The 55,553-nt window shown below is 74.0% G+C and carries 56 protein-coding genes and 1 tRNA gene (1 of these 57 running past the window's edge); 38 read left to right on the forward strand and 19 right to left on the reverse strand.

Annotation, left to right across the window (positions count from 1 at the left end; translation table 11 throughout):
* The first annotated feature begins 171 nt into the window (after nt 1–171).
* The 6 genes from AB4039_RS06165 (at nt 172) to AB4039_RS06190 (ending at nt 6,299) form a co-directional block, all read left to right on the forward strand.
* Entirely contained in the window at nt 172–963 is a 792-nt protein-coding gene (locus AB4039_RS06165) for a serine/threonine protein kinase (protein ID WP_442270197.1), read from the forward strand.
* The gene (locus AB4039_RS06170) at nt 932–2,536 is read left to right on the forward strand and encodes a serine/threonine-protein kinase (protein WP_442270198.1); all 1,605 of its coding nucleotides are present in this window, start codon (nt 932–934) and stop codon (nt 2,534–2,536) included. The genes AB4039_RS06165 and AB4039_RS06170 overlap by 32 nt, the downstream gene beginning before the upstream one ends.
* Before the next feature lie 203 nt (nt 2,537–2,739).
* Entirely contained in the window at nt 2,740–3,213 is a 474-nt protein-coding gene (locus AB4039_RS06175) for an RICIN domain-containing protein (RefSeq protein ID WP_266846637.1), read from the forward strand.
* 35 nt (nt 3,214–3,248) lie between these two features.
* On the forward strand, nt 3,249–4,283 hold the full coding sequence (locus tag AB4039_RS06180) for an LGFP repeat-containing protein (protein WP_442270199.1): 1,035 nt from the start codon (nt 3,249–3,251) through the stop codon (nt 4,281–4,283).
* A 13-nt stretch (nt 4,284–4,296) separates the two neighbouring features.
* Nucleotides 4,297–5,307: an LGFP repeat-containing protein gene (locus AB4039_RS06185; RefSeq protein ID WP_442270200.1), complete on the forward strand. Its 1,011-nt coding sequence runs from the start codon at nt 4,297–4,299 to the stop codon at nt 5,305–5,307.
* Nucleotides 5,308–5,318: 11 nt separating this feature from the next.
* Entirely contained in the window at nt 5,319–6,299 is a 981-nt protein-coding gene (locus AB4039_RS06190) for an alpha/beta hydrolase (protein ID WP_442270201.1), read from the forward strand.
* Nucleotides 6,300–6,401: 102 nt separating this feature from the next.
* Here the strand turns inward: AB4039_RS06190 and AB4039_RS06195 are convergent, their stop codons facing one another.
* The 3 genes from AB4039_RS06195 to AB4039_RS06205 all read right to left on the reverse strand — a co-directional run bounded on the left by AB4039_RS06195 (nt 6,402) and on the right by AB4039_RS06205 (nt 10,012).
* Nucleotides 6,402–7,709, reverse strand: coding sequence for an MFS transporter (locus AB4039_RS06195; protein ID WP_442270202.1), 1,308 nt, complete (start codon nt 7,707–7,709; stop codon nt 6,402–6,404).
* Nucleotides 7,706–8,812, reverse strand: coding sequence for a PLP-dependent cysteine synthase family protein (locus AB4039_RS06200; RefSeq protein WP_266846645.1), 1,107 nt, complete (start codon nt 8,810–8,812; stop codon nt 7,706–7,708). Before AB4039_RS06200 ends, AB4039_RS06195 begins: the two co-directional genes overlap by 4 nt.
* 819 nt (nt 8,813–9,631) lie before the next feature.
* Nucleotides 9,632–10,012 carry a hypothetical protein gene (locus tag AB4039_RS06205; RefSeq protein ID WP_442270203.1) on the reverse strand — a complete coding sequence of 127 codons (381 nt, stop codon included), beginning with the start codon at nt 10,010–10,012 and terminating at the stop codon, nt 9,632–9,634.
* A 208-nt stretch (nt 10,013–10,220) separates the two neighbouring features.
* Between AB4039_RS06205 and AB4039_RS06210 the strand changes: the two genes are divergently transcribed.
* Complete coding sequence (locus AB4039_RS06210; protein WP_266846648.1) at nt 10,221–10,763, forward strand: DoxX family protein; 543 nt, start codon at nt 10,221–10,223, stop codon at nt 10,761–10,763.
* Nucleotides 10,764–10,841: 78 nt separating this feature from the next.
* Here AB4039_RS06210 and AB4039_RS06215 read toward each other — a convergent pair whose 3' ends face one another.
* Nucleotides 10,842–11,594, reverse strand: a complete 753-nt coding sequence (locus AB4039_RS06215) for an ATP-binding cassette domain-containing protein (protein ID WP_442270262.1) — start codon at nt 11,592–11,594, stop codon at nt 10,842–10,844.
* Nucleotides 11,595–11,893: 299 nt separating this feature from the next.
* Here AB4039_RS06215 and AB4039_RS06220 point away from each other — a divergent pair, with 299 nt between their 5' ends.
* Nucleotides 11,894–12,262 carry a hypothetical protein gene (locus AB4039_RS06220; protein ID WP_442270204.1) on the forward strand — a complete coding sequence of 123 codons (369 nt, stop codon included), beginning with the start codon at nt 11,894–11,896 and terminating at the stop codon, nt 12,260–12,262.
* Nucleotides 12,263–13,142: 880 nt separating this feature from the next.
* On the opposite strand, the gene AB4039_RS06225 is transcribed toward AB4039_RS06220, so the two are convergent.
* The 3 genes from AB4039_RS06225 to AB4039_RS06235 all read right to left on the reverse strand — a co-directional run bounded on the left by AB4039_RS06225 (nt 13,143) and on the right by AB4039_RS06235 (nt 15,968).
* Nucleotides 13,143–13,661, reverse strand: a complete 519-nt coding sequence (locus AB4039_RS06225) for a universal stress protein (protein WP_442270205.1) — start codon at nt 13,659–13,661, stop codon at nt 13,143–13,145.
* Between the two features lie 182 nt (nt 13,662–13,843).
* The gene (locus tag AB4039_RS06230) at nt 13,844–15,163 is read right to left on the reverse strand and encodes a sensor histidine kinase (RefSeq protein WP_442270263.1); all 1,320 of its coding nucleotides are present in this window, start codon (nt 15,161–15,163) and stop codon (nt 13,844–13,846) included.
* A gap of 127 nt (nt 15,164–15,290) precedes the next feature.
* On the reverse strand, nt 15,291–15,968 hold the full coding sequence (locus AB4039_RS06235) for a response regulator transcription factor (protein WP_266846656.1): 678 nt from the start codon (nt 15,966–15,968) through the stop codon (nt 15,291–15,293).
* 133 nt (nt 15,969–16,101) lie between these two features.
* Between AB4039_RS06235 and AB4039_RS06240 the strand changes: the two genes are divergently transcribed.
* The 5 genes from AB4039_RS06240 to AB4039_RS06260 all read left to right on the forward strand — a co-directional run bounded on the left by AB4039_RS06240 (nt 16,102) and on the right by AB4039_RS06260 (nt 20,726).
* Entirely contained in the window at nt 16,102–16,722 is a 621-nt protein-coding gene (locus AB4039_RS06240; protein ID WP_266846657.1) for a hypothetical protein, read from the forward strand.
* Between the two features lie 126 nt (nt 16,723–16,848).
* On the forward strand, nt 16,849–19,023 hold the full coding sequence (locus AB4039_RS06245; RefSeq protein WP_442270264.1) for a SpoIIE family protein phosphatase: 2,175 nt from the start codon (nt 16,849–16,851) through the stop codon (nt 19,021–19,023).
* Between the two features lie 67 nt (nt 19,024–19,090).
* Nucleotides 19,091–19,519 (forward strand): hypothetical protein, encoded by a 429-nt coding sequence (locus tag AB4039_RS06250; RefSeq protein WP_442270206.1) that lies wholly within the window; start codon nt 19,091–19,093, stop codon nt 19,517–19,519.
* A complete protein-coding gene (locus AB4039_RS06255; RefSeq protein ID WP_442270207.1) occupies nt 19,513–19,755 on the forward strand; it encodes a helix-turn-helix transcriptional regulator in 243 nt (80 codons plus the stop codon). The genes AB4039_RS06250 and AB4039_RS06255 overlap by 7 nt, the downstream gene beginning before the upstream one ends.
* Complete coding sequence (locus AB4039_RS06260; protein WP_442270208.1) at nt 19,752–20,726, forward strand: NAD(P)-dependent alcohol dehydrogenase; 975 nt, start codon at nt 19,752–19,754, stop codon at nt 20,724–20,726. Before AB4039_RS06255 ends, AB4039_RS06260 begins: the two co-directional genes overlap by 4 nt.
* Nucleotides 20,727–20,760: 34 nt before the next feature.
* Here the strand turns inward: AB4039_RS06260 and AB4039_RS06265 are convergent, their stop codons facing one another.
* Both AB4039_RS06265 and AB4039_RS06270 read right to left on the reverse strand, forming a co-directional pair.
* Nucleotides 20,761–21,483, reverse strand: coding sequence for a scabin-related ADP-ribosyltransferase (locus AB4039_RS06265; protein WP_442270209.1), 723 nt, complete (start codon nt 21,481–21,483; stop codon nt 20,761–20,763).
* 289 nt (nt 21,484–21,772) lie between these two features.
* Entirely contained in the window at nt 21,773–23,470 is a 1,698-nt protein-coding gene (locus tag AB4039_RS06270; protein ID WP_442270210.1) for an AMP-binding protein, read from the reverse strand.
* 105 nt (nt 23,471–23,575) lie between these two features.
* Here AB4039_RS06270 and AB4039_RS06275 point away from each other — a divergent pair, with 105 nt between their 5' ends.
* From AB4039_RS06275 to AB4039_RS06305, 7 genes are all read left to right on the forward strand, one after another.
* Entirely contained in the window at nt 23,576–24,202 is a 627-nt protein-coding gene (locus AB4039_RS06275) for an alpha-ketoglutarate-dependent dioxygenase AlkB (RefSeq protein ID WP_442270211.1), read from the forward strand.
* A gap of 6 nt (nt 24,203–24,208) precedes the next feature.
* Nucleotides 24,209–25,192 carry a tellurite resistance/C4-dicarboxylate transporter family protein gene (locus AB4039_RS06280; RefSeq protein WP_442270212.1) on the forward strand — a complete coding sequence of 328 codons (984 nt, stop codon included), beginning with the start codon at nt 24,209–24,211 and terminating at the stop codon, nt 25,190–25,192.
* On the forward strand, nt 25,171–25,605 hold the full coding sequence (locus tag AB4039_RS06285; protein ID WP_266846669.1) for a VOC family protein: 435 nt from the start codon (nt 25,171–25,173) through the stop codon (nt 25,603–25,605). Before AB4039_RS06280 ends, AB4039_RS06285 begins: the two co-directional genes overlap by 22 nt.
* 119 nt (nt 25,606–25,724) lie before the next feature.
* Nucleotides 25,725–26,402 carry an epimerase gene (locus AB4039_RS06290; protein WP_266846671.1) on the forward strand — a complete coding sequence of 226 codons (678 nt, stop codon included), beginning with the start codon at nt 25,725–25,727 and terminating at the stop codon, nt 26,400–26,402.
* Between the two features lie 72 nt (nt 26,403–26,474).
* Complete coding sequence (locus AB4039_RS06295; RefSeq protein ID WP_266846673.1) at nt 26,475–27,683, forward strand: RNA ligase; 1,209 nt, start codon at nt 26,475–26,477, stop codon at nt 27,681–27,683.
* Between the two features lie 3 nt (nt 27,684–27,686).
* On the forward strand, nt 27,687–28,622 hold the full coding sequence (locus AB4039_RS06300) for a phosphatase domain-containing protein (RefSeq protein WP_442270213.1): 936 nt from the start codon (nt 27,687–27,689) through the stop codon (nt 28,620–28,622).
* A gap of 5 nt (nt 28,623–28,627) precedes the next feature.
* Nucleotides 28,628–28,978, forward strand: coding sequence for an NTP pyrophosphohydrolase (locus AB4039_RS06305; RefSeq protein WP_442270214.1), 351 nt, complete (start codon nt 28,628–28,630; stop codon nt 28,976–28,978).
* A 9-nt stretch (nt 28,979–28,987) separates the two neighbouring features.
* Here AB4039_RS06305 and AB4039_RS06310 read toward each other — a convergent pair whose 3' ends face one another.
* The 5 genes from AB4039_RS06310 to AB4039_RS06330 all read right to left on the reverse strand — a co-directional run bounded on the left by AB4039_RS06310 (nt 28,988) and on the right by AB4039_RS06330 (nt 33,159).
* Nucleotides 28,988–29,524 carry a hypothetical protein gene (locus tag AB4039_RS06310; RefSeq protein ID WP_442270215.1) on the reverse strand — a complete coding sequence of 179 codons (537 nt, stop codon included), beginning with the start codon at nt 29,522–29,524 and terminating at the stop codon, nt 28,988–28,990.
* 95 nt (nt 29,525–29,619) lie between these two features.
* A complete protein-coding gene (locus AB4039_RS06315) occupies nt 29,620–30,579 on the reverse strand; it encodes a helix-turn-helix domain-containing protein (protein WP_266846678.1) in 960 nt (319 codons plus the stop codon).
* 669 nt (nt 30,580–31,248) lie between these two features.
* Complete coding sequence (locus tag AB4039_RS06320) at nt 31,249–31,509, reverse strand: hypothetical protein (RefSeq protein WP_266846680.1); 261 nt, start codon at nt 31,507–31,509, stop codon at nt 31,249–31,251.
* A gap of 380 nt (nt 31,510–31,889) precedes the next feature.
* Nucleotides 31,890–32,816, reverse strand: a complete 927-nt coding sequence (locus AB4039_RS06325; protein ID WP_266846681.1) for a DUF2637 domain-containing protein — start codon at nt 32,814–32,816, stop codon at nt 31,890–31,892.
* Nucleotides 32,809–33,159 (reverse strand): hypothetical protein, encoded by a 351-nt coding sequence (locus tag AB4039_RS06330; protein ID WP_442270216.1) that lies wholly within the window; start codon nt 33,157–33,159, stop codon nt 32,809–32,811. The genes AB4039_RS06325 and AB4039_RS06330 overlap by 8 nt, the downstream gene beginning before the upstream one ends.
* A gap of 826 nt (nt 33,160–33,985) precedes the next feature.
* Between AB4039_RS06330 and AB4039_RS06335 the strand changes: the two genes are divergently transcribed.
* Both AB4039_RS06335 and AB4039_RS06340 read left to right on the forward strand, forming a co-directional pair.
* On the forward strand, nt 33,986–34,360 hold the full coding sequence (locus AB4039_RS06335) for a YbjQ family protein (RefSeq protein WP_266846685.1): 375 nt from the start codon (nt 33,986–33,988) through the stop codon (nt 34,358–34,360).
* Between the two features lie 82 nt (nt 34,361–34,442).
* A complete protein-coding gene (locus AB4039_RS06340) occupies nt 34,443–35,075 on the forward strand; it encodes a class I SAM-dependent methyltransferase (protein WP_442270217.1) in 633 nt (210 codons plus the stop codon).
* A gap of 77 nt (nt 35,076–35,152) precedes the next feature.
* Here AB4039_RS06340 and AB4039_RS06345 read toward each other — a convergent pair whose 3' ends face one another.
* Entirely contained in the window at nt 35,153–36,106 is a 954-nt protein-coding gene (locus tag AB4039_RS06345) for an EamA family transporter (RefSeq protein WP_266846689.1), read from the reverse strand.
* 29 nt (nt 36,107–36,135) lie between these two features.
* On the opposite strand from AB4039_RS06345, the gene pdxR reads away from it, so the two are divergent.
* The 5 genes from pdxR to AB4039_RS06370 all read left to right on the forward strand — a co-directional run bounded on the left by pdxR (nt 36,136) and on the right by AB4039_RS06370 (nt 40,741).
* The gene (gene pdxR, locus AB4039_RS06350; RefSeq protein WP_266846690.1) at nt 36,136–37,623 is read left to right on the forward strand and encodes a MocR-like pyridoxine biosynthesis transcription factor PdxR; all 1,488 of its coding nucleotides are present in this window, start codon (nt 36,136–36,138) and stop codon (nt 37,621–37,623) included.
* A 314-nt stretch (nt 37,624–37,937) separates the two neighbouring features.
* Nucleotides 37,938–38,867, forward strand: coding sequence for a nitroreductase/quinone reductase family protein (locus AB4039_RS06355; RefSeq protein ID WP_442270218.1), 930 nt, complete (start codon nt 37,938–37,940; stop codon nt 38,865–38,867).
* 121 nt (nt 38,868–38,988) lie between these two features.
* Entirely contained in the window at nt 38,989–39,492 is a 504-nt protein-coding gene (locus tag AB4039_RS06360) for an LAETG motif-containing sortase-dependent surface protein (protein ID WP_266846693.1), read from the forward strand.
* An 8-nt stretch (nt 39,493–39,500) separates the two neighbouring features.
* A complete protein-coding gene (locus AB4039_RS06365; protein WP_442270219.1) occupies nt 39,501–40,193 on the forward strand; it encodes an RNA polymerase sigma factor in 693 nt (230 codons plus the stop codon).
* Nucleotides 40,190–40,741 (forward strand): hypothetical protein, encoded by a 552-nt coding sequence (locus tag AB4039_RS06370; RefSeq protein WP_442270220.1) that lies wholly within the window; start codon nt 40,190–40,192, stop codon nt 40,739–40,741. The genes AB4039_RS06365 and AB4039_RS06370 overlap by 4 nt, the downstream gene beginning before the upstream one ends.
* Nucleotides 40,742–40,792: 51 nt before the next feature.
* Here the strand turns inward: AB4039_RS06370 and AB4039_RS06375 are convergent, their stop codons facing one another.
* Nucleotides 40,793–41,260 carry a MarR family transcriptional regulator gene (locus tag AB4039_RS06375; protein WP_266846699.1) on the reverse strand — a complete coding sequence of 156 codons (468 nt, stop codon included), beginning with the start codon at nt 41,258–41,260 and terminating at the stop codon, nt 40,793–40,795.
* Between the two features lie 249 nt (nt 41,261–41,509).
* Between AB4039_RS06375 and AB4039_RS06380 the strand changes: the two genes are divergently transcribed.
* From AB4039_RS06380 to AB4039_RS06405, 6 genes are all read left to right on the forward strand, one after another.
* Nucleotides 41,510–42,730, forward strand: coding sequence for an MFS transporter (locus AB4039_RS06380; protein ID WP_442270221.1), 1,221 nt, complete (start codon nt 41,510–41,512; stop codon nt 42,728–42,730).
* Nucleotides 42,731–42,752: 22 nt separating this feature from the next.
* A complete protein-coding gene (locus AB4039_RS06385; protein WP_266847226.1) occupies nt 42,753–43,214 on the forward strand; it encodes a heme-binding protein in 462 nt (153 codons plus the stop codon).
* An 81-nt stretch (nt 43,215–43,295) separates the two neighbouring features.
* A complete protein-coding gene (locus AB4039_RS06390; RefSeq protein WP_442270222.1) occupies nt 43,296–44,930 on the forward strand; it encodes a beta-N-acetylhexosaminidase in 1,635 nt (544 codons plus the stop codon).
* A 617-nt stretch (nt 44,931–45,547) separates the two neighbouring features.
* Entirely contained in the window at nt 45,548–46,960 is a 1,413-nt protein-coding gene (locus tag AB4039_RS06395) for a family 2B encapsulin nanocompartment shell protein (RefSeq protein WP_442270223.1), read from the forward strand.
* Nucleotides 46,961–47,293: 333 nt separating this feature from the next.
* Nucleotides 47,294–48,589, forward strand: a complete 1,296-nt coding sequence (locus AB4039_RS06400; protein ID WP_442270224.1) for a family 2 encapsulin nanocompartment cargo protein terpene cyclase — start codon at nt 47,294–47,296, stop codon at nt 48,587–48,589.
* A 17-nt stretch (nt 48,590–48,606) separates the two neighbouring features.
* On the forward strand, nt 48,607–49,488 hold the full coding sequence (locus AB4039_RS06405; protein ID WP_266847230.1) for a geranyl diphosphate 2-C-methyltransferase: 882 nt from the start codon (nt 48,607–48,609) through the stop codon (nt 49,486–49,488).
* A 51-nt stretch (nt 49,489–49,539) separates the two neighbouring features.
* Here the strand turns inward: AB4039_RS06405 and AB4039_RS06410 are convergent, their stop codons facing one another.
* Nucleotides 49,540–50,361, reverse strand: a complete 822-nt coding sequence (locus tag AB4039_RS06410) for an endonuclease I family protein (RefSeq protein ID WP_442270225.1) — start codon at nt 50,359–50,361, stop codon at nt 49,540–49,542.
* A gap of 217 nt (nt 50,362–50,578) precedes the next feature.
* Between AB4039_RS06410 and AB4039_RS06415 the strand changes: the two genes are divergently transcribed.
* The gene (locus AB4039_RS06415) at nt 50,579–51,145 is read left to right on the forward strand and encodes a DJ-1/PfpI family protein (protein ID WP_266847234.1); all 567 of its coding nucleotides are present in this window, start codon (nt 50,579–50,581) and stop codon (nt 51,143–51,145) included.
* Nucleotides 51,146–51,148: 3 nt separating this feature from the next.
* Here the strand turns inward: AB4039_RS06415 and AB4039_RS06420 are convergent, their stop codons facing one another.
* Nucleotides 51,149–51,583 carry a MarR family winged helix-turn-helix transcriptional regulator gene (locus tag AB4039_RS06420; RefSeq protein WP_266847236.1) on the reverse strand — a complete coding sequence of 145 codons (435 nt, stop codon included), beginning with the start codon at nt 51,581–51,583 and terminating at the stop codon, nt 51,149–51,151.
* A gap of 47 nt (nt 51,584–51,630) precedes the next feature.
* Here AB4039_RS06420 and AB4039_RS06425 point away from each other — a divergent pair, with 47 nt between their 5' ends.
* Entirely contained in the window at nt 51,631–52,224 is a 594-nt protein-coding gene (locus AB4039_RS06425; RefSeq protein ID WP_442270226.1) for a MarR family winged helix-turn-helix transcriptional regulator, read from the forward strand.
* 177 nt (nt 52,225–52,401) lie between these two features.
* On the opposite strand, the gene AB4039_RS06430 is transcribed toward AB4039_RS06425, so the two are convergent.
* Nucleotides 52,402–53,214, reverse strand: coding sequence for a glutamate ABC transporter substrate-binding protein (locus AB4039_RS06430; RefSeq protein ID WP_266847240.1), 813 nt, complete (start codon nt 53,212–53,214; stop codon nt 52,402–52,404).
* Nucleotides 53,215–53,442: 228 nt separating this feature from the next.
* Here AB4039_RS06430 and AB4039_RS06435 point away from each other — a divergent pair, with 228 nt between their 5' ends.
* The 3 genes from AB4039_RS06435 to AB4039_RS06445 form a co-directional block, all read left to right on the forward strand.
* On the forward strand, nt 53,443–54,483 hold the full coding sequence (locus AB4039_RS06435) for a hypothetical protein (protein WP_442270265.1): 1,041 nt from the start codon (nt 53,443–53,445) through the stop codon (nt 54,481–54,483).
* Nucleotides 54,484–54,585: 102 nt separating this feature from the next.
* Nucleotides 54,586–54,658: transfer RNA gene (locus AB4039_RS06440), tRNA-Arg, on the forward strand.
* A gap of 112 nt (nt 54,659–54,770) precedes the next feature.
* Nucleotides 54,771–55,553, forward strand: the 5' portion of a protein-coding gene (locus tag AB4039_RS06445) for a gala protein (protein WP_442270227.1). 369 nt of this gene lie beyond the right edge of the window; only the first 783 of its 1,152 coding nucleotides appear in the window; its start codon is at nt 54,771–54,773; its stop codon lies beyond the right edge, outside the window.

Below are 55,553 nucleotides of genomic sequence, written 5' to 3' on the forward strand. Positions count from 1 at the left end.
GCGCCGACGGCCGGCGGCGGGTCCGCGCGGGGCGCCGACGACGCGGTCGGCCGGGCCGCGCGGGACGGCACGCGGGGGTACGAAAGCAGCCAAAGCGCCCCCGGGAGCCCCCGTCCGGCCTGTGTACCCTTCGCCGCGTGACGACCGGTGGCACGGAGCGAGGAGGGGGCAGTGAGCGGGGTACTGATCCACCTGCCGCGGGGCAGCGGTGACGCGGTGACCCTGCGGCTGGGGCCGGGGGAATCGGCGCGTTTCGGGCGGGGCTCCGAGACGGCCCCCGTCGAACTCCGCCTCGTCGACGCGGCGATCTCCCGGCTCGCCGGGGAGATCCGGGTGACGGACGACCACTGGCAGCTCAGCAACCACAGCACGACCCAGAGCTACCTGGTGGAGAACCCGGAGGGGGCCGGCGAGTACCTGCGGGTGCCGCCGCGACGGGCCGGGGCGCCGATCCCCTTCGAGTTCTCCCGGGTCGTGCTGCCCACCCGTGGGGAAGCCACTGTCTCCTTCCAGGTGTTCGCGCCCGACCACGTCTACCTGGACCCGGCCGGTACGGGCGGCTCCTGGGGGAGCCCCACGGTCACGGCGTACTCCTTCGACGAGACGGCCATCTACTTCCTCGTGCTGGTCGCGCTCTGCGAACCGCGGCTGCGCGACGAGTCCCCGGTCGCGGTGCCCACCACCCCCGAGATCGTCGAGCGGCTCGCGGGACTGCCGGGCTGCGCGCAGCTGACGGCCCGCGCGGTCAGCTCGCACATCGACTACCTCGCCGACGAGAAGACGCGGATCAGCGCCCCCGCCGAGACCGGCCCCGGCAGGGGCCCCCGGCGCAACGGCAAGCGGGAGTCGCTGGTCGGACTCGCGCTGCGGTTCGGGCTGGTGCGGGAGGAGCACCTCGCGCTGCTGCCTCCCCGGGCCGGAGGAGGAGAGGGTGCAGCGCCCGGCCGACGCCTCGGGAAGTGACCGCGGCGAACCGCTGCCGCGCGGCTACCGCGTCGGAGCGTGGGAGGTCACCGGCCCGATCGGAGCCGGAGGCTGGGCAACGGTCCATGCGGGCCGCAGGGCGGCCGACGCCACACCCGGCACCGCGCGCGGGGCGGCGATTCCCGCAACGACGGCCGCGCCCGGTACGACCGCCACGCCCGCAACGACGGCCGCGCCCGGTACGACCGCCACGCCCGCAACGACGGCCACGCCCGGTACGACCGCCACTCCCGACACCGCGGGCGCGGCGGACGGAGGCCCGCCCGGGGAGGTCGCCCTGAAGGTCCTGCCGACCGGCGGCCTCGCACCCCGCCAGGCACGCGCGATCGCCGAATCCGCCCGGCGCGAGGTCGAGCTCGCCCGCAGGGCCGGACACCCCCGGCTGATCCGCCTGCTCGACTCCTTCGTGCTGAGCGAACCCGGCCACCCGTACCTGGACGGCGCGATCGTGCTGGTCATGGAGCGGGCCGAACGCAGCCTGCGCGACCGGCTCGCCACCCCGGTGACCGTGGCCGAAGGGGCCCGTCTGATCACCGGGATCTGCGAGGGACTGGCCCACCTGCACCGCAGCGGCTGGGTCCACGGGGACCTCAAACCGGACAACGTCCTGCTGATGCCGGACGGCTCGGTCAAGCTCGCCGACTTCGGCCTCGCCACCGAACTGACCGGCACCCACGGCACCCACGGGTACGCGCCCCCGATGGGCACCCTGGACTACCTTCCGCCCGAGCGCCGACGGGCACCGCTCGGCGAACACGGCATCCAGGTCCGGCCCAGTGCCGACGTCTGGGCGCTCGGCATCGTGATCCACGAGGTGTTCGCGGGCGGCGCCCCGCCCTTCCCGGGCGCCACCTCGATGGCGCGCGCCGCGGCGGCGCAGGAGTACGCCGAGGGCCGCGCCGCGCTGCGCACCGACCACGCGGTACCGCCGTTCTGGCGCCAGCTGGCCGCCGACTGCCTGGCGCCCACCCATGAGGCCCGCGCCGCGCACACCGCCGAGACCCTGCTCCGCCGCATCGCCGCCGACCGGCGGGCACAGGGCCCGACCGTCACGGGYCCGGCCTCCCCACCCCCGCCCGTACCCCCGCCCGCCCGCCGGCTCCACCGCCGGGCCCGCGCCGCCCTCCTGGCCGGCGCCGCCGTGTGCGGGGCGGCCGTCGCACTCTGGCCCCACGAGGCCCGCGACGCGTCGCCCGCGGCCGCCCGGGCCGAAACCACCGGCAGCCTGCGGGTGTTCAACGCCGAGCAGGGGTGCCGGAACCGCACGGACCGGAACCCGCGGTGCAGCCTGGGCCTGGCGATCGACCCGCTGAAGGCCTACACCCCCGACAACGTCGTGGCCACCCGGGTGTGGGACGGGCAGGTCCTCGCCGTGGACTGCCTGCTCCCCCGGGGGATGCCCATCATCGACGAATCGGACGCCGTGTCCGTCGAGTGGTTCCGCGTCCGCCTGCCCGGGGACGCCGCCCGCCCCACCGCCTGGCTGCCGGCCGTGCGCACCAAGGACCGCCCCGCCGTCCCCGAATGCCCGCGCCCCACCCCCACCCACTGACGGGTTCCCGCACCGACGGGCCTCCGCGTGGGTGGCGGCTGCCCCGAGTCTGTGGCCCGCGCTCCCCGCCGTCACTCCGGAACGTTGCGGATGCCCCCGCCCCGTGGCCCGCCGCTAGCTTGCCGTCTGCCGGTCCGCGGACCGTGCCCACGCCCGCCGGCAGCGGGCGCGGGTCCCCTCACGGATGGAAGTGAACTGCACAGATGCGCGTCACACGAACCCACCTGCCCGGCAAGGCCCTTGCGCTCACCGCCCTCGCCTCCCTCGCCACCCTGGCCGCGGCGCCCACCGCCTCGGCGGCCCCCGCCCGCCCGGCCGACGCCGTCCAGAGCTTCCGCAACCAGGCGACCGACCGCTGCATGGACGACACCTCCAACGGGTTCCGCACCTGGAGCTGCAACGGCAGCAACCCGCAGCTGTGGACCGTGCACGTCTGGGGTGACGGATCCCGGCAGCTGCGCAACGTCAACACGGGCCGCTGCGTCGAGGACACCGACAACGGGTTCCGCACCGTCGGCAGCTGCAACTCCAGTCCGGAGCAGAGCTGGTGGGTGAAGGTCTGGGGCGACGGCAGCATCCGCCTCCAGAACCAGGCCACCGGCCGGTGCATCGACGACAGCTCCCTGGGCTTCCGCACGTGGGCGTGCAACGACACCCCCTACCAGAGCTGGTTCTGATCCCCCTGACCATCCCCTCACGAAGGAGCACACAGGTGCCTGGACCGGCCGTACGACGCGCGGGACGGGGGCTGGCGGTCGCGCTGGCCCTGACCACCGCGACCACCCTGGGCGGACCGGCCCGGGCGGCGGGACCGACGCCGCCCGGCGTGCCGGGACCCCTCGGGCACCCGGCGACCGCCGAGATGTTCTGCGCGATACCGCCCGAGCGGGACATCGCGGTCACCCGCAAGGTGTACGAGGTCGGCCAACGGCGCGGCGTGTCCGACAAGGTGATGCTCGCCGGATTCGAGACCGGCTGGGTGGAGTCCCGCATGAACAACCTGAACTGCGGGGACCGCGACTCGCTCGGCGTCTTCCAGCAGCGGCCCTCCCAGGGCTGGGGCTCGCCCGAGCAGGTCCTCGACGTCGACTACGCGGCGAACAAGTTCTTCGAGGTGGCCCAGCAGATGGAGCCCGGCATGGAGGGAAGCAGCGCCGGCGAGCTGGCCCAGGCCGTCCAGCGCTCCGCCTACCCCGAGCGCTACCCCCAGGCGGAGGGCGCGGCCCGGCAGATGCGGGACGAGGCGTTCCAGCCGTACGGCTCGATCGGGGCGGAGTTCGCCGCCCTGGGCGGCGCGGGCGGCCCCCTCGGGGATCCCGTACGCGCCGAGGAGGACGCCCTGCTGGGCGGGCGCTTCCAGGCGTTCCGCAACGGCATCGTCATCTGGCACCCGGACGCGGCCTTCGCCGTGTACGGGGACATCCTCGCGCGGTTCTGGGCCACCGACGCGGAACGCCAGTGGGGCTTCCCGACGATGGACGAGGCCGACGCGGGCCAGTCGCCGGGCGGCACCCGGGGCCGGTACCAGACCTTCGAGAGGGGCCTCTTCCTCTGGTCCCCGCAGACGGGCGCCCACGTGGTGCACGGGGCGATCCACGATGCCTTCCGCACGGGCGGCAACGAGCGCGTCTTCGGCTACCCGGTGACCGACGAGACGGACGAGGCGGGCAACGGCAAGGCCCAGAAGTTCCAGAACGCCACGATCCACTGGAACCCGACCAGGGGCACCTGGACCACCGACAACTGACCGGGAGACAGCCATGAGAGCGCCGACCCTTCAGCGTGTGATCGGGGCGATGGCACTGGCCCTGGCCGCCCTCGCGATCTCCTTCTCCTCGCCGCAGGCCGCCGACGCGGCCCCGCGCGGCGGGTCCATCGGGCGGGGCGAGATGATGGACCGGGCCTGGTCGTGGATCGCCGAGCAGGTGCCGTACAGCCAGAGCGGCTGTCACGAGAACCAGTTCGGCTGCTACCGGCCGGACTGCTCGGGCTACGTGTCGATGGCCTGGCGCCTGGACTCGTCCCTGACCACCTGGACCCTGTGGAACGTCACCTCCGACCTTCCCATGAACGAACTCCAGCCCGGAGACGCCCTGTTGCGCGACTCCGGTGGCACCGACCACGTCGCCCTCTTCGTCCGCTGGGCCGACGAGGCCCACACGCGGCCGGTGGTGCGCGAGACGTACGACTTCGGCCACGTTCCCGAGGAACGCGTGTGGAACGACGGGCTCCGGGGATTCACCCCGCGCCGGTACAACCAGCTGGACGACCTGATGCCGTACGGCTCCATCGGGGCGAAGTTCGCCGCCCTCGGCGGCGCGGGCGGCCCCCTCGGGGAACCCGTCGCCGGTGAACGCGATTCCATGCTGGGCGGGCGCTTCCAGGCGTTCCGCAACGGCATCGTCATCTGGCACCCGGACGCCGCGTTCGCCGTGTACGGGGACATCCTCGCGCGCTTCTGGGCGACCGACGCGGAACGCCGCTGGGGCTTCCCGACGACGGACGAGGCGGAGGCCGGCCAGTCGCCGGGCGGCAGCCGGGGCCGCTACCAGTTCTTCGAGAAGGCGCTGTTCCTGTGGTCCGCGCAGACCGGAGCGCACCCGGTCCAGGGCGCGATCTACGAGGCCTTCCGCACGGGCGGCAACGAGCGGGCCTTCGGCTACCCGGTGACGGACGAGACGGACGAGGCGGGCAACGGCAAGGCCCAGAAGTTCCAGAACGCCACGATCCACTGGAACCCGACCAGGGGCACGTGGACCACCAACGACTGATGGAGGATTTCGTGAACGAGCAGCGCCCCACCCGCAGGAGCGTCCTGCGGACCGTCGGTGGACTCTCCGCCGCCGTGGCCCTCGGCGCCGGAGGCGTCCTCGCCTCCGCCACGGCGGCCGGCGCCGTCGGCGACGCCGCCGGGCTCCACATCGTCGACCGCGGCGAGGCCGACCCCCGCATGTGGTACTACCGCTTCGCCACCAACGAGATCGGCTGGCAGCCCGCCGTCAACGTCCTGCTGCCCGACGACTACCACACCAGCGGCCGCACCTACCCCGTCCTCTACCTCCTCCACGGCGGCCTCCAGGACTTCATCACCTTCGACGTCGCCGGAGTCCGTGCCTGGACCGCGGGCAAGCCGATCATCGTGGTGATGCCCGACGGCGGCCAGGCGGGCTGGTACTCCAACCCCGTCAGCACCTTCGTCGGCCCCCGCAACTGGGAGAGCTTCCACATCAACCAGCTGATCCCCTGGGTGGACCAGAACTTCCGCACGTTCGCCGAGTACGACGGCCGCGCCGTCTCCGGGTTCTCGATGGGCGGCTTCGGCGCGCTGAAGTACGCGGCCAAGTACTGGGGCCACTTCGCCTCGGTCAGCTCCCACTCCGGCCCGGCCAGCGTGCGCCGCGACGGCGGCGCGGTGGTCCACTGGGCCAACGTGTCCGCCGCGGTCAAGGACCTCGCGGGCGGCACGATCTACGGCGCACCCTGGGACCAGGCACGCGTCACCGCCGACAACCCCATGGAGCGGCTGGAGAGCTACCGCAACAAGCGGATCTTCCTGGTCGCCGGCACCAGCCCCGACCGCACCAATGCCTTCGACACCTTCAACGAGACCCAGGTACTGGCCGGACAGAGGGAGTTCCGGGAGGCCCTCGGCCGCGCCGGCATCCCGCACGAGTGGTACGAGGAGCCGGGCGGCCACATCATCCGCGACTACCTGATGATCCGCGACATCGACGGCATGATCGACCGTCTCCGCAGGGCGTAACTCCCCACCCGGCGCCCCGGGGGCCCCGCGCGGCGGGAGCCCCCGGGCCCGGTCGCCCCGGTCCACCCCTTCGCCGGAAGGCGGACCGGGGCGCGCCGCCGGTCAGCCGGTCAGGGCACCGGCCCGGGCCCCGGCCCGCACGGGGGGTGCGAGCCGGCCCGAGCGGTGGAGTCCGTAGACCGCCGCGGAGCAGCCGAGGCCGAGCGCGAACAGCGCCAGCCAGGGGAGCGCGGACATCCCGGCCGACCGGGCCGCGTCCAGCGCGGCGCCCGTGAGCAGGTTGCCGAGCGCGATGCCCACCCCGCAGACCGTGTTGTACAGGCCGTAGTGGGTGGCGACGAGCCGGTCCCCGCAGAGCCGGACGATGGTGTCCATCTCGAAGGGGTACGCCACCATCGTCCCCACCGCCAGCAGCAGGGCGGACAGGGCCGGCGGCCCGGCGGCCAGCAGCCGCGCGAGCGCCCCCGACCCCACCGCCGGGAGCGCGGTGGCGGCCAGTAGGGGCAGGAACGCCGTCCCCATGGTCAGCAGCCCCCAGGTCAGCGCCCGGCCCGGCGCCATCCGCGCCTTGCACCAGGCGGTGACCTTCGTCTGGAACAGGATCGTGCTCAGCCCCGAGACCGCGAACAGCAGCGCCACCGCGGCCGTGCCGAACGCGCCTTCGCCGCCGAGTCGCCGGACCTCCAGCGGCAGTGCCATGTAGACCTGGAAGGTCATCACGTAGGAACCGATCATGGCCACCGAGAACAGCAGGAACGGCCGGTTGCCCAGGATCCGGCGCCACTGCGCGAGCACGCCCTCGCGCGGTCCGGCCCTCCTGTCCTCGGCGTCGTTGCCCCGCCGGTCGGGCAGCGCCCGGATCTGTACGACGCTCAGCAGGGCGAAGATGCCCGCCGCGGCCAGGCAGGTGACGCGGAAGTCCACGCCCGTCAGCACCATGCCGACCAGCGGCCCCAGCAGGATGCCCGCCTGGTAGAAGACGTTGAACAGCGCGAACGCCTCGACGCGGCGCTCACCCGCGTCGGCCGCCAGGTACGCCCGGGTGGCCGGGTTGAACAGGGCCCCGGCCAGGCCCGTCGCCGCGGAGGCGGCGAGCAGCGCGGGCACGGAGTCGACCAGTCCGAGGGTCGCGAAGCCGGCGATGCGCAGCACCAGCCCGGCGATGATCATCGGCTTGTAGCCGAGGCGGTCGGCGAGCGTGCCGCCCACGAGGAACATGCCCTGCTGGCTGAAGTTGCGCACTCCGAGGATCAGTCCGACCGTCCAGCCGGCGAGCCCGAGCGGGCCGGCCAGGTGCGTGGCGAGGTAGGGCATGAGCATGTAGAAACCGAGGTTGATGGTGAACTGGTTGACCATCAACAGCTGGACGCTGCGCTCGTACGAACGCACCTGCGCGAGGGTGCTCCTCATCGGGTCCGCCCCTCCGCCCCGTGCAGCGTGAGCGGATCCACCACACTGGCGCAGCGGGTCCAGCGCGTGATCTCCTTCTCGTCCGGGCTGGCGATCACGTCGGGTTCGCCGGCCGGCGGCGAGTCCAGCAGGCCGTGCGCGGCGCAGTAGTCGTCGTCGTACACGGTGCCGAGGTAACGCTGCGGCCCGTCGGGGAACACCGCCGCGATCCGGGCCTCCTCCGGGAGGGTGCGGGCCAGCCAGCCGGCGACCAGGGCGACGGCGCCGACGCTCCAGCCGCCGGCCGCGTAGTGGGAGGCGGCGAGCTGACGGCAGGCCCACACGGCCTCCGCCGGGGCGACCCAGTGGACCTCGGAGAACTGCTCGTAGGCGACGTTCCTGGGGTAGATGCTCGACCCCAGGCCGCGCATCAGCCGGGTCCGGGCGGGCTGCCCGAAGATGGTGGAGCCCACGGTGTCCACGCCCACCAGCGTCAGGTCGGGGTAGAGCTGCCGCAGGACGCGCGAGACGCCCGCGGAGTGCCCTCCGGTGCCCACACTGCACACCAGGACGTCGATGTGGCCCAGCTCGCGGGCCAGTTCGAGCGCGAGCGGGGTGTACGCCGTGGTGTTGTCGGGGTTGTTGTACTGGTCCGGGCACCACGAGCCGGGGTGACGTCCCATCAGCTCGCTCACGCGGTCCCGGCGGGCCTGCTGCCAGCCGCCGGTGGGGTGCGGTTCGCGGACGACGTCGACCCGGGCCCCGTACGCCGTCAGCAGCCGGGTCATCGACGGCTCCAGGCCGGGGTCGGTGACGAGGGTGACGGGGTGCCCGTAGACCATTCCGGCGAGCGCCAGGCCGAGGCCCAGGGTGCCGCTGGTGGACTCGATGATCCGGGCTCCCGGCAGCAGCTCCCCGCGGGCGCGGGCGCGCTCGACCATGTGCAGGCCGGGGCGGTCCTTGATGCCCCCGGGGTTGAAGCCCTCCAGCTTCGCCCAGAAGCCGCGCCCCTGCGGGGCGAGGGGCTGTGACACGCGCAGCAGGGGGGTGTTGCCGACCAGCCCGGACAGGCCGGCGCGGGCGGGATGGGCGGGTTGGGACACGTCGGTGGCCGAAGAATGCATTGTTCCGCTCTCGTTCGATGATGCTTCGGGTGGTCGCTCATGGGGATGCCGACCTCGGCCGGGGCGGGGCCCGGCCGTTGGGCATGCGTCAGCCGTTGCGAAGGGAACTACGGGAGCGGACTAGAGCCGCCATCGACAGACAGTGGTCAGGACGGAGCGGCCGGAACGGGCCCGCGGAGCGCCCGCGGACCGGGTCGGCGCGGTCGGCCCGGCACGGGTTCCGCCGCCCCGGCCCGGGAGGCCGCGCGCCGCCTGCCCGCCGCCGTCACGCGCCGGCCCCGGAGCCGTACGGGCCGTGCCCGGGACGGCGGCGCAGGAGGAGCCGTGCTCCGGATGCGGATGCGGCCGTCCTTCAGGCGCGGTCGGCCCGGACTGCGGCGCGGCTCCAGCGGCCCACGACCCGGCGGAGACGGCCTCGTGCCGGGGGCCGCCGGGAGCCCCGGCGCCGTCGAGGAGGTGGGGGAAGCAGACGAGGGCCGCGAGGAGCAGGACGGCGGGCACCGCGCCGAGTACGGCGGATGCCCACGGCGGGTTCGGACGGGCCGGGGGTACGCGGGGACGGCGTGACACTGTTCCTCCGTGCGGCGGGCACCCCGCCCCGGTACGGGCGGGGGCGGCGGCGGATCGCGGGGACGGGCCGGGGCCGGTCGTATATGGACTGGCTACGGACCGGGGACGGACCGGCGACGGGCAGGGGACGGCCGGGTACGGGCCGGGGCCACGGCGCTCCCCGCGGGGAGCGCGTGGGCCGGCCGGATACGGCTGCCGGGGCGCGCGGTCGGGGCCGCGCGCGGGTCGCCGTAGGGAAGGCCGCGGTGTCTACACCCTCAGGACCGGCGGCGCCGCCGTACGGGCCGGGGCGGATCCGGACGCGCCGGCCGGGTCGTACCCGGGCAGACCCCTGCGGACCTCGGGGGCGCACCGGGCGACGGCCGCCGACGGGGCGGCCGGGGCGGCCACCACCGAACCCTGCCGGGGCGGCACGGGCGCGCACTCGTCAGCCGGGTGGGCGGGTCCGTGGCCGTCGGCGGGGGAGGCCTGCGACACGGAGGCGGCCGCGGCCGGGTGGGCGGCGGCGCCGGGCGCGTGGGCGCCGTGCGTGCAGATCAGGCCGAGCAGCAGCAGGGCCAGCCCGAGCAGGGGCAGCAGACCCGCCGACCGGCGGGCCGGCGGCAGGTGCTGCGCACGGGCTGTGACCACACCGTGATCTTAGCGTCTCCGGAGCGTGATGACCGGTCGTCAATCGGACGAACCGTGGCCGAAGGTGCACCCCGGGGGCCCGTATGGCGGATCTGCGGGCGCTTGCCGGGGCGCCGGCGCCCGGAGCGGATAGGGATGCCGGGACCGCCCGGGGCGGCCGCGCCCCGCGTGCCCGCCCACCCGTCCGCGCATCCACCTGGAGACCCTGATGACCTGCATCAACCGCCGTGACCTCGCTCTGCTGGCGCTCCGCACCGGCACCGGCGCGGTACTCGTCGCCCACGGGGCGCAGAAACTCTTCGGGTGGTTCGGCGGCGCGGGCCTGACCGGGACGGCGGCCGCGATGGAACGCATGGGCTTCCGGCCGGGCCGGCAGAGCGCGATCGCCGCGGGCCTGGGGGAGGCGGGCGGCGGGGCGCTGCTGATGCTGGGGCTGGCCACCCCGGCCGCCGGGGCCGCCGCGGCCGGGGCCATGGCGGGAGCGGTGTCCGTGCACGCCCCGGCCGGCTTCTTCAACCAGGGCGGCGGATTCGAGTACCCGGCCTTCCTCGGGTTCACGGCGGCGGCCGTCGGCCTCGCCGGACCGGGCCGCTACTCCGTCGACCACGCGACCGGCCACCACTTCGACCAGCCGTGGACGGTGGCGCTGGCCTTCGGGGCCAGCGCCCTCGCCGCCGCCGCGGTGGTGACCGGCCGGGCCCGGGCGCTGGCGCGGGCGGAGGCGGAGTCGGAGACCGACGGGCAGGAATGAACGGCCCTGCCCGGCCCTGCGCCCGTTCGGCTCCGCACCCGCCCCGCGCCCGGCCCTGAGCCGGCGGGCCGCCGTCCGCTACCGGTCCTGAGACAGCTCGTAGAGCTCCCGGAACGTGCCGCCCTCGACGGCCAGCAGCTGCTCGAAACTGCCCTGTTCCTTGATCCGGCCGCCGTCGAGGACGATGATGCGGTCCGCCAGGCGGCAGTTCTCCATGCGGTGGGTGACGATCACCGTGATCCGTTCGTCCTTGGTCTCCCGCAGGCCCGAGAACACCCTGTGCTCGCCGCGCGGATCCATCGCGGAGGTCGGCTCGTCCATGACCAGCAGCGCCGGGCCCCGGTGGAAGGCCCGCCCGCAGGCCAGGCGCTGCCACTGGCCGCCGGACGGCTCGTGACCGCCCCACAGCGAGCGGGCCGGCAGGGTGTCGAGGCCCTGCGGGAAGCCGGCGACGACCTCCTTCATGCCGACGGCCCCCAGCGCCTCCCGGACCGCCTCCTCAGCGCGCGGACCCGGCTGGCCGAGGGTGATGTTCTCGCGGGCGGAGAAGGGCCAGTGCCCGTAGGGCTGGGTGACGAGCCCGACGTGGGTCCAGGCCGAGCGCTGGTCCGCGTCGGAGGTCGGCACCCCGTCCCAGGACACGGTTCCCGCCGTCGGGGCCGTCAGCGCCGTCAGCAGCCGGACCAGCGTGGACTTCGGCTCCGTTCTCCCCGACGACGGCGCGACCTCGCCCCGGTTCAGGGTCAGCGACACCGGGCCGAGCGCGGGGGTGTCCTTGCCGGGGTAGGTGTACCCGGCCTCCTCCAGCCGGATCTTCTCGGGAGCCTCCATGGCCTGGGGGCCGCGCGGCCCCGAACGTTCGGCCGCCTGCGCGATGAAGGCGGTGTAGTCCCCGAGGTAGAGGGCGTGCTGGAACACCGCCGCCCCGTACACGACCAGCGAGGACAGCGCGGCCGTTGGAGGTCCGCATCGCGACGATGGCCGTACCGGCGGCGCCCAGCGCCATGTACCCGCCGACCACGAGCCCGCCCAGCGACAGCCACGTCAGGGCGGTGAACAGCCCGGAGGCGCAGGCGGCGACGAGGTACACCACGAGGTAGCGGGGGGCCGAGCCGGTCATCCTGGAGTCGATGCGCTCGCAGACCGCCGCGTACCAGTGGTGGGCGTACGCCCGCATGCTGTTGCCGCGCAGCTCGTCCGCGAGTTTGGGCGTGGTCAGGTGCCAGCGCATCATGTGGCGGATGTTGCGGGAGGCGATCGTCTCGTTGTACAGGGCGTGGTCGAGCCGGGCGGCGTGTACGGAGCCCAACCCGCGCGGGACCACGGACAGCAGCAGGAGCGGCAGCAGCACCGGGTGGACCACGGACAGCACGGAGGCCACGGCGAGCAGGTCGATCAGACCGCCGGTGAACCCGAGGGCGTCCTGGAGCAGCATCGAGGAACGGGCCGAACCGGTCTCGGCGGCCTCGGAACGCTCGGAGAAGTCCGGGGCGTCGTAGCAGTCGAGGTCCACGTCCATGTGGGCGTCGACCATGGCCAGGTCGGCGATCGTGGACATGCCGGGGGTCAGCCGGCGCGCCGCGCTCCCGGCGGCGATGGAGGACAGGGCCCCGAGCGCGGTCATCGCGGCGGCGGCCGCCGGCGGCCAGGACGCCGCCGAGACGCGCTGCTCCACGGTGCCACCGGTCAGCAGGGGGCCCATGGCCTTCGAGACGGCGGCCAGGGCGGCGGCCGTGCAGAGCCCGCCGAGGACCTGGGCGCAGACCAGCCATACGAAGGCCGTCCGGTTCACCGCCCACGCCAGCCGGGCGGTGTGGGTGAGGGGGGCCGGGACGCGCCGGGCCATCTGGGCGAGCGAGAGCCGCTCCATGGCCTTGCTGTGCCGGCCCCACCGGAACGTGAACTCCGGCGGGACGGCGGGACGGGCGCGGCGGGTGCGGCGGCGGCCACGGCCTGCTTCCCGGGCCGGTGCTGCTTCTCGGACATGCCGGTTCTCCTTCGACTCGCCTACGGGCAGGGCCAGTTCGGCCCGGATTCCGGCACGGCGAAGCTGCCCTCCCCTCGTCGGTGGGGGAGGGCCGGCGCGGGGTCCGGGGGAGCTGGAGGAGCGAGTACACAGCAGCCCCGAGGACGGAGCAACGCGATCTGGCCGACCTGCCGGCGGCCCCGGCCCCGGCCCGCGAACGCCTCCCGTCGGGCCCCGGCCCCGGCCCCGGGCTCCCGGCACGGGCAGAACGGCCGGAACCGGTCGGTGGCACGGCCCGGCGTACGGAAACCGCTTGCGGGGGACCCGGGTTGACGCGGCCCCGGGCCGACGCGGCCCGCGGCGGACCCCGCGCGGCCCCCGCGTGGACCCCGTGCGGGGGCCCACCGCACCGCTCAGGGCATGAGCTCCCGCGTGTCGAGCGGGACGTGCCACGCGTTGCGCCGGTGCAGGGAGTCCAGCTGGGCCTGGAGCGGGTTCGGCGGCACGGCCAGGACGGGGCAGGGGGCGTGGGCCAGGCAGTAGCGGCCCACCGAGGGCCGCAGGGCGCCGAGCAGCCGCCCCCGGGTGCCGGCGCCGACCACGAGCAGGTCGTCCCCGTCCCGGGCGGCGTCGACCAGGGCGGCCCCCGGGGCGCCCCGCACCGCCTGCCCGGCCAGGGCGACCCCCGGGCCCGCGGCTCCGAAGGCCCCGTCGAGGACCTCCCGCAGCCGCTTCACCGCGGCCGCCCGGCACTCGGCGTACACGAGGGAGCCGCCGCAGGACGTACGGGACCCCGGACCCCCGCCCGGCGCCTGCCAGGCCAGCACCACCCACAGCTCCGCCCCGCGCCACCGCGCCTCCGCGGCGGCCCGGTGCAGGGCCGTCAGGCTTCCGCTGCTTCCGCTCACACCCGCCACCACGCGTCGCCGCACCGCAGGTCCCTCCCCTGTCGCCCTCGCCCGTGCTCCCGCGGCGCAGCGCCGCGCCGGAGCCCCTCTCCATTCAACGGCGCCCGGCGCGGCCCGTCCGTCAGCGATCCGTATGAACCCGGGGCGCGGGCGTCAAGGCTGCGTCAGGGGCGGGGGAACGCACCCGTCGGCACCCCGCCCCGTCCTCACGGTCCGGGCGGGGGAGCCACGGGCAGGCGGACGACCAGGCGCGCCCCGCCGGGGGAGTCTGCGGCCGTCAGGGTGCCGCCGTGGTGGGAGGTCAGGTCGCGGGCGATGGCCAGGCCGAGGCCGGCGCCGCCGTGGTCGCGGCTGCGGGCGTCGTCGAGCCGGGTGAAGCGTTCGAAGATCCGCTCCCGGTCCTCCGGCGCGATGCCGGGCCCGTCGTCGGCCACCTCCAGGACGGCGGCCCGCGCCCGGGGGCCGCCGACGGTGCGCAGCGTGAGGTCGACCCGTCCGGCGGCGAACCGCTGCGCGTTGTCGAGGAGGTTGGTGACCACCCGGGCGAGCCACAGCCCGCTGCCCTCCACCACCACGTCCGCCGCCAGCGACACCCGGACGGGGACCCGGTCGCCCAGCCGCGCGTCCACCGCGTCGCGCACCACCTCGCCGAGGTCCAGGCGCTGCGCGGGCACCGGCTGGGCGGCGTCGATCCGGGCCAGCAGCAGGAGGTCCGAGGCCAGCTGCTGGAGCCGTTCGACGTCCTCCAGCGCCCCGCCGATCAGCTCCGGCCACAGCTCCTGGTCCCGGACGGCCAGGGCCACCTCCAGTTGGGTGCGCAGCACGGTGATCGGGCTCCGCAGCTCGTGCGAGGCGTCCGCGATGAAGCGCCGCTGGCGGATGCCGGAGGACTCCAGCCGGTCGAGGGTGAGGTTCATCGTCTCGGCCAGCCGGGCCACCTCGTCGCGGGTCGGCGGCACCGGCACCCGCCGGTGCAGGTCGCGGTCGCCGATCTCGGCGACCTCCGCCCGGATCGCCTCGACGGGCCGCAGGGCGCGCCCGGTGACCCGCCAGGTCACGAAACCCACGGTGGCCAGCAGCAGCGGCCCGCCCACCACGAGGGCGGCGGTGGTGGTGTCGTCGGCGGCGTCCACGTCACGCAGGGAGGTCCCCACGAACACGGCGACCAGCCCCTGGGGCGTCTGCGTGGTCACCTGGACCACCCGCTGGCGGTGCTCGCCACCGAGCGGGCGGACCCGCCAGGTGTGGAAGGACTTGCCGGGACGCAGCGGTGCGACGGGGGCGAGCGCGGGGAGCCCGGCCAGGTTCGGGGTGGAGCGCAGCACCCGGCCGCGGGCGTTCACCACCTGGACGAAGTCCGCCCCCAGGCCGGCGGGCCGCATCCGGTCGAGGTCCCCGGCCGCCGCGAGCCCGGCGACGGTCTCCGCCTGCTGGGCGGCGTCCCGCTCGGCGTTGCGCAGCAGGTCGGCCCTCAGGAGCCCGAGCAGCGCGAAGGAGGCCACGGCCAGGGCCACGGCCACCACCACGACGGCGCCCGCGGTCGCCCGGGCGCGTACGGTCGTGGGCCGGAGCCGTCCCGGGCGCCACGACGGGATCCACCGCGGCAGCCGTGCCACGGGGCCGCTCAGCCGGCGCAGGGCCGAGGCCAGGGCATCAGCCACCGTCGACCGCCAGTCGGTAGCCCGCGCCGCGCACGGTCTCCAGCGCGGTGCGGCCGAAGGGCGCGTCGATCTTCCGGCGCACCGCGCTCACGTGAACCTCGACCACGTTCGGATCCCCGTCGAAGGCGCTGTCCCAGACCTGCTCCAGGATCTCCCGTTTGGGCACCACCTCGCCCGGCCGCCGGGCCAGGTACTCCAGGACCGCGAACTCCCGGGCGGTCAGTCGTATCTCCGTGCCGCCCCGGGCGCAGAAGTGCCGTGCGGGGTCGAGCGTCAGGTCGCCGAAGGTCATGGTCCGCGGGCCGCGGCGGCCCGTACGCCGGCCCAGGGCGCGGAGCCGGGCGACGAGCACGAGGTAGGAGAAGGGCTTGGACAGGAAGTCGTCGGCGCCGGTGTCCAGCGCCTCGGCCTCGTCGTACTCGCCGTCCTTCGCCGTGAGCATCAGGATCCCGGCCTCGTGGCCCGCGGCGCGCAACCGTGAGCAGACCCGGTAGCCGTTGAGGCCGGGCAGCATGATGTCGAGGACGATGAGGTCGTAATCGTGCTCGGAGGCCATCCACAGCCCCTGGAGCCCGTCGTGGGCCACGTCCACCGAGAACCCCTCCGACCGGAGCCCGCGCTGCAGGGCCAGGGCCAGCCGTCGTTCGTCCTCCACCACCAGTACGCGCATGGGAACAGGGTCTCAGGCGCCCCGGGCGGGTGGCTGAAGAGGTCTTCAGGTGGCTTCAGGTGGGCTTCAGCAAGCGCTCCGCATGCTCGGGGCCGAGCCGGGTGCGGTGCCCGGGTGCATGAGGAGTGCCGGTATGTCTGAGTTCTACCCGCCGTCGGAACCGTCGGAGCAGTCCGGGCAGCCCGAGCCCGCCCAGGAGGGCAAGCCCGGCGGGCGCAAGCGCCTGGCCCGGGTGCTGCCCCGGGGCAAGGGTGCGCGCTGGGCGGCCGCGGGTGTGGCCGCCGTGGCGATCGTGGGCGGCGGGGCGGCGGCGGTCGCCGTGGCCGACCACCACGAGCGGGCGGGCAAGGGCCACCGCGTCGAGTGGGCCGAGGGAGGTCACGAAGGCGGGCGCGGGCACGGCCGCGAGGGCGGCCCCGGCCGCGCCCACGAGGGCAAGGGCGAGCGCAAGGCCCACCAGCAGGGCGCTCCGAAGGTGCGCGAGGGCGCCGGCGTGCCCGGTGTCGCCCCGAAGCGGGCCGCCGCGCCCGCTCCGCTGCCCTCCCTGCCGATCGGGCAGGCCGCCGAGAAGGCTGCCGGCGCGGTCGGCGGCGGCAAGGTCGAGGCCCTGCGCCCGGTGGCCCAGGAGGGCGGCGGCAGCGCCTGGCTGGCGGTGGTCCTCGGCCCGGACGGCGTCCGGCACGCGGTGACCGTCTCGGGCTCCGAGGGCACGGTCAGCGGCAACGTCGTCATGGACGGCCGCCGGGCCCAGTAGGCCGGCTCCCCGCCCGCCACGGGCGGCCGTGTCGTGCCCGCCCTGCCCGCCCCGCGCGCTGCGCGCAGAATGAAGGGGACGTTCTCCGCCCCGGCGCGGGGCGGACGGCAGAGGAGGCCGCCGGTGCTGCCGTCGGATCAGCCGGGGGAGGCATGGGCACACGGCCCGATCCTGTCCGAACCGGGATCGCTGCTGGAGCACGTGGCCGTGGCCGTCTTCGGCATGGACGGCGAGGGCCGGGTCTGTTACTGGGGCCCCGGCGCAGAGGACCTCTTCGGCCACGCGGCCGCCGACATCCTCACCCGTCCCGCCGCACTCCTCTTTCCCCCCGTCGGCCCGGATGCGGCGCCGGCCGGCGCCGCATCCGACGGCTCCGACCCCGATCCCGCAGGCTCCGACCCCGCCCCCGCAGGCTCCGACCCCGCCCCAGGCCCGGCCGAACGCCTCGCCGAACGCGGCCGTACCCTCGGGTACTGGCGCGTGCGGCTGCCGGTCCTGCACCGGGACGGCTCCGTCTTCGACTGCGGGTTCCGCGTCTTCCCGGTGACCGGAACCGCCGGCGGCTCCGTGATCATGGGCCTGGTCAGCAGGAGCGACGAGCTCGACCGCGTCAAGGCGAACCTCGCCTTCCTCGACGCCCTCTTCGAGACCTGCCCCATCGGCCTGGTCATGCTCGACGAGGACCTGCGCTACGTCCACGTCAACCAGGCTCTGGCCGACATGGACGGGATCCCCGCCCGGGACCACCTCGGCCGCGCCGCCACCGAGATCATGAGCACCTCCGACGGCGGCGAGTTCGACCGCATGCTGCGCGCCGTCGCCGACGGGGGCAGCCCGCTGGTCGACACCCTGGTCGGACTGCGCACCCCGGGCCACCCCGACCGCGACCAGGTGCGTTCGTTCAGCCTCTTCCCGCTCAGCCGCGCGGTCGGCACCCGTTCCGGGGTGGGCGGACTGGTCGTGGACGTCACCGACCGGGAACGGGCGCTCCTGGAGGCGACGGCCGCCCGCAGGCGCCTCGACCTGCTGGACCGGGCGGCCGCCCGGATCGGCACCACCCTCGACGTGGGCACCACCGCCCGGGAACTGGTCGACGTCGCCGTCCCGGAGTTCTGTGACGGCTCGGTCGTCGAACTGGTGGAGTGGATGGACCCCACCGAGGCCTTCGATCCGCGGCTGCCCCTCTTCACCCGCCGGATCGCCGCACGGGCGACACTGTCGCCGCCCGCAGTCGAACAGCTCGCGGGCCTCGAACACGTGAAGTACCCGCCGGGCTCCAGCGTCCACCGGATGTTCGCCACCGGCCGCCCGCTCCACGTCCCCGTGGACGAGGACTTCACCGCCCGTACCATCGCGCACCCCGAGCGCGCCCGGGTGATCCTCGACAGCGGCCTGGTGAGCCTCCTGATCGCCCCGCTCGTCGCCCGCGGCACCGTCCAGGGCATCGCGATGTTCGGCCGGTCCGCCGACCGCCCCGCCTTCACCGAGCAGGACCTCAGCCTGGCCGGCGAACTCGCCTCCCGCGCCGCCCTGTGCCTGGACAACGCGCGCCTCTACAGCCAGGTCCAGGACATCGCCCTGACCCTGCAGCGCGCCCTGCTGCCCGACGCCCTGCAGCCCGGCCCCCACCTCACCGTCGCCCACCGCTACCTGCCCGGCAGCCGGGTCACCGAGGTCGGCGGCGACTGGTACGACGTGATCGGCCTGCCCGGCGACCGGGTCGCCCTCGTCGTCGGTGACGTCATGGGGCACGGCGTCCCGGCCGCCGCGTCGATGGGACGGCTGCGCATCACCGCGGAGGCGCTGGCCCGGCACGGCCCGGAGCCGCACGACCTGCTCACCGAACTCGACCTCTGCGCACGGGAGTCCGGCATCGAGCTGGCCACCTGCCTCTACGTGGCCTACGACCCCCACACCGGCGACGCCCGGATTTCCGGAGCCGGTCACCCCCCGCTCCTGGTGCGCCACCCGGACGGGACCGTGGAGACCCTCGCCGGCGCCATGGGCGTCCCCCTCGGGGTCGGCGGCGTCCCCTTCCGGACCTTGCGGACCCACCTTCCCGACGGCGCCGTCCTCGCCCTGTACACCGACGGTCTGATCGAGGTGCGCGGCCGGGACATCGACGCCGGACTGGCCGCGCTGCGCGCCGAACTGAGCCGCGCGGAAGGCTCGTTGGAGGAGACGGCGGACCGGATCCTGACGGCCCTGCTGCCCGCCGCGCCGACCGATGACACGGTCCTCGTCCTCGCCCGGATCCACGGGGCCCCCCGCCCCCGACCGACTGAAGTCAAGAAATCTTGACATGATGTCCGGGGTCCTTGGCACTCCCCATGTCTGGTCTTCTTGACATGGAGCGAGGGGGTCCGCCATGGCCGTCGAAGAGAGACGCTCGTGGATCATGCTGGTGGTCGCGGTGGTGTCGTACGCCGCGTACCTGTGTGCCGTGCTGTCCTGGCCCGAGGGCGTGCCGCTGGAGCAGGCCCCCTACGCCGCCGCCCTGCTGTGGTCGGTCGGGCTGTCGATCGTCGTCACGATCGCCGCCGGCATCGCCGTGGCCGTCGCCTCCGGCGAGGAGGGCAGGATCAAGGACCAGCGGGACCGGGAGATCCACCGCTTCGGCGAGTACGTCGGGCTGTCCTTCGTGGTGATGGGCGCCCTGACCGCACTGGGCCTGGCCATGGCCGAAGTGAAGCCCTTCTGGATCGCCAACGCCATCTACCTGTCCTTCGTCCTCTCCTCGGTCCTCGGCTCCACCGTCAAGCTCGTCTCCTACCGCCTCGGCTTCCACCCGTGGTGAGGCCGACCCGGGTCACCAACACCATCCGGGCGCAGCGCTTCGCCCACGGCGAGATGACCCAGGCCGAACTCGCCCGCCGGATCGGCGTCAGCCGCCAGACCGTGATCGCCATCGAACAGGGCCGCTACTCGCCCACGCTGGACATGGCCTTCCAGATCGCCGCGGTTTTCGGAGTCCCGCTCGACCAGGTGTTCCAGTACGCCACCACCCCCCGGTCAGAGGGAGACGCGCCATGAGAGCAGTGGTCCAGGACGTCTCCGGACCGCCCGAGGTCCTGCGCGTCGAAGAGGCCGAACGGCCCGTCCCCGGCCCCGGCGAGGTCCTCCTGAAGGTCCACGCCGCCGGGGTCGACCAGGGCGTCTGGCACCTCATGACGGGCCGCCCCTACCTGCTGCGCGCCCTGGGGTTCGGGCTGCGGGCCCCCAAGGTCCGCACACCCGGCCAGGACGCCGCGGGCCGGGTGGCGGAGGTGGGCCCCGGAGTGAGCGGACTGCGCCCCGGCGACGAGGTCTACGGGACGTGCTCGGGCGCCTTCGCCGAGTACGCCCTCGCCCGCGCCGACCGGATGGCACCGCGCCCGGCCCGCCTCACCGCCGAACAGGCCGCGGCCGTGCCCGTCTCCGCCTGCGCCGCCCTGCTGGCCGTGCGCGACCGCGGCCGGCTGGTGCCCGGCCAGAGCGTGCTCGTCCTCGGGGCGGCGGGCGGCGTCGGATCGTACGCCGTCCAGCCGGCCAGGGCCCTCGGCGCGGGCCGCGTCACCGGGGTGTGCGGCCCCGCCGAGGCGGACCTGGTCCGCTCCCTCGGAGCCGACGAGGTCCTCATCTACACCCGCGAGGACCCCACCGACGGCGGCCGGCACTACGACCTCATCGTGGACACCGGCGGCAACCGGCCCCTCAGCCGGCTGCGCCGGGCCCTCACCCCGCGCGGGACCCTCGTGATCGTCGGCGGTGAGGGCGGGGGGCGCTGGATCGGCGGCTTCGACCGGCTGCTGCGCGCCCAGTTGCTGTCCCCGTTCGTCCGCCGGCGCCTGTGCGGACTGGGCGCCGTCCCCCGCGCCGCCGAACTCGCCACCCTGGCCGGGCTGATCGACTCCGGCGCCGTGACCCCGGCCGTGGACCGCTCCTACCCCCTGGCCGAGGTCCCCGAGGCGATCCGCCGGCTGCGCTCCGGGGCCGCGCGCGGGAAGCTGGTCATCCGGATGTGAGCGTCCGGGCGGCGCGGCCGCGCGGGGCCGGACCTCAGCGGGCCGCGGTGAGCGCGGCCCCGTCCACGGCGTAGGGGGCGAAGCCGGAGTTGTTCTTGCAGCCGAGTTCCTCGAAGGTGCTGACCTTGGTCTGCGGGTCGGTGTGAGTCAGCCGGAACTTGCAGGCCCCCTTGATGTAGCGGCCCTTGACCCCGCCGGGGAAGTCCACCTCCTTGTTCCAGAGGTAGGGCGAGTTGTAGTTGTTGAGGCGGGCGGTGGCGTTCACGTCGATGCCGCCGGGCGCGTAGATCTCGTAGACCCAGCCGGTCTTCCCGCTGCCGTAGGTGGCGAACTTCTGGGCCACCCACTTCTCACAACTGGTGCTGAGGTGCGCGCTGTTCTGGCCACCGCCCTTGACGATGTACTCGGCGAGCGGGGTCACCTGCTCGCCCCGGGGCGTGAATCCGGTCTCGAAGATCTCGTCCACGGTCTCCCGGGTGTCGCCGCGCCACAGGGTGTTGACGTCCGAGCGCCACTGCCACCGCTCGTCCGCCGCGGCGGCGGCGACGGGGCGGGCCAGGGAGGGGTTGGTCGTCGTGCGCCACCAGTCCCAGGCGCGGTACTCGACCGTCGGCCCGCAGGGCGCGGTGAGCGGGTCGTCGTAGACGGCCGCCGCGGTGGCGGGGGAGACGGCGGCGGTGGCCGGGGAGACGGCGGCGGTGGAGGCGAGGGAAGCGAGGGAGACGGCGGCGAGCACCCGCAGAGCGGCCTGCAGCATGGTGAGGACCCATCAGTCGATCAATGTGACGGGCCCCTTTATAGGCGCGGGTGCCGGGCCGGGCCGGGGGCGGTGTGGCGGGTCCACCCACATGGGCGGATCAGTCGTACTGGGGAAAGGATCCGCCGCCCTGCCCCTGCCCCTGCCCCCTGCCCCTGCCCCCTGCCCCTGCCCCCTGCCCCCGCCCCTGCCCCTGCCCCTGCCCCTGGCCTGCGCCTGCCCTGCCCGGCCCTGTCCCCGGCCCGCCGCCCCCGGCCGCGGCTCCCCGGCCCACCGGCGCCGGAGCGGGTCAGGCGCCGCCGGCCCCCGCGGCCTCCGCCTCCAGCAGGCGGGCCGCCATCGCGCGCATCTCGATCTTGCGGATCTTCCCGGTGACGGTCATCGGGAACTCCTCCGCGACGTGGACGTAGCGGGGGATCTTGAAGTGGGCGAGCCGCCCCGCGCAGTACGCGCGCACGGCCTGCGCGGTCAGCGGCTCGGCCCCCTCGCGCATCCGCACCCACGCCATCAGCTCCTCCCCGTACTTCGGGTCGGGCACGCCGATGACCTGGACGTCCAGGACGTCGGGGTGGGCGTGGAGGAACTCCTCGATCTCGCGCGGGTAGAGGTTCTCGCCGCCCCGGATCACCATGTCCTTGATCCGGCCGGTGATGCTCAGGTAGCCGTCCCCGTCCATGACCGCCAGGTCGCCGGTGTGCATCCAGCCCTCCGGGTCGACGGCCTCGGCGGTCTTCTCCGGCTCGCCCCAGTAGCCGAGCATGACCGAGTAGCCACGGGTGCACAGTTCGCCCGGGGTACCGCGGGGGACGGTCCGGCCCGACTGCGGATCGACCACCTTGACCTCCAGGTGCGGGCCGACCCGGCCCACGGTGGACACCCGGCGCTCGACCGAGTCGTCCACCCGGGTCTGCGTGGACACGGGAGAGGTCTCCGTCATGCCGTAACAGATGGAGACCTCGGTCATCCCCATCCGCTCGATGACCTCGTTCATGACCTCCACCGGGCAGGGTGAACCCGCCATGATCCCGGTGCGCAGGCTCGACAGGTCGTACCCGTCGAAGCCGGGGGCGGCCAGCTCGGAGATGAACATGGTGGGGACGCCGTACAGCGAGGTGCAGGCCTCCGCCTCCACCGCGGCCAGGGTCGCCGACGGGTCGAAGGCGGGTGCGGGGATCACCATCGCCGCGCCGTGGCTGGTGCAGGCGAGGTTCCCCATCACCATCCCGAAACAGTGGTAGAAGGGCACCGGGATGCACACCCGGTCCCGCTCGTCGTACCCGCACAGCTCGCCGACGAAGAAGCCGTTGTTGAGGATGTTGTGGTGCGAGAGGGTGGCGCCCTTGGGGAAGCCCGTGGTGCCCGAGGTGTACTGGATGTTGATCGGGTCTTCCGGGGCCAGCGCGGCCCGCGCCCGCGCCAGCGCGTCCGGATCGGCCCCGCGCCCCCGTTCCAGCAGCGCCTCCCACTCGGGCCCGTCGAACAGGACGGTGAACTCCAGCCCCGGGCAGCGCGGCCGGACCTCCTCGATGATCGCCGCGTAGTCGGAGGTCTTGAAGCGCTCCGCCGCGACCAGCAGCCGGATGCCGGACTGGCCGAGTACGTACTCCAGCTCGTGGGAGCGGTACGCCGGGTTGACGGTGACCAGGATCGCCCCGATCTTCGCGGTGGCGTACTGCACCAGCGTCCACTCGGCGCGGTTGGGCGCCCAGATGCCGACCCGGTCGCCCCGGACGATCCCGAGGTCCAGCAGCCCGAGGGCGAGCACGTCCACCTCGGCGGCCAGCTCCGCGTACGTCCACCGGCGGCCGGCGGCCACGTCCACGAGGGCGTCCCGGCCGGGGAAGCGCCGCACAGTCCGGTCGAGGTTGTCCCCGATCGTCTCGCGGAGGAGCGGGACCCCGGAACTCCCGGACGCACGACTCGACGCTACGGACACACGTACCTCCTGCACTCGCTGCGGCGATGACGGCCAACGCGCGCCGCCCATGATCCCCTCCCGGCGGGCCGCAGCACCAGGGGTGCGGGGTGAGCCGGGGGTACGGCGTGGACCTGTAATCGAGCAGGTGTTCGGGTACGGGGGTAGGCTGGAACCATGCACGCACTCCAGGGCTCCCTCTTCGACCAGACCGACGAGATCCGGCTCGGACCGCTCTCGCCGGTGCGGCGGACCGGGCTGGGCGCCGGAGCCTGGGTCGACCGGCTCCCCGGCTGGCTCGCGGGCGCCGACGCCCTCTTCGAACGGCTCGCCGCAGGCGTGCCCTGGCGCGCCGAGCGCCGCCAGATGTACGACCGCCGGGTGGAGGTGCCCCGGCTGCTGGCCTCCTACGGGGCCGGCGAGCCCCTCCCGCACCCCGTGCTCACCGAGGCCCGCGAGGCCCTCGGCCGCCACTACGCGGCCGAACTCGGCGAACCCTTCGTCACCGCCGGACTCTGCCTCTACCGCGACGGCCGCGACAGCGTCGCCTGGCACGGCGACCGCACCGGCCGCTCCGCCACCGAGGACACCATGGTCGCGATCCTCTCCGTCGGAGACCCCCGCGACCTGGTCCTGCGCCCCCGCGACGGCGGCCCCACCCTGCTCCGGCTGCCGCTCGGCCACGGCGACCTCGTCGTGATGGGCGGCTCCTGCCAGCGCACCATGGAACACGCCGTCCCCAAGTCCGCCCGGGCCGTCGGCCCCCGGATCAGCATCCAGTTCCGCACCCGCGGCGTGATGTGAGCGGCGATGGCCGACCGGGCGGTGTGCAGCTGGTGGGCGGGACTCCCGCCCGCCGCGGGCGGCGCGGTCATGGCTCCCGGCATCCTCTCCGTCGGCCTCCAGCTGACCGGCCACACCGGGGCCTCGCTGGCCGCGCTGGCCATCGCAGGCGGGCTGTGGCTCCTGCTCGCCGCCGACTTCGCCATCCGGCTCGCCGCCGACCGCGGCCGCTTCCGCGCCCAGGCCGACACCCCGGCCGCCCTCACCGCCGTCGCCGCCACGACCGTGCTCGGCACCCGCCTCTCCCAGCTCGGACTCCAGGGCGCGGCCACCGCCCTGCTCGTCCTCGCCGCCCTGATCTGGCCCGGCCTCCTCTGTGCCRTCATGCGTCACTGGCACCACCGCATGCCCGGGGCCGCCTTCCTCGTCTGCGTCGCCACCCAGGGACTCGCCGTCCTGTCGGCCGCCCTCGCCGCCGCGTACCGCCTCGACTGGCTGTACCGGGCCGCCCTGGCCTGCTTCTGCCTCGGCGTCCTGCTGTACGTGATCGCCCTGCGCCGCTTCGACTTCCGCGAGGTGCTCGGCGGGGCCGGCGACCACTGGGTGGCGGGCGGCGCCCTGTCCATCACCGCCCTGGCCGGCGCCAAGCTCACCGCCGCCCCCCTGTGGACCGGCGCCCCGCACACGGCGCTGCGCACCGCCACCCTCGTGGCCCTGGCGATCTCCCTGGGCTGGTACGCCGTCCTGCTCGCCGCCGAAGTCCGCAGCCCCCGTACGCACTACGACATCCGCCGCTGGTCCACCGTCTTCCCGCTCGGCATGACGGCCACCGCCTGCCTCTCCGCCGCCGAACCCACCGGCGTGCCCCGGCTGCACCCCCTCGGCGAGGTGCTGCTCTGGATCGCGGTCGCCGCCTGGCTGCTCACCCTCGCGGCCTGGGCGGCGCAACCGCGCTGGCGGAGCCCCGGGCCGCTCAGTAGGGTCCGGGCATGGCCTACACGTTTCAGGTGACCATCGACTCCACCACACCGCACGCGCTCGCCGACTGGTGGGCCGAGGCCCTCGGCTGGGAAGTGGAACCGAGCGACGAGAAGTTCATCCGCGGCCAGATCGAGGCCGGCCACGCCACGGACGAGGACACCACCACCCACCGCGGCACGCTCGTCTGGAAGGCCGGCGCCGGCATCCGCCACCCCGACGGGCTGGACCGCGCCCCCCGGGTGCTCTTCCAGTTCGTACTGGAGCCCAAGACCGTCAAGAACCGCGTCCACCTCGACGTCCGCACCGGCGAGGACGACCCCGAGGCCCTCGTCGAGCGCCTCCTGTCCAAGGGCGCCACCCGCCTCCACGAGGGCCGACAGGGCCCCTTCGCCTGGACCACCCTCGCCGACCCGGAGGGCAACGAACTCTGCGTCTCCCACTAGGCCCCGTCGGCGCGCGTCCGGCCCGGATCAGGGCCCGCTCCGGGTGGGCCGGACTCCACCGCGACGGCGCGGCCCGAAGAGCACATCCGTCACGGCACCGGCCGACGTAGGCTGCGTCCGTGAACGTCATCCTCCTCGGCGCAACCGGAATGATCGGGCGCGGAGTCCTGCGCGAGTGCCTGCGCGACGACTCCGTCACCCGGGTCCTCGCGATCGGCCGCACCCCGCTCGGGGTCACCCACCCCAAACTCCGCGAACACGTCGTACGCGACCCCTCGGACCTCTCCGGCCTCGCCGCCGAACTGCCGGAGTACGACGCCTGCTTCTTCTGCCTGGGCGTCTCCTCCGTCGGCATGAAGGAGGAGGCCTACCGCCGCGTCACCTACGACCTCACCCTCGCCGTGGCCCGCCCCCTCGCCGCCGCCAACACCCGACTGACCTTCGTCTACGTCTCCGGCGAGGGCACCGACAGCACCGAGCGGGGCCGCTCCATGTGGGCCCGGGTCAAGGGCCGGACCGAGAACGACCTGCTCGCCCTGCCCTTCCGGGCCTACATGTTCCGCCCCGGCCTGGTCCAGCCCGTCAGCGCAATGCCCTCCAAGACCCCGCTGTACCGCGCCGGGTACGTGCTCACCGCACCGCTGTTCCCGCTCCTGCGCAGGTTCGCGCCGAACCTGGTCACCACCACCGAGGCCATCGGTCGCGCCATGATCGCGGTAGCCACCCCCGCGACCGCGCCCAGCGACCGGATCCTGCGCCCCCGCGACATCAACCACATGGGCTCGCAACCGTCGTGACCAGTCATAATTGACTACCGGCCCACCCCTCCCGCACGTGAGAATGGACCATCTCGAACCGGGAGGAACCCCATGAGCCAGGACCGCCTGACTCTGCACGACCTGCTGCCCGCCCAGGAACTGGCGGCAGCCATCGACGCCGGGCACGTGACCCGCAAGCCACACCCCGAACTGCCGCTGTCCATCTACACGTACACGCGCACCGCGCAGTACGAGCAGATCTGGAACCGGGTCACGACGCGCTGCCGCGGCCTCGTCGCCGACGACACCACCGGAGCGGTCGTCGCCCTGCCCCTGCCGAAGTTCTTCAACGTCGGCGAGCACGAGCAGGGCCGGCCCTACGCGCCCGCCCTGCCCGACGAGCCGTTCGAGGTGTACGACAAGGTCGACGGCAGCCTGGCCGTGGTCTTCCACTACGCGGACCACTGGCGGGTCGCCTCCAAGGGCTCCTTCATCAGCGCCCAGGCCACCTGGGGACAGCGCCGCCTCGACTCCCGGGACACCGCGGCCCTCGTGCCCGGCGTGACCTACCTCGCCGAGATCCTCTACCCCCAGAACCGCATCGTCGTCGACTACGGCGACCGCCGGGACCTCGTCCTGCTCGCGGCCTACGGCCCGGACGGCACCGAGGTGCCGCTCGCCGAGGTTGCCGCGCACTGGCGGGACATCGGCTCGGTCGTCACCGTCTGGCCCGCCATGCCGCTCGCCGAACTCCTCGCGCTCACCGAGGCCAACGCCCTCCCCGGAGGGGAGCGGGCGAGCGGAACCGACGCCGAGGGCTTCGTTCTGCGCTTCGCGTCCGGCGTCCGCGCCAAGGCCAAGCTCGGCGAGTACGTACGCCTCCACCGGCTGCTCACCCGCGTCACCGAGCGGGACATCTGGCGCAGCCACGGCGTGCAGCGCTTCGCAGGACTGCCCGCCAAGCAGCTCGCCCAGGGCCTCAACTGCACCGTCGCGGACATCGAGGCCTGCGGCGGCAAGCCGCTCGACGAGCTCCTCCAGCAGGTCCCGGACGAGTTCGACGCCTGGGTGCGCGCCGTGATCGACCGCCTGGAGGAGGAGGCCGTCCGCCGCGAGCGGGAGATCGACGAGGCCTTCGCCGCCGTGGCCCACCTGGCCGGCGACCGGGGCGCCTTCGCCCGCGCCGTACGGGAGGTCCCCGACGCCGGGCTGCGCCCCGCCCTCTTCCTGAGGCTCGACGGCCGCAGCACGGAACTGGTCTCCTGGCGGGCCGTCCGGCCCGAGACATCCGACCCCTACACCACCGACGAGGAGAACTGACCGGTGTCCGAAGAACAGCCCGCACTCCCCGTGGTCCACGTCATGACGGGATTGCCGGCCTCGGGCAAGACGACCGCCGCGCGCGCCCTCCAGGCTGAGGCCGGCGGGCGCATGCGCCGGGTCAACCTCGACGACCTGCGCGCCATGCTCGACCTCCCCGATCCCGAGCGCGGCCGCTCGTACAAGCACGAGCAGACCGTCCTGGCCGTCCAGGACGCCGCGGTGATCGCGGCCGTCGAGGACGGTTTCGACGTGGTCGTCGACAACACGCATCTGACGCCCCACATCCCCAAGCGCCTCAAGGCCGCGGTCGCGGGGCGCGCGATCTTCGTCGTGCACGACTTCACCGACGTGTCGGTCGAGGAGTGCGTGGCCAGGGACGCAGCGCGGGAGCGGCAGGTCGGCGGGGAGATCATCCGCATCCTCGCGGACAAGCACCAGCGGTCCCGCAAGGGCGGCTGGCGGCTCACCGCCGAGTGGCTCAACGACCAGCCGCCGGTCGCACCGTACGTGGCCGACCCGGCGCTGCCCGCCGCCGTGATGTGCGACATCGACGGAACGCTCGCGCTGACCGGCGACCGTCACGTCTACGACTTCACGCGCTGCGGCCTCGACCTGCTCAACGAGCCGGTGCGGTACGCGCTGGACGCCTTCAAGCGGGCCGGGCAGGACACCGTCGTACTGCTCTCCGGGCGCAGCGAGGACCACCGCGCGGAGACGGAGGAGTGGCTGGCACGGCACGAGGTGCCGTACGACGAGCTGTGGATGCGCGCGTCCGGGGACCAGCGCCGCGACGACGTGGTGAAGGCCGAACTCTTCGACGCGCACGTCCGCCACCGCTACGCCGTCCGCGTCTCCCTCGACGACCGCGACCGGGTGGTCGCCGTCTGGCGCCGGATGGGCCTGCCCACCTGGCAGGTCAACTACGGGGACTTCTGAGCGCGGTGGAGACCCTGCTGATCGTGGACGCCGCCAACGTCGTGGGGTCCGTGCCCGACGGCTGGTGGCGGGACCGGCGCGGGGCCGCGGAGCGGCTGCGCGACCGGCTGGCGCTGCGCGGGGCGGGGGAGGAGATCGTCCTGGTGGTCGAGGGAGCCGCCCGCGGCGTCGCGTCCGTGCCCGGCGTACGGGTCGACGCGGCGCCCGGCAGCGGAGACGACCGGATCGTGGAGCTGGTCGCGGCCGCCGCCGGGCGGCCCTGCGTGGTGGTCACGRCGGACCGGGAACTGCGGGAGCGGGTGCGGGCGTACGGCGCCGAGTGCTCGGGGCCCCGTACCGTACGCCCGGCGCAGTGACCCGGAAGGTCAGCGGCACCACTTCACGGGGGTGATGTCCTTGACGTAACGGGCCGAGACCCAGGCCTGCCCGTACTTCGCGCGGTCCATGCGGACGTGGTCGTCGCCGCTGCCCTCGGTTCCGTCCTGCATGTCCTCGTCCCTGCCGTCGACACCGTCGGCGCCGTCGCTGCCGTCGGCGGGCTCACGCTCGTCCTTGCGCTGGTCCAGCAGGTACCAGATGTTGTTGCCGTCGACCCGCTCGCCGCGCTTCTTGCACTCGATGGCGAGCTTCTCGTGCGGGTGCACCTTGCCCACGACCTTCGCGTGCGTGCTCGGGTGGCTGCGGACCTTGAGCGGTCCGCGCGAGATGACCTTGCCCAGGGCGTGCCTGGGCTTGGGGTAGACACCGGGCTCGTCGTACTGGGGGTCGTCGTCGGCCGCGTGCATCCGGGCCGGGCCGTCGTCCATCGGACCCTGGTCCGCGACGGCCGCACCCGCACCTGCCAGGCCGAGCACCAGGCTTCCGGCGGAGAGGGCGAGGACGATCCTGGTGGGCTTCAGCATGAGCCGACTCCTCTACGAAGACTTCCGCCCGGCCCGCGCAACGCGGCCGGGGCGGCAACCTGGCGGCTGCCAGGGACGACTATGGCGGCGGTGCGTCACGGGGTTCCCGCGACGCACCGCTCGATAGCCCGATTCGCCCAATGCCCGGCGCGACCCTCTCGTCCCCGGTCCTCATATGCACGGTGCTCCCCGGTGCCCGGCGCGTCTCCGTACATCTTGATCACGTCGTTGATGAAGTGCCGTGTCTCGGACGGGCTGAGCGCCTGTGCCTGAAGGTGGTCGTACATGATGTGGTACATGCGCTGGTCGGAGTGTTTCTCCAGGTAGAGGTCGCCGGTGAAGCGCTCCAGGTAGACGACCCCCGCGTCGGTGTCGGGGAACGTGAGGGTGGAGAACTGTCCCGTGACCCCCGGGTGGGCTCCGGCGCTGTGCGGGAGGACCTGCACGGTGATGTGCGGCTGTGCGCCGAGAGCGTTCAGGTGCTCCAGTTGCTCGCGCATGACGTCGCGGTCGCCGACGGTGCGGTGCAGCACGGATTCGTCCAGGACGGTCCATAAGCGGAGCGGCCGGGCGGGGTGATGGGCGCGGTGCTGGCGCCGCAGCCGCACGTCCAGACGGACCGCGGCCTGCTCGGTCGGAGGGCGGGGGATGGTCGCCGCGATGATCGCGGCCGCGTAGGCGCGGGTCTGGAGCAGCCCGGGGATGACCAGCGGCTCGTAGGAGTGGATGGCGGAGGCCTCCGTCTCCAGGCCGATGTACACGCCGTAGGGGACTTCCCCGCAGGCGACCCACCAGCCCTGCCGGGCCGATTCGCTCGCCATGCGCATGAGCGAGTCGATGACCCCGAGGTCGGCGACTCCGTAGAGTCGGCACAGATCGCGCACGTCACGCGGATTGATGGGGCGGCGGCCGGTCTCGATGAGGCTGATCTTGGGCTGGGACACGAGCAGATGCTTCGCCACCTGCACGGACGTCATTCCCGCTGCCCGGCGGAGCTGGCGGAGCTCGGCGCCGAGGCGGCGCCTTCTGACCGTGGGACTTCCGTTCGCCGTCACCGGCGGGCACCTCCAGCTCAAGGACCTCCACGCGGGCCCCGTCGCCCCACGGCCGACATCGGCAAACGAATTCTGCATAACCGGCCCGACCCACAGCGCATCAGGACGACGACACCACCTGTTCGGACTACAGCAGGAGGTGCGCGCGTCTCTTTTCCGGTAATGAGGTGGCGGGGGGTGGCGGGGGGTGGCGCGAACCCGGGGCCGCCGTGGCGTCCGCCCCGCAGCGGTGCTGCGGGGCACGTGCCGGGGCGGGGGTCAGGAGGTGCCGGAGATCCACCGTCGGACGGCCGCGTGGGTGACGTCGTCGAGTGCGCAGAGCACTTCGATGGCACGGAGATCGGCGGCGAGCGGCCGGATGCCCGCTGTGGTCAGGCAGGCGTACAGGTCGAGGCGCCGGCGTTCTTCGGGACCCGGGCGGCGCGGAGGGGGCCCGGAGCCGGGTAACGGTTCACCGGCACTCGTTTCCCCGGAGTCCGATAAGCCCCACATGCCCGGGAACCGATAGGGGTCCAGTTTCCTTCGGGGCATCCACGGGATGTGGGATCCACGCTGCCACGCATTCATGCGAGAACCTCCGTGAGTGTGTCACTTGTGGCGCTGGAGCGGCGGCGTGCCCGTGCGGCACGGCTCCGGCGGCCGGCCGGGTGTCCGCGGATCGGCGGGGGTTCACCGTTGCTGGTCCTGCAGGGCGCGGGCCCCGGCTGCGATGACCTCGGCGAGCCGGTTGGCCAGGTCCGTGCTGCACCCTCCGAGCCGGACGAGGCCGCGGCAGCCCACCGGTCCGTCGTTGCTGAGCGAGGGAAGGACCAGGCCGGCGAGGGCCAGTGCGGCCTTGAGGTGGGTGACTGCTGCCTCACCGGCCTGGTACGCGGCGTCCTGCTTGCGCTGGTACCGGATGCGTTCGGCGCGGGTGAGATCGTGGACCACGATGCTGTCCTTTCGTGATGGACGGGGGAACGGGACGCTGAAGCGCGTTGCCGGTTCGGGTGCTTCGGGTGCTTCGGGTGCTTCGGGAGAGGGCGGGGAGGTTCGGACGGTTCGGGAGCTGCGGGCGGTCGTCCTCCGGGCCGCGGTCGGCCGGGCCCGGGTCCGCCCCCGGAGACGTGGCCGTTCCGTGCGGCAGACCCGTTGGGCTGAGAGCGTGCGCAGCCCGTGACCTATCGGATTCGGTCTTCGTTCCTGAGATGGCAGTGATCATGCTCGTGGGGATCCGGAAAGGACCGATGTCCGAGAGGTTGGCGATACCCGGCTGCCGTGCGCGGCGGTTCAGCGGCGCCGCGCTCCGCGGAGCCCCGCGGCGGACCGCGTCACGATTCGTAGCGGAACCGGTAGTCGGGGGCGGAACGGCCGGTGGCCTTGTGATCCGCGACCGGGTAGTCGGGAAGGGGCGCAACCGGGCTGCCCGGCGTGGCCGGGGGCCGGAGCGGGGCGGGCGTCCGGGGGCGCTGGCGGTGGCGCGCGGCGGGGTGGCGGGGCGGTCGGGTGAGGGTGATCTGGCGGACGAGTTGCTGGAAGCAGGCCAGTGCTGCGATGGGGGGAAGGGTGGCCGCCGCCTGCGCGGCGAACGTCCGGGGAGCCTGGGCCACGCACAGCAGGGTGGCGAGGGTGGAGAACAAGAGGACGATGGCCCATGAGTGGATGGCGCGGCGCTGGTGTAGGGCGGCCCGGAGGATGGACAGCGAGGCGACCATCCAGGGTCCACAGATGAGCAGGGGCCACCAGATGACGATGTCGTGCGCGGTGCGCGGTCCTGCGGTCTGACGCAGTGCGTCCGAGATGGCCAGGCCGCTGAAGACGCTCACCACGGCGGCGATGACCGCGACCAGCAGGGCGGAGAACAGGCTGCCCGTTCGGAACAGGGTCAGCATCGGGGCCCTCGGATCCCTCGGCGCCCTGGGTGCCTTCGTCGGGACGCGGCGGTGCCCGTGGGGGGCCTCCGGGCGCGGTCCGACGTAGAGGGCCTGGGTCGGTCCGGTGGCGAGGCCGGCGGCGACCGCGTCACCGGTTTCGTCGAGTCCGATCGGGCCGAGCGGCTCCGCCTGCCTCGTTCCCCTGGCCTCCTGCAGGAGGTAGGCCAGCTCCTCCGCCGGGTCCCACGTGTAGTTCACTTCGTCCAGCCCGTTGAGCGGTTGCCGGAGAGCCGCCTGCTGTTCGGTGTCCGGGCCGGGGAGGAACAGGGGGACTTCCGGCAGGCCGTGGAATCCGCTGCCGTCGTGATGGCCGTACTCATACAAGGGAGTTCCGCCCGGAGCGCTCGCCGGCGGACGGTTCGACCACTGTCGCCTCTTGGAACCGTCGGGTGAAGTCGTTCTCGATCGCCCTCATCGCCTCCAGGAAGTCCTCGAAGATCGAGGACGAGTAGTGGAGGTCGACGTCCTTTCCGTCGTGGTGCAACGTCGCGCCCTCGTGCATCGCCCAGCCTGCCGAGACCGCGGTGTAGGTCCATTTCCCCACCCTCGTGCCGTCGGCGTGAGCACTGCGTCCATCACCTTCCGGCACCCGCGGAAACATTGCCAAGTGGTTTGCTTTTGTCATAGTCCACCCAACGTTCCGGGCGCCGGGGAGGATGTGCTCCAAGCAGGTGAGGGTGGCGGAGCGGGCGCGGATTGACCGGTGTCTTTATCGGTTCTACACATGCGGCGAGCGCATCGGGCCGGCCGCCCGCACCCCGTGCGAGCTGCGGTTCTTCCGGTCGGCCGCAGAGGGGGCCCGCGCGATCGGGTGCGGCCGGGGGGTGCGGCCCGCCGTCGGCCCACGGTCGCCGGGCCGGCCGAGGACGCGCACTCGGCAGCTGCGGCGGCGCTCGATTTCCGCTGCGCGCCCCCCATCGGACGGATTCTGCCCGGCGTGTCGCGCGGCTCGTCCACGGATGACTGCAATCGGCTGACAGGGCGCAACTCGTCATATGCCGCTGCGTTATGTCGAGGTGTCACCGGGAGCCACCGGTGGCGGGCACCTCCAACTCCGTCATGGAAAGGAACAGCTGTGACAGACGCCCTCCTGTGGATCGGGCTGATCTGCGCCGCGCTGGGTACGGCAATCACCGCTTGGACGTCATCAGGGGTGGGCCGTATGCACTACACGGACAGCCGGGAGCTACGGCGCGCGCAATGCTTCAAGGACGTCCTGTCCCGGCACGTGGACGAGATGCACCCCCGGCACGGCAGCGTGGCGGAAGCCCCACCGGCGTTCACATACGGGATCTGCCGGGGACCTTGCGATGTGACACGGCCGGGGAGCGGCCCGTGCGGACCTCCTTCGGTTCCGCAGCAGCCGCAGGGACGGGACGTCGCGGGTTCGTTGTGATCCGGCCGACGGCACGGGCTGCGTCGAACGCGTCGACGCAGCGCCCCCCGGCGCGTCCCGGATGCGGGTGGCCGGGGCCGGGGCCAGAGTGGGGCGCATGGGTATCGAAGACTACGGCGGCGGGCCCGGCGCCCAGCAGACCGGTGTACTGGTCGTGACCACCAACGACGTTCCCGGCTACCGGGTGGAGCAGGTCATCGGGGAGGTGTTCGGGCTGACCGTCCGCTCCCGGCACCTCGGCAGCCAGATCGGCGCCGGCCTGAAGTCCATGATCGGCGGCGAGCTGAAGGGCCTCACCAAGACCCTCGTGCAGACCCGCAACCAGGCCATGGAACGGCTCATCGAGCAGGCCAAGGCGCGCGGCGCGAACGCGGTGCTGATGATGCGCTTCGACGTGACGGACGCCGCCGACGTCGGGACCGAGGTGTGCGCCTACGGCACGGCCGTGGTCCTGGTGCCCGCCTCGTCCTGATCCGCTCGCCGAAGCCGCCTGCGGCCACCGGGCCCCCTGGGTACGGTGGCACCCCGGGCCGAGGAACGGACGAGGAGGGGTCATGGACCGACGCGAGTCAGCGGCAGAGGTGTTCGACGCGCTGGGGGAGCGCTACGAGGAACTGTTCGGCGCGGTGCCGGGACAGATCGAGGCCCTCGACTGGCTGGCGGCCCGCCTGCCCCGCGGGGCACGGGTGCTGGACGTGGGCAGCGGCACCGGCCGGCCCACCGCCGACCGGCTCGTCCGGGCCGGCTGCGAGGTCACCGGGATCGACGTCTCGGCGGCCATGGTCGAGGCTGCCCGCGCCCGGGTCCCCGGAGCCCGTTTCGAGCAGGCCGACGTGCGGACGTACGCCCCGCCCGGCCCGCACGGGTACGACGCCGTGTGCTCCTTCTTCCCGCTGCTGGTCATGGACCAGCCGGAGGTGGCCGCGGCCCTGGAGCGGATGGCGTCCTGGGTCGCCCCCGGCGGCTACTTCGTGATGGCCACGGTGCCCGGCGACATCCGCGGCCTCGACATCGAGTGGATGGGCCACCGGGTCACCGTCAGCAGTCTCTCCACGCAACAGCACCTGGACCGGCTCGCCGGGGCGGGCCTGGAGGTGCTGCGCCACCACACCGCGTCCTTCCGGCCCGCCGATCCCCTCGCCGGCCCCGAGGAACACCTCTTCTGCTACGCCCACCGGCCCGCCTGAGCTCCTGATCGGCGACCCGGCGGGCCCGACGGGAGGGGGAAGCCGTCCCGGCGGGCCCGTGAGGGGCGGGCGGCGGATCAGCCCCGGGCGTCCCCGCCGCGCAGCCCGAGCGCCAGCCCGGCGATCACCACCACCAGGCCCAGCCACACCACCGGTCCCGGTGTCCCGCCGCCGCCGAGCATCCCCGCGCCCGCCGCCGCGAGCGGTGCGATCCCCGTCAGCAGTCCGGCCCGGCCGGAGCCCACGGCCGCCACCGTCCGGTACCAGAGCAGGAAGGCCACCGCGGTCACCAGCACCGCCAGGTACCCGACCGCCGCCCACTGCCCGGCCGTGAGCGACCCGAGCCCGGCCGTGAACGCCGCCGGCCCGGACGCCGGCCCGGAGGAGGGCCCACCCGCGAACACCGTGAGTCCCGCCAGCATCACCGCTCCCAGCCACACCGCGTGCACGGACACCCCCCACGCGCCGTGACGCCCCAGCACCGGCACCGCGAGCAGGGTGAACCCCGCCTCGCAGGCCAGTGCCAGCGCGGCCCACCCCACCCCGGCGGCGTCGGTGCGCCCGGTCCCCTCGACCAGTACCGCCCCCGCCACCACGACCGGCGCCGCCAGCAGCACCCGGCGGCTGGGCCGGCGTCCCTCCAGCAGCGGTCCGACGAGCCCGAGCAGGATCGGTACGGAGGCCACGGCCACGGCGATCACGGCGGGCTCGGCGTGCGCGACACCCCGTACGACGGCGACGTTGAACAGCACCAGGCCCGTCGCCGCGATCCCGGCCAGCCACAGCCACTCCCGTCCCCGGGGCCGCACCAGCGGCACCCGCGCGACCCGCGCGAGGGCCACCAGGATCAGGGCGGCGGCCGCGTACCGGACCGCCTGCGAGGCGAACAGGGGGGCCCCGACCAGGGACCGGGAGACGGTGACGCTGCTGCCGACCAGGGCCATGCCGATCACGCCGGGAACCAGGTCGCGCGGGGAGACGGAGGGCGTCGGCGCCACGGACGGTGAGGCGGATGTCGCGGAGGTGCTCATGCCGTCCAGCCTGAGGGCACAATGGTCCGGTGAGCAGGTCCAAAGAAGGCGCCGATCAGGGGTCCAAAAGCGGCTCCGACTTCCTCCAGCTCGACATCGGGCAGGCCCCGCCCGGCGGTCGCACCGCCTGGCTCGCCGACCGCCTGCGCGCCGCCATCGCCGACGGCACCCTGCCCGTCGGCAGCCGGCTGCCCGCCGGCCGGGTCCTCGCCGCCGAACTCCGGGTCTCCCGGGGCCTGGTGACCGAGGCCTACCAGCGCCTCGCCGAGACCGGCCAGGTGGCCGGGCGCGGCCGGGGCGGCACCGTGGTCGTCGCCGCCCCGCCCCCGGAGGCCGCAGCCCCACCCCCCGTGCCCCCGGCCGCCGTCTCCCGCGGCGGGCTCGTGGACGCGCTGCGCGCCGTGCCCTGCCGGATCGACCTCTCGCCCGGCGTGCCCGACCTGGCCTCCTTCCCGCGCACCGCATGGCTCCAGGCCGAGCGCCGGGTCCTCGCCGCCCTCACCCCCGCCGACTTCGGCTACGGCGACCCCCAGGGCGCCCCCGCCCTGCGCGCGGCCGTCGCCGGCTGGCTCGCCCGCAACCGGGGGATCCGCGCGGACCCCGCCGAGGTCGTCGTGGTCGCGGGGGTCGCCCAGGCCCTCTGGCTGCTCGCACAGGTACTGCCCGCGCGCGGCGTGCGCCGGGTCGCGGTGGAGGACCCCGGCTCGCTCGGAGCGCGCCGGCAGCTGGAGTTCGCCGGGCTGGACACCGTAGGCGTACCCGTGGACGAGGGCGGGCTCGACGTGGCCGCACTCCGGGCCGCCGGGGCGCGGGCCGTGCTGCTGACCCCGGCGCACCAGTTCCCGACCGGCGTCGTCCTCGACGGCGAGCGCCGCCGAGAGCTGCTGGACTGGGCCGCCGCCGGGGGAGTGGTCATCGAGGACGACTACGACGCCGAACACCGCTACGACCGCGCCCCCGTACCCGCCCTGCGGGCCCTGCTCCCCGAGGCCGTCTGCTACGCCGGAAGCGTGTCCAAACTGCTCGCCCCCGCCCTTCGGCTGGGCTGGCTGCTCGTCCCGCCGGGCCTGCGGGAGGAGGTCGTCGCCGCCAAACGCCACGCCGACCTCGGCAACCCCGTCCTCGCCCAGCTCGTCCTCGCCCGCCTGATGGACTCCGGCGAACTCGAACGCCACCTGCGCCACCTGCGCCGCCGTCACCGCGGCCGCCGGGACGCGATGCTGCGCGCCGTCGCCGGCCTGCTGCCCGGCGCCCGCGTCCACGGGGCGGCCGCCGGCCTGCACCTGATGGTCACCTTCGACGGCGCCTCCTTCGACGACACCGCCCTCGCCTCGGCCGCCCTCGCCCTCGGCGTCAAGAGCCACCCGCTGTCCTGGCACCGGCTGCGCCCGGGCCCGCCCGGCCTGGTCCTGGGCTACGCGGCCGGACCGGTGGGCGAGATCGAGGAGGGCGTGGCCCTGCTGGGCCGGGCCCTGCGCGGACTGACGGACGCCGGCCGCCAAGATCGAACGGGTTGACACCACGCGCACCCGGTGCGTGTAATGGGCAGCGGTGTCGCGTGACGCCGGCCAAAGAGCAGTGGGCCGGCCGGCGGTCGGGCGGAACACCCCTCACCCACGGGACCCGCCATGAGTGCACACTCCGCGCCCCGCAGTTGACGTAGAGCGGCAGCCGCGTACCGGCTCGCCCGTCAGCTCCGCCGCAGCATCCCCCGTACGGACGTCCGTACGCCATCCTCCGCACACCCCGAACCGGCAACTCCCGCGCCCCGAAGGCCCGTAGGACGCCGGACGGCGGTGTGCCCCGCCACACGCACCGGAGGGACACCCCCGTGCCCACACCCTTCAACCAGTCCGTCATCGAGGAGTTCCGTGCCAACGGCGGCCGCGTGGGCGGCCCCTTCGAAGGCGCCGACCTGCTCCTGCTGACCACCACCGGCGCCCGCTCGGGCGCGCCGCACACGACACCGCTCGGCTACGTCCGCCACGACGGGGCGCCGGTCGTCGTCGCCTCCAACCTCGGCTCCCCGCACCACCCGGACTGGTACCACAACCTGCTCGCCCACCCCCAGGTCCGCGTGGAACTGGGCACCGACACCTTCGAGGCGCTGGCCGTACCCGCCGAAGGGGCCCGCCGCGAGGCCCTCTTCGCGCACGTGCTGGCGGCCGCGCCGGGCTACGGGGACTACCAGGCCGGCACCGACCGCACCCTGCCCGTCGTCGTCCTCGAACCGGCCGAACCCGACGGATGGCGCACACCCGGCGAGGTCCGCACCCTCGCCGGGAAACTCCTGGAGGTGCACCCCTGGCTCCGGGCCCAGCTGCGCCACGTCAGCGCCGAGACCGAAGCCCACCTCGCGGCCCGCGCCGCGCACACCGGGCCCGGCGAACCGCCCGCGCCCGGGCTCGGACTCCAGATCCGCCAGCGCTGTCTGGCCTTCTGCCAGAGCCTGCAGTTCCACCACACCAGTGAGGACGCGCACCTCTTCCCGGGGATCGCCGCCCACCACCCCCACCTGGCGGACACGTTCGAGCGGCTGCGGGAGGAACACCGCACGGTGGCACGGATCCAGGGCGAACTGGTCGACCTGCTGGGCCGGGTGGCGATCGACGGGCCGGAGCGGCTGCGGTCCGGGCTGCGCCGGATGACCGCGGAGCTGACGGCCCACCTCGACCACGAGGAGGAGACGCTCCTGCCGCTGCTGGAGGAGGTCCCCTGGCCGCCCGCGGGCCCCGCGGGCCCCCCTTCGGACCAGCGCTGAGCGGGGGCGCAGGACCGGGGAAAAGTTTTTCGGGAACGGCGGCAACCGATCCGGGACTCGCACGTCGTGGAGGGGTGAAGGGCGAAGTTCCGAGCCCTCGACCCGACCGTGGAGAACCAGAGTGAAGAACCTGAAGCGCGTTCCCCTGTCCGCCCGCCGGGCCGCCGTCGTCGCGGCCGCCGGGGCGGTCGTCGCCCTCGGCGGCCCGGCCTTCGCCTCGGAGGGGGCCTCTTCCGGCGCGGCGGCGCCCGGCGTCACCGCGAGCGCGGCGCCGAGCCCCGTACCGTCCACCCCGGCCGGTGCGAAGCCGAGCCCCGTGCCGACCACCCCCGGCGGGGCCACGTCGAGCGCCACCCCGAGCGCCGCCCCGAGCCAGCCCGGCGGCGCCAAGCCGAGCGTCAGCGCGCCCGGGACGGCGGGCACCCAGCCCAGCGCCTCGCCGTCGTCGCCCGCCGGCAGCGGCTCGGGTCCGGGCTCCGCCGAGCCCTCCGCCGGACCCGGCGGATCCGAGCTCGCGCATACTGGCTCTTCCGCGACCACCGTCGCACTCGCCGCCGGAGCCGTCGGGCTCGTCGCCGTCGGGGCCGGAGCCCTGTACACCGTGCGGCGGCGCACCAGCAGCTGAGGACACCCGTGCTCGACCTCGCACCGTCCATCAGCCCCCTCACGCCCGGGTTCGCCCGGGCGTGGCGGGGCTTGTGGTGGTGGCTCTCACGCCGCGAGCGGTCCGCGCCGCCGGCGGCCGGGCCCGACGCCCGCCCCCACGCGTCCCGGTACGCGTACACCTACGGCCACGCCCACCCCCTCGGCCCCGACGCCGGCGGGGACGCGCCCCCGCGCCCACCGACCGTCTCCGAGCTCTACCACGCGCACCGCCTCGCCATGGTGCGCCTGGCGGTGCTCCTCGTCGACGACCCGGGCACCGCCGAGGACGTCGTACAGGACGCCTTCACTGCCGTGTACCGGCGCTACGGAGAGGAGATCGCGGAGGTGGACAACGCCCTGGGCTACCTGCGCACCGCCGTCGTGAACACCTCGCGCTCGGTGCTGCGCCGCCGCCGCACCGCCAGGGCCTGGATCCCGCCGGTGAGCGCCGACGTGCCCTCCGCCGAGGCCTCCGTCGTCCTGGGGGAGGCCCACCGCGAGGTGCTGGCCGCGTTGCGCGGGCTCACGCCGCGCCGCCGCCAGGTCCTGGTGCTGCGCTACTGGGCCGACCTCAGCGAGGCGGAGATAGCCGACACCCTCGGCATCAGCCGCGGTGCGGTGAAGTCCAACGCGAGCCGCGCGCTGGACGCACTCGAACGGATCCTGGAGGGACGGGTATGACCCGCGTTACGGGTACCGCGCGCGAGGGCGAACGCCCGGTGGAGGGGCTGCTGCGCGAGGCCCTGACGGCCCGGGCGCAGGAGGTCACGGTCGTCACGCTGCGTCCCGCCGACCCGCCGGGACCGCACCTGCGCCGGCTGTCCCTGCGCACCCCCTGGGTGCGGCGTTCGGCCTGGACCCTCGCGGGCCTGTCCGGCCTGGCGGCGGCGGCCCTCGCCGGGCTCCTGGTCCTCGGGCCCGACCCGGTCGGGCCCCGGCCGGTGCCGCCCGCCTCGCCGCCCGAGTTCACCTCGCCGACGCCCTCGGGTTCCCCGCAGCCGAGCGCGCCCCCTTCGGCCTCCGTGTCGCCGCCGCCGACACCCGCGCCGTCGCGGACCCCGTCCGCCGGGCCGACGCCCGGCGCGACCCCTTCGCGAGCGCCCCGCACGGCCCCGCCGACCCTGCCCGCGGGCGGGCAGCCGAGTACGGGCTCCGGCGCGGGCTCCGCCAGCCCGTCCACCCTCCGCACCGCGGGCAGCGCGCCCTCCCCGACGCCGGCGGGCAACTAGCCGACCGGCCCCTGTCCCGCTCCTGCGTCACCGCGATACGGCGCCCGTTCGTCAAGGAGACAGGGCCTGGCCCCGGGTGTTCTCGACCGCCGCGACCAGGGGGGCCAGTTCCGGCCTGAGCGCGGCCTCGTCGAGGGCCTCGCGCAGGGCCGTGTCGTTCGTGGGGCGGGCCTCGGCCAGGAGGGCCAGACCGGCCGCGCTCACATCCGTGTAGATGCCCCGGCGGTCGGTGTCGCAGATGTAGCGGTTCAGCAGTCCGCGGTCCTCCAGCCTGCTGACCAGCCGGGTCGTCGCGCTCTGGCTGAGCACCACCGACTCCGCCACCTGGTGCATCCGCAGGTGGCCCCCCGGGCCGCTGTGCTGCCGGCTGAGCACGTCCAGCAGCGAGTACTCGCGCACGCTCAGTCCGTGCCCCGTCTGCAGCGCCCGCTCGATGTGCGCCTCGATCCGGCCGTGCAGGAGGGAAAGGGCGCACCAGCCCTGGGCGAGGCCCGTGAGTGCGCTGTCCGTGGCCGTCATGGGCTCCTCCGTCGATGGTCCCGTCGATGGTGCGATACCGCTGAGCTCCTGCGCAGCGCGTCCGCGCCGTGCGTTGCGCCGCAGCCGTGTGGTGTGCCGTGCGTACCGCCAGGATAGGCCACCCCCGCAATAGCCCGCGCTTGCAAATATCCCGCGTCTGCAATTAATGTGGACGAAGGCTAACGGCGAACGCAACATCATGCGGTCCGCCCGCCCCCGTACCCCCCACCCCCTGAAGGGCACCTCCTCATGCCTCTCGCCCTCCTCGCCCTCGCCATCGGGGCCTTCGGGATCGGCACCACCGAGTTCGTGATCATGGGCCTGCTCCCCGAGGTCGCGGCCGGCTACGGCGTCTCCATCCCGACCGCCGGTTTCCTGGTCACCGGCTACGCCCTCGGCGTCGTCCTCGGTGCCCCACTGATGACCGTCCTCGGCACCCGCGTACCCCGCAAGCGCATGCTGATGCTGCTCATGGGCCTCTTCGTCGCGGGCAACCTGCTCTCCGCGCTCGCCCCCGCCTTCGGCGTCATGCTCGCCGGACGCGTGGTCGCCTCCCTCGCCCACGGTGCCTTCTTCGGCATCGGCGCGGTCGTCGCCGCCGGACTCGTCGCCCCGGACCGGAAGGCCGGCGCGATCGCGATGATGTTCACCGGCCTGACCGTGGCCAACGTCGTCGGAGTCCCGCTCGGCACCCTCGTCGGGCAGACCCTCGGCTGGCGCGTCACCTTCCTGGCCGTCGCCGCGCTCGGCGTGATCGGCCTGCTCGGCATCGCCCGGCTGGTCCCCGACCTCCCCCGCCCCGAGGGGGTCCGCATCCGTCACGAGCTGGCCGCCTTCCGCAACGTCCAGGTGTTGCTCGCGATGGGCATGACCGTCCTCGGCTTCGGCGGGGTGTTCGCCGCCGTCACCTACATCACCCCGATGATGACCAACGTCGCCGGCTTCGCCGACACCTCCGTCACCTGGCTGCTCGTCCTCCTCGGCCTGGGCATGGTCGCCGGCAACCTGGTCGGAGGCCGCTTCGCCGACCGGGCCCTGATGCCGATGCTGTACACGTCCCTGGGCGCGCTGGCCGTCGTACTGGCCCTGTTCACCCTCACCGCCCACACCAGGACCGGCGCCGCCGTCACCGTCTTCCTCATCGGCGCCCTCGGCTTCGCGACCGTGCCCCCGCTGCAGAAGCGGGTCCTCGACCAGGCCGCCGGAGCCCCCACCCTGGCCTCCGCCGTCAACATCGGCGCCTTCAACCTCGGCAACGCCCTCGCGGCCTGGCTCGGCGGCCTCGTGATCGCCGCCGGCCTCGGCTGGACCGCCCCGAACTGGGTCGGCGCGGCACTCGCCGCCTCCGCCCTCGTCCTCGCCCTCGTCTCCGGAGCGCTGGAGCGCCGTACGGGACGAGCGGCGACCGCGAGCCGGACCGTCGCCGCCGGAGCCCCCGCCCCCACCACCCCCGTCCCGGCCCACCACTGATCCCCCTCCCAGGAGTACCGCCATGTCCTTCACCGCCACCGCCCCCCGTACCGCTACCGCCACCGCCCCCCGTACCGCGGTCGCCCCACTGACCACCGGGGACGCCGAACTGCTCGTCGCCACGGCCGCGGCCGCCGCCGAAGCAGCCGGGGCCACGGTCAGCGTCACCGTCCTGGACGCGGGCGGCCACCCGCTGGCCTTCCGCCGCGACGACCGGGCCGTCCTGATCTCCGGCGAGACCAGCACCCGCAAGGCGTTCACCGCCCTCCAGCTGAACGCCCCCACGGCCGACCTCGTCGACGCGGTCCAGCCCGGCGGCCCCTTCCACACCCTGCCCACCGCCCTCGACCGGCCGCTGCTCTTCATCGCCGGCGGACTGCCCGTCCACCGCGACGGCCGCCTCGTCGGGGCCATCGGCGTCGGCGGCGGGGCCCCCGAGCAGGACCACGGCTTCGCCGCGGCGGCCGTGGACGCCCTGGGCTGAACCCCGGCCCGGCCCGGGTCGCGCCCCCGTGTCCCCCGTGCCAGGTTGGTACGGGGGACACGGCGACAGAACGGGTGTGACATGGGGCAGCGGACGAGGCGGATCCGGCGGGACCGGACCCTGGCGATGGCGACGGCCGCCGCGCTGGTCACCCTCGCCGTGCCCGCTTGTTCCGCCGGAGCCCAGCCGTCCGGGGCCGGCCCCCGGAGCGCGGGCACCACCGGATCCACGCGCTCCCCGGCGGCGAGCCCCGCCGAACCGCCCTCGCCCTCGCCGTCCGCCTACCCGCTCTCCACCGCCCCGCGCACCGTCCCGGCCGTACGGGAACACCGGGCCGCCCGCGGCCCCGGCTGGAAGCCCGCCCCGGCGGCGCGGGTCGTCGTATCCCCCGCGGACAGCGCGGCCCTGTCCGACGAGGCGAAACTGCTCGCCGGCGAGCTGAAGCTCGGCTACGCGGAGTCGGCCCGGCCGGGGCCCGGCGACGTCCAGCTCGCCCTCGCCGCGAAGGGCTCCGGCCCGCCCGAGTCGTACACCCTCACCGTCCAGGGCGGCCGGGTCCGGATCACCGGCCCCGACGAGGCGGGCGTCTTCTACGGAACCCGCACCCTCAAACAGGAGATACGCGGAACCGGCTCGGCCCCCGAGGGCACCGTCGAGGACGCCCCCGCCAAACCCCAGCGCGGCCTCAACCTGGACATCGCGCGCAAGAACTTCACCCCCGCCTGGATAGAGAACCGGCTGCGCGAGATGGCCGACCTCAAACTCAACCAGCTGGGCCTGCACTTCTCCGACGACCAGGCCTTCCGGATCCAGTCCGACACCCACCCGGAGATCGTCTCCACCCCGCACCTCACCAAGGCCGACGTACGCGGGATCAACGCCCTTGCCGCACGCCTGCACATCGCGGTCGTCCCCGAGATCGACTCGCCCGGACACCTCGGCGCGGTGCTGCGCGCGCACCCCGAACTCCAGCTGCGCGACGTGAACGGCCGGGCCGTCAAGGGCGCGGTGGACATAGCGAACCCCGCCTCCGCCCGCCTCGTGGACGAACTGCTGCGCGAGTACCTGCCGTTGTTTCCCGCCGGGGCCTGGCACCTGGGCGCCGACGAGTACCAGGCACTGGTCGTCCGCGACCCGCAGGCCTCCTTCCCGAAGCTCGCGGCCGCCGCCCGCGCCCGCTACGGTCCCTCCGCGCGGGTCCAGGACCTGGCGACGGGCTGGCTCAACGACCGGGCGGCCGTGGTCCGCCCGTCGGGCAAGACCCTCAAGGCCTGGAACGACGGATTCTTCCGGGGCGGCGTCGCCACCGCTGCCCCGGACCTCCAGGTCGAGTACTGGACCGGCAAGGAGATCGGCGCCCGGCCGCCGCTGGAGTACCTGAGCGCGGGCCGCAAGGTCGTCAACCTCAACGACGAGTACCTCTACTACGTGCTGGGCCAGCCCAACCAGTTCACGTACCCCACCGGCCGGCGGATCTACGAGGAGTGGACCCCGCGGGTGCTGCGCGGCACCTCCGCCGTCCCGGCCCGCTACGACGCGCAGATCCTCGGCGGCCGGCTCGCCGTCTGGGCCGACCTGGCCGGTGCGCAGACCCAGGACCAGGTGGCCGCGGGCATCCGGCTCCCCCTGGCCGCCCTGTCCCAGAAGCTCTGGGACGCCCGGACGCCGCAGGCCTCCTGGGCCGACTTCCGGGCCCTCGCCGACCGCGTCGGCTGATCCGCCGCGTACGGCGGCGGGCACGGACGTGCGTGAACCGCAACCACGCGATCCTCGTCGAGGGGCTGCCCGGCCACAGGCCGGGCGGCCCCTCCCGCCGTGTGAAGGCCGTTGATGCGGGGGGGGGATTGGCCGGATCCGGGCGGCACCGGTACGTCGGGCCGGCGGTCGTTCCCGGAGCGGGGGAGGGCGGGGACGGCCGGCGCCGCGGTCCGGGCCCGGCTCGGGTGTCGCCGGGGCATTCCGTCGTGGCAGCGTGCGGGCTTGCGGGGCCGGAGCCGGAGGCGATGAGGCGTCCGTAGACCTCTGTGGCGTGAGTGAGGGAAGGGGCGTGCGGGCTCTCGGCGCGGGCTCTCGGACCCATGTTCGAGCGGGCGTGAATGTGGTCGGCCGCCAGGGCAAACGCGGCTGAGACGGAGATCGCTGGATCGAGGTAATGCCATGGGGCTCAGGACGATCACCGGTTCCGCCGCCGTTACTGTTTCCACGGATTCGGGCGGACTCCCCCGGATGTCCGTCCCTCTTGCTCCTGTTCCTCTTTCTTCCTCTTTTCACCGGTTGACCACCCCGCCCGTGTGCGACGACGGTCACCGCCCCCGCGAAGGAGAGCTCGCCCGATGACCGTTGACGCCAGCACGGAGGCGCAGCCCGCTCCGCCCCGGCAGTCCAGCCTGGGTACGGCGGCCGCCCGCAACCTTGCCACCACCACCAAGTCCGCCCCGCAGATGCAGGAGATCACCTCCCGCTGGCTGCTGCGGACGCTCCCCTGGGTCGAAACCAAGGGCGGCACCTACCGGGTGAACCGCCGCCTCAGCTACACCGTGGGCGACGGGCGCATCGAGTTCGTCCAGGACGGCGCCACCGTCCGGGTGATCCCGCGGGAGCTCGGCGAACTCGCCCTGCTGCGGGGCTTCGACGACGTCGAGGTGCTGAGCGCGCTCGCCGCCCGCTGCGTCCAGCGTGACTTCGGGCCCGGCGAGGTCCTCGTCCAGCGCGGTGACCCGGCCGACCGGATCCACCTGATCGCCCACGGCCGGATCGCCCAGACCTCGGTCGGCAAGTACGGCGACGAGGTCGCCGTCGCGGTGCTCGCCGACGGCGACCGGTTCGGCGAGAACGCCCTGCTGGACGCCGACGCGCAGTGGGACTACACCGCCACCGCCGAGACCGCGGGCACGCTGCTCAGCCTCTCCCGCGCCGACTTCGCCTCCGTGCTGTCCAACGCGCCGCAACTCCAGGCGCACGTACAGCAGTTCAGCAGCCTGCCCCGGCAGCGGCAGAACAAGCACGGCGAGGCCGAGATCGCCATGTCCGCCGGCCACACGGGCGAGCCCGAGCTGCCCGGCACCTTCGTCGACTACGAGCTCAACCCGCGCGAGTACGAACTCTCCATCGCGCAAACGGTCCTGCGGGTCCACACCCGCGTCGTCGACCTCTACAACGGCCCGCACAACCAGACCGAGGAACAGCTCAGGCTCACCATCGAGGCGCTGCGCGAGCGCCAGGAGCACGAGCTGATCAACAACCGCGAGTTCGGTCTGCTGCACAACGCCTCCTTCAAGCAGCGGATCCAGACCCACTCCGGTCCGCCCACCCCGGACGACCTCGACGAACTGCTCTGCCGCCGGCGCGGCACCAAGCTGTTCTTCGCCCACCCGCGGACCATCGCGGCCATCGGGCGCGAACTCAACGCCCGCGGGCTCTACCCGGACCACGTCGACCTCGGCGGTCAGCAGGTACCGGCCTGGCGCGGTGTCCCGATCCTGCCGTGCAACAAGATCCCGATCAGCAAGGACAACACCAGCTCGATCCTCGCGATGCGCACCGGTGAGGAAAACCAGGGCGTCGTCGGTCTGCGCCAGACCGGTCTGCCGGAGGAGTACGAACCGGGCCTGTCGGTGCGGTTCATGGGGATCGACGAGCAGGCGATCATCTCCTACCTGGTCACCACGTACTACTCCGCAGCCATCCTCGTCCCCGACGCGCTCGGCGTGCTGGAGAACGTGCAGATCGCGCGGAGCCGCGACTAGGGCCCAGGGCGTGACCCGGCCGGGTCGGGGCCGGACGGCCCGGTTCCGGCCCCGGCCCGACCCGCCGGACATCCCTCGGGGGTGTCCGGCGCGCACGTTCCTCAGGAGCCCGTCCGGCCCGGAGAGCCCGGCCCGGTGACCGGGGCCCGCCCCGCCCGCACGGCTCCGGTCACGGCTGCGGCCCCGGGCCGCCCCGCGCGGGTCCGCCCCGCGCCGCTGCGGCCCGCCCGCGCGGTGTCGTGCCGAGCGGTGCCCGCGTGCGCGGAACACTTCCGTGCCCCTGCGCGTGCCCGAGATCCGGATCAGCCCACTCATCTCACTTAGGAGCCATGGATGCCCGACTCCGGGACGTCCCCCCTGCGTTCGGCCCTTCCCGGCACCGCTCTCCGGCCGCTCCTGCCGACCGGCCCGGCACTGCCCTTCGGGCCCGCCGCCGGGACCTCCGTACCGGGGGCGGACGCGGCCGCACCGGCCGTGGAGGGCGCGGGCGGCGACCTCGCCGCCGGGGCGGTGCGGGAGGCCGGGACGGCCACGGTCCCGGGCCCCAACCCCGCCCTGGACCGGATCGTCCGCGGCCCGAGCGGCATCGGGACCTCAGGGCTGTACCCCGCCCGGCCCGCACGGCCGCCCGTTCCGGCCGCTCCGGAGGAGGGCCGGCCGATCCCCGGCCTCTACCACCACCCCGTGCCGGAGCCCGACCCCGTCCGGGTGGCGGAGGTCAGCCGACGGATCAAGCGGTGGGCGGTGGACGAGGTCGAGGCCTACCCCCCGGAGTGGGAGGACCAGTTCGACGGCTTCTCCGTGGGCCGCTACATGGTCGCCTGCCACCCGGACGCCCCGACCGTCGACCACCTGATGATCGCCACCCGGCTGATGGTCGCCGAGAACGTCGTCGACGACGTCTACTGCGAGGACCACGGAGGCTCGCCGGTCGGCCTGGGCGGAAGGCTTCTGCTCGCCCACACCGCCCTGGACCCGCTCCACACGACGGCGGAGTACCAGCCCGTGTGGGCCGAGTCGCTGCTCTCGGACGCCGCCCGCCGTTCCTACCGGTCGGCCATGGCGTACTTCTCCGAGGCCGCCACCCCGTCCCAGGCGGACCGGTTCCGGCACGACATGGCCCGGCTCCACATGGGGTACCTCGCCGAGGCGGCGTGGGCGCAGACGGACTACACGCCGGAGGTGTGGGAGTACCTGTCGATGCGGCAGTTCAACAACTTCCGCCCCTGCCCCACCATCACCGACACGGTCGGCGGCTACGAGCTACCGCCGGACCTGCACGCCCTGCCCGCCCTGCAGCGCGTCATCGCGCTCGCGGGCAACGCCACCACGATCTCGAACGACCTCTACTCCTACACCAAGGAGCTCAAGAGCCCCGGCAAACACCTGAACCTGCCCGTGGTGATCGCCGAGCAGGAAGGTCTCTCCGACAAGGAGGGCTACCTGAAGGCGGTCGAGGTCCACAACGAGCTCATGCACGAGTTCGAGGCCGAGGCCGCCGCGCTGGCCGCCTCCTGGCCCGACCCGCGCCTGCTGCGCTTCCTGCGGGGCATGGCCGTCTGGGTCGACGGCAACCACTACTGGCACATGACCAACACCTACCGCTACAGCTTGCCCGACTTCTGGTAAGAGGAATGGACTTATCTGTGACCACTGAGATCACCCCCACCCGTGGCGCCTCCGCCTTCATCCCGGCCCCGGCGACGCCCTACCAGGGCGACATCGCCCGCTACTGGAACGAAGAGGCGCGGCCGGTGAACCTGCGTCTCGGCGATGTCGACGGCCTCTACCACCACCACTACGGCGTGGGCCCCGTCGCCACGGAGGCCCTCGGGGACCCCGCCGACAGCGCGTACGAGAAGAAGCTGGTCGCCGAGCTGCACCGGCTGGAGTCGGCCCAGACCGACGTACTGCTCGACGGCCTGGGCGCCATCGGGCGCGACGACACGCTGGTGGACGCCGGCTGCGGCCGCGGCGGTTCGATGGTGATGGCCCACCAGCGCTTCGGGTGCAAGGTGGAGGGCGTCACCCTGTCGGCCAAGCAGGCCGAATTCGCCAACCAGCGCGCGCGTGAGCTCGGCATCGGGGACCACGTCCGCGCCCGGGTCTGCAACATGCTCGACACCCCCCTGGAGAGCGGCTCGGTGTCCGCCTCCTGGAACAACGAGTCCAGCATGTACGTCGACCTGCACGACCTGATGTCCGAGCACTCCCGGATCCTCAAGGTCGGCGGCCGCTACGTGACCATCACCGGCTGCTGGAACCCGAAGTACGGCCAGCCGTCGAAGTGGGTCTCGCAGATCAACGCCCACTTCGAGTGCAACATCCACTCGCGGCGCGAGTACCTGCGTGCCATGGCCGACAACCGGCTGGTCCCGCAGACCGTCATCGACCTCACCCCGGACACGCTGCCCTACTGGCGGCTGCGCGCCACGTCCTCCCTGGTGACGGGCATCGAGGAGGCGTTCATCAAGTCCTACGAGGACGGCTCGTTCCAGTACGTCCTGATCGCCGCCGACCGCGTCTGACGTCCGGTCCGGGCCCGTGATCCGACGGGCCCGGACAGGCTGGACGGCCGGCTACCAGATGGAGTTGACCCACTCCGGGTGGTCGATGAACGGGTTGCGGTTGTGCTGGTAGGTGTCGAAGATGACCTGGTTGCGGCGCTGCTCGAAGGCGTCCGGCGGGTCCTGCTGGTTCCACTGCTTCAGCACGCTGATCCGGCCTATCGCGGGCGCCGTGCCGTTGTTGACCTTGTCGTTGACCTCCAGGTCGGCGAAGCCGTCACCGCCGTCGTAGCGCACCGCCATGTACAGCAGCATCCGCGCGACGTCGCCCTTGACCGCGTCCCGCGGCTCGAAGGAGTCGGCGTCGGTGTAGCTGCCGGGGGCCTCCGCCACCGGGCTGCCGCCCATGTCGAAGTCCTTGTTGCCGCGCGTGCTGTTGACGGTGACGTCCTCGGGGCGCAGGTGGTGCAGATCGGTGCCCGGGCCGGTGGCGGTGCCGAAGTCGCCGTGGCTCTTGGCCCAGACGTGCTCGCGGTTCCAGTCGTTGACCCCGCCGCCGTTGCTGGACTTGGACTGGGAACGGCCGGAGTAGACGAGGATGACGTTGTCGGGGTTCRCCGGGTCCTGGTCGGTCACCTTCAGCGCGTTCCACACGCCGTCGTACGTGACCTTGGACTGGTTCTTGATGATGTCGTGCAGGGCCGTCTTCAGCGCGGCGCCGGTCTTGCCCTCGGCGGCGGCGTAGTACGCGTCGACCGTGGTGGCCGCGGCGGCGGGGGCGGGGGCGGCGTGGGGTGCCGCCGTCCGCTGGCCCGCCGTGGCGGTGGCCGGTACGAGGAACAGCGCGGCGGCCGCGGCGGCGGCGGCCCAGGGGGTCGTACGGGAGATTCTCATGACGTGGGGGACACCTCTCCACACGCACCGTCCCCACCGTGGCAGTCGGCGGGGTGTCAGGTGGCAGAGCGAGGGTCACATTGTCATGTGCCCAACAGGTAAAGGCCATGTGTCGGGGGTGCGGACCTTGGGGTTTGCCGTCCGGCCGGCTCGGGCACGGTAGCGGTGGCCTCGGCAGGGCCGAGGTGACCGTGAACAGTCCTACCGGGAGCAGCCCATGGCAGCGAAGATCCTCATCGTGACCGGCGACGCGGCGGAGTCGCTCGAGGTCCTCTACCCCTACCAGCGCCTGCGCGAGGAGGGGTACGAGGTGCACATCGCGGCCCCCTCGGTCAAGAAGCTGCGCTTCGTCGTGCACGACTTCGAGGAGGGCTTCGACACGTACACGGAGAAGCCCGGCTACACCTGGCCGGCCGACATCGCCTTCGCCGACGTCGTTCCCGGGGAGTACGCCGCCGTGGTCGTCCCGGGCGGGCGCGCGCCGGAGTACCTGCGCAACGACCCCGACGTGCGGCGGATCCTGGCCGCCTTCGCCGGGGCCGACAAGCCGATCGCGCAGATCTGCCACGGACCGCTGATCACCGCCGCGAGCGGGGTCCTGGACGGCCGCCGGGTCACCGCCTATCCGGCGCTGGAGCCGGACATGAAGGCGGCGGGGGCCGGTTTCGAGGACTCCGAGGCCGTGGTCGACGGCACCCTCGTCTCCGCCCGCGCGTGGCCCGACCACTCCGCGTGGATGCGGGAGTTCCTCACGGTCCTGAGGGCCAAGGCGCCGCTGGCGTAGCGGTCAGCCGGTCGCTTCGAGGTTGGCGCACATGCGGGCGAGGACGGTGACGGCGCCCGCGTACTCCTCGTCCGTGACGCCGGCGGTCACGCTGCCCCGGGTCGCCAGGATGAGCCGTTCGGCGTCCGCGTGGCCCCGGTCTCCCGCGGTGGTGAGGGCGTACGTCCCGGCGTCCGGGTCGCGTGCGATCCAGCCGCGGGCGGACAGGCCGGAGGTGACCTCGTCGAGGGTGATCGCGCCCTGGTCCCAGAAGGGGCGCAGCCGCGCGGTGAGGCCGGCCGCGTCCTGCGGGCCGTGGGAGGCGAGGGCGTGCAGGACCTGCCAGTGGCGCCGGGTGAGGTCGCTCGCGGTGAGCGCCCGGTCGAACTCCCGGTCGATCAGGGCGTCGAGGTGCTTGAGGTAGTAGCCGATCGGTTTGAGCTGCGACGGGGTGGTCACGGCCGTCCGCCTCTCCATGAAAGATGTAAAACTACAAGTAATTGTTGATGAGTATGCATCTGGAGGCGGGCATGGGCAAGGGCAAGGCTGACGGGAGCGTGGACCCCCGGGCGGCCGCCGTGCGGACCGAGGAGGCGCGGCCCGAGGTGGCGCGGCCCGACGTGGCGCGGCCCGAGGTGGCGCGGCCCGAGGTGGCGCTGATCGAGCGGGCCATGGTCTCGATGCGGCGCAGTGTCACCCGGCGCACCCTCTCCCGCCTCGCCGGAGCCGGTACGGCCCAGGGCGGCGGTCCGGCGTTCGACGTCCTCGACGTGGTGGAAGCGGCCGAGGAGGAGGGGGAGCCGGTGGGTGTACGGGGCGTGGCGGACGCCCTGCACGTCGACCAGCCCCGGGCCAGCCGCCTTGTGACGGCGGCGGTGGCCGCGGGCTGGGTCCGGCGGGGCGCCGACCAGACGGACGGGCGGCGTGCGCCCCTGGCCGTCACGCCCGCCGGGCGCGTGGCGCTGGACGAGGCGCACGCCTTCCGGCGGGCGGTGGTGGAGCAGGTGACGGCGGACTGGTCGCAGGGGGAGCGCGCCGAGTTCGCCCGGCTGTTCGCGCGCTTCACGGAGGGCTTCCAGGAACTGGGCCGCGACCGCTGAGCCCCGCTCCCGTGCGGCGGACCTCGACCGCCCCGCCGGGGGGCGACCGGACTCCGGGGGAGGGCTGTGCAGGGGGGGGCAGGCAGGGGGGCGCCGAGGGCGCGACGCCGCCCGGATTCCGGTCCGGGGGCGTCGCGCGCTGAGTCCGGGGCCGCGCGTACGCGGGCCCGGCGGGCGTCAGCTGCCCGTCGTGACCTGGGGCGCCGGCTCGTACTTGTAGTTCGCCGGCCCGAAGTTCTTCTTCACGGCCGCTTCCCAGGAGCCGTCCGAGACCATCTTGGCGAGCGCCGTGTTGATCTTGCGCTGGAGCTCGTTGTCGCCCTTCTTGACGCCGATGCCGTAGTTCTCGTTGCTCAGCCGCAGGCCGACCAGCTTGAACTTGCCCTCGTTGCCCTTCCTGGCCGAGTACCCGGCGAGGATGGAGTTGTCCGTGGTCATCGCGTCGACGAGGCCGTCCTGGAGTGCGACGAGGCACTCCGAGTAGCCGCCGAGCTCCAGCACGCTCGCCTTGGGCGCGAGGTTGTTCTTGACGTTCTCGGCGGAGGTCGAGCCCGTCACCGAGCACAGCTTCTTGGTGTTGAGGTCCTCGGCCTTGGTGATCGAGCCGTCGTCGGCGCGGACCAGCAGGTCCTGGTGCGCGACGAAGTAGGGCCCGGCGAAGTCGACCTTCTCCTGCCGCTTCGCGTTGATCGAATAGCTGGCGGCGACGAACTTGACCTCGTTGTACTGGAGCAGCAGCTCCCGGTCCGAGCTGTACACCTGCTTGAACTCGATCTCGTTCGGCTTGTAGCCGAGCTCCTTGGCGATGTACGTGGCGACGTCGACGTCGAAACCGGTGAAGGTGCCGTCGGCCTCGCGCATCCCGATGCCCGGCTGGTCGAACTTGATTCCGACGGAGAGGGGCTCCTTCGGGGCGTCACCACCACAGCCGGAGGCGGTGGCGGCGAGGGCGATCACTGCGGCGACCGCACCGGCCTTGGGAACCTTCATGCTGCACTCTTTCGTCGGGATCGCGGAACCGTGGGAGGAAATCGCGGGAACGGGGGCACGCGCGCAACCGCGGGGGCGTCATGGCACGTGTATGAGGAAGCTAGGAAGGTGACGGGCGCAGCGTCACTAGATCTGAGTAAAACTTGAGGATAACGATCCGGTCCGGCCGAAGATTCTCCGCCGGTTCCGGGTCGTCACAGGAGAAGGGGGGGCCGGCGCGTGGTGGAAGTGACGGGCGGGGCACGGGTCGAGGGGAACACGCTGCTGTTGGGTGAAGGCGTACGTATCCGGTTCATCCGGACATTGCGCCTCCCGGAGTCGGGGACGCACGCGCTCCCGCCCGGTCTGGGGGAGTTCCCGCTGCGGCGGGTCGAGGACTACCCGGACACCGTGCCGCCGCAGTGGCGGGCCAAGGGCGGCGTGATGCTGCCGGTGTACCTGCGCGAGGCGATGTGGCTCAGCTTCGGCGGCTCGCGGGAGCCCGCCGCCCTCCAGGTCGGCGTCGGCAAGGTGTGCGCCGTCTCCGGCGAGCGCTGGACGGGCCGGCTTTCGCGCGAGCCGCAGAACTACGTGGTGCTGCCCCGCCAGCCCTGGCTCGACGGGATCAACTCGGGCGAGGGGACGGTGCGCCAGTTCGTCGCCGTGCCGCTCGGCCTCGGTGCCACGGTCGAGGGGCAGGTCACGGGTGAGGAGATCACGGGCGGGGTCCAGCTCCAGGCGTTCGCGCTGAATCCCCGGGAGTTGAAGAAGTGGCGCGAGGCCGAACGGGAGCGTGCCCTGCGGCCCCGCCCGGCCGCCCCCGGCTCCGGGCCGGCCGGCTTCGGCTACGGCGCCCCGCCGCAGGCGCCGATGGCGGCCGCCTGCGCCCCCCGGGCGTCGGCCCCGGCGATGGGGCTCGGCGTCGGCGGGACCATGCGCCAGGAGGTCTACCGCGACGACCGCAAACCGGCCGCCTGGGCCGACAGTCCGGCCGCGCGGGTCTTCGTCCACCTGGTGACCCCGCCCGAGTGGCGCCGCATCACCGGCGAGGACGCGCCGCCGTCCCCCGTGGACCGGGCCGCCTACACCCGGGCCGGCCTGCCCTGGTACGACTACTACGACGAGACCGGCGCCGACCTCCCGCCCGCCGGGCCGCTGGGCGCCGTCGAACCGGTCGGTGACTGGCTCGGCGACGACCACACCCCGTGGGTCCCCCCGGTCCCCGGCCAGGTGATCCCGCTCGGCAACGCGCCGCGTCCCGGAGAGCCGGTGCAGGACGGGGACTGGTAGCGGAGGGCCGGCCGCCGGGGCGAGCGGGGTCCCGCCGCCCCGCCGAACGTTTTCAAACTGGTGATCGATTTTCGGCCGCCGCGTCGGTATGATCACCTCAGCAAGGCCGTAGCGCAGAGGTCGTCGCGCCCAAGCATCGAGCTGGAGGACGTCGGTTCGAATCCGACCGGTCTTGCGTCTCCTTCCGACCGCCGTACCGGCATGCCTCCATGCCGGCACGGCGTCGTGCACGCAGTCAACGAAGTGGTGGGTCGCCGGGCGCCGGCGAGGAAACCGGTGGAGTGGTGATGACACAGCCGACGCCCGTACGGTGCCCCGCGATCGAGCACCCCGACATGCCGCTCGCCGATCCGGCGGCGCTGGACCCGCTGCTCGCCCGCCTCGCGGACGCCCGGCCCGTCGAGGCCGACGAGACCTTCCCCCTCGGCACCCTGCGCGCCGACGGCCGCCTCGACCTCTGCAAGCAGGGCCTCGGCCCCGCCGGAGGCTCCCGGCTGCTGCCCGCCGCCACCGCCTCCCCGCACGCCGCGCACCTGCTGCTCGGCACCAACGCCCTCGGCGACACCGGCGCCCGCGCCCTGGCCGAAGCCCTCACCGGCGCGGGCACCGGGCACGGGGTGCACACCCTCTACCTCGGCTGCAACCGGATCGGCCCGGACGGAGCGCTCGCCCTCGCCGGAGCCCTCGCCGAGGACACCACCGTCCGCGCGCTCTGGCTCAAGCGCAACCCCCTCCACGCCGACGGCGCCCGCACCCTCGCCGCGCTCCTGCGCCGCAACACCGCGCTGCGCACCCTCGATCTGGTCAACACCGGGATCGGCGCCGACGGCGTACGCCTGCTCCTGGACGCCCTGCTCACCCGGGGGGCGCCGCTGGAGCGGATCTTCCTCGGCGGCAACGGCCTCACCGCCGAGCACGCCCCGCTGCTCGCCTCCCTCATCCGTGACGCCGGAGTGAGCGAGCTCTACGTACCGGCCAACCACCTCGGGGACGAGGGCGCCGCCGTCCTGGCCGCCGCCGCGGCGGACGCCGGCCCCGGCCGTCCGGTCCGCCTCGGTCTCGGGGGCAAC

The organism is Streptomyces sp. M-16 (assembly GCF_052114405.1).
Lineage (GTDB): Bacteria > Actinomycetota > Actinomycetes > Streptomycetales > Streptomycetaceae > Streptomyces.

Excerpts from the sequence above, each read along its gene's own strand:
- AB4039_RS06400 (WP_442270224.1), top strand. The coding sequence starts at position 47,294 with ATGCCCGACTCCGGGACGTCCCCCCTGCGTTCGGCCCTTCCCGGCACC.
- AB4039_RS06185 (WP_442270200.1), top strand. The coding sequence starts at position 4,297 with ATGAGAGCGCCGACCCTTCAGCGTGTGATCGGGGCGATGGCACTGGCC.
- AB4039_RS06215 (WP_442270262.1), bottom strand. The coding sequence starts at position 11,594 with ATGGAGGCTCCCGAGAAGATCCGGCTGGAGGAGGCCGGGTACACCTAC.
- AB4039_RS06340 (WP_442270217.1), top strand. The coding sequence starts at position 34,443 with ATGGACCGACGCGAGTCAGCGGCAGAGGTGTTCGACGCGCTGGGGGAG.
- AB4039_RS06175 (WP_266846637.1), top strand. The coding sequence starts at position 2,740 with ATGCGCGTCACACGAACCCACCTGCCCGGCAAGGCCCTTGCGCTCACC.
- AB4039_RS06200 (WP_266846645.1), bottom strand. The coding sequence starts at position 8,812 with ATGCATTCTTCGGCCACCGACGTGTCCCAACCCGCCCATCCCGCCCGC.
- AB4039_RS06310 (WP_442270215.1), bottom strand. The coding sequence starts at position 29,524 with ATGCTGAAGCCCACCAGGATCGTCCTCGCCCTCTCCGCCGGAAGCCTG.
- AB4039_RS06345 (WP_266846689.1), bottom strand. The coding sequence starts at position 36,106 with ATGAGCACCTCCGCGACATCCGCCTCACCGTCCGTGGCGCCGACGCCC.
- AB4039_RS06375 (WP_266846699.1), bottom strand. The coding sequence starts at position 41,260 with ATGACGGCCACGGACAGCGCACTCACGGGCCTCGCCCAGGGCTGGTGC.
- AB4039_RS06425 (WP_442270226.1), top strand. The coding sequence starts at position 51,631 with ATGAGTATGCATCTGGAGGCGGGCATGGGCAAGGGCAAGGCTGACGGG.
- AB4039_RS06415 (WP_266847234.1), top strand. The coding sequence starts at position 50,579 with ATGGCAGCGAAGATCCTCATCGTGACCGGCGACGCGGCGGAGTCGCTC.
- AB4039_RS06430 (WP_266847240.1), bottom strand. The coding sequence starts at position 53,214 with ATGAAGGTTCCCAAGGCCGGTGCGGTCGCCGCAGTGATCGCCCTCGCC.
- AB4039_RS06335 (WP_266846685.1), top strand. The coding sequence starts at position 33,986 with ATGGGTATCGAAGACTACGGCGGCGGGCCCGGCGCCCAGCAGACCGGT.
- AB4039_RS06370 (WP_442270220.1), top strand. The coding sequence starts at position 40,190 with ATGACCCGCGTTACGGGTACCGCGCGCGAGGGCGAACGCCCGGTGGAG.
- AB4039_RS06265 (WP_442270209.1), bottom strand. The coding sequence starts at position 21,483 with ATGCTGCAGGCCGCTCTGCGGGTGCTCGCCGCCGTCTCCCTCGCTTCC.
- AB4039_RS06210 (WP_266846648.1), top strand. The coding sequence starts at position 10,221 with ATGACCTGCATCAACCGCCGTGACCTCGCTCTGCTGGCGCTCCGCACC.
- AB4039_RS06395 (WP_442270223.1), top strand. The coding sequence starts at position 45,548 with ATGACCGTTGACGCCAGCACGGAGGCGCAGCCCGCTCCGCCCCGGCAG.
- AB4039_RS06390 (WP_442270222.1), top strand. The coding sequence starts at position 43,296 with ATGGGGCAGCGGACGAGGCGGATCCGGCGGGACCGGACCCTGGCGATG.
- AB4039_RS06235 (WP_266846656.1), bottom strand. The coding sequence starts at position 15,968 with ATGCGCGTACTGGTGGTGGAGGACGAACGACGGCTGGCCCTGGCCCTG.
- AB4039_RS06220 (WP_442270204.1), top strand. The coding sequence starts at position 11,894 with ATGCGCTCGCAGACCGCCGCGTACCAGTGGTGGGCGTACGCCCGCATG.
- AB4039_RS06260 (WP_442270208.1), top strand. The coding sequence starts at position 19,752 with ATGAGAGCAGTGGTCCAGGACGTCTCCGGACCGCCCGAGGTCCTGCGC.
- AB4039_RS06270 (WP_442270210.1), bottom strand. The coding sequence starts at position 23,470 with ATGGGCGGCGCGCGTTGGCCGTCATCGCCGCAGCGAGTGCAGGAGGTA.
- AB4039_RS06240 (WP_266846657.1), top strand. The coding sequence starts at position 16,102 with ATGTCTGAGTTCTACCCGCCGTCGGAACCGTCGGAGCAGTCCGGGCAG.
- AB4039_RS06385 (WP_266847226.1), top strand. The coding sequence starts at position 42,753 with ATGTCCTTCACCGCCACCGCCCCCCGTACCGCTACCGCCACCGCCCCC.
- AB4039_RS06380 (WP_442270221.1), top strand. The coding sequence starts at position 41,510 with ATGCCTCTCGCCCTCCTCGCCCTCGCCATCGGGGCCTTCGGGATCGGC.
- AB4039_RS06250 (WP_442270206.1), top strand. The coding sequence starts at position 19,091 with ATGGCCGTCGAAGAGAGACGCTCGTGGATCATGCTGGTGGTCGCGGTG.
- AB4039_RS06275 (WP_442270211.1), top strand. The coding sequence starts at position 23,576 with ATGCACGCACTCCAGGGCTCCCTCTTCGACCAGACCGACGAGATCCGG.
- AB4039_RS06195 (WP_442270202.1), bottom strand. The coding sequence starts at position 7,709 with ATGAGGAGCACCCTCGCGCAGGTGCGTTCGTACGAGCGCAGCGTCCAG.
- AB4039_RS06285 (WP_266846669.1), top strand. The coding sequence starts at position 25,171 with ATGGCCTACACGTTTCAGGTGACCATCGACTCCACCACACCGCACGCG.
- AB4039_RS06295 (WP_266846673.1), top strand. The coding sequence starts at position 26,475 with ATGAGCCAGGACCGCCTGACTCTGCACGACCTGCTGCCCGCCCAGGAA.